Origin of the sequence: Streptomyces sp. NPDC008137 (assembly GCF_042957035.1) — a bacterium.
Taxonomy (GTDB): Bacteria; Actinomycetota; Actinomycetes; order Streptomycetales; family Streptomycetaceae; genus Streptomyces.
Map to the genome: position 1 here is coordinate 401,894 of NZ_JBIBHN010000003.1, position 56,199 is coordinate 458,092.

Consider the following 56,199-nt stretch of genomic DNA (forward strand, 5'->3'; position numbering starts at 1 on the left):
ACTGGAAGTGTTGTCACGGTCCGGACCGAAAACCATCGGGACCGTGCTGTGATCGTGAACACCGTGTTGTGCGGCACCGTAGTGCTGGATACTGCGGGCAGCCGCCCCCGGTGACCGGTGCCGGACGCGGTGAGCTGGAGGGGACGGTTCGCGTGAGCGAGATACCAGCGAAGGCCACGGAGTCCGAGGACCCGTCGGACGGCGCGAGGGCCAGGGCCGCGGACGGCCTGGCCTCCGCGGTGGGAGGTGCGCTCGCGGCCGACGGGGTCCAGTCCGGGGACGCCATGTGGCAGAGCAGTCCCCCGGGATCCATCTACGACTACATCAAGGTCGCGTCCTTCTCGATCGGCCCCGACGGGCTGGTCGACCAGTGGAGCCTGCGCGCCGAGCACCTTTTCGGCATCCCCGCCGGGCGCGCCGTCGGCATGGACCCCATCGAGGCCTTCATCGACCCGCGCCACCGCGAGCGGGGCATGCGCAAGATGGCCGAGATCCTCGACGGCCGCGAGTGGACCGGCGTGGTGCCCTTCCGGATGCCCAAGGAGGCTGACGGCGAATGCGGTCATGAGGGACTCGCCGAGGTGTACGTCATGCCGACGCGCACCGAGGAGGGCGAGAAGGCCGCCGTCTGCATCGTCGTCGACGTCCGCACACTGCGCACCATCGAGACCGACCTCGCCGCCTCGCAGTCCATTTTCGGTCAATCCCCGTTCGGTTTCCTGCTGATCGATTCCGATCTGCGGGTCCGCCGCGCCAACCAGAGGTTCGCGTCCGTCTTCGGCGGCGAGCCCGACGACCACCGCGGCAAGGGCGTCCACGACTACCTCCAGCGCGGCGAGGCCGACCGGGTCGCCGCCACGCTGCGCCGGGTGCTGGAGACCGGCAACTCCATCACGGACATGCACGTCACCGGCTTCGTGCCGGGCTCCGACGAGCGCCGCCACTGGTCCGTCAACCTCTACCGCGTGCACAGTGGTTCGGGCCGGCCCATCGGGATCGCCTGGCTCGGCACCGACATCACCTCGCGCCGCGCCGCCGCCCGCGAGGCCGCCGCCGCCCGGCGCAACCTGGCCCTGCTGAACGAGGCCGGCGCCCGCATCGGCAACTCCCTCGACCTGGAGACCACGGCCAGGCAGCTGCTCGACGTCGTCGTGCCCGGCTTCTGCGACCTGGCCACTGTCGACCTCTACCAGGGCCTGCTGGCCGGCGACGAGACCCCGCCCGGACTCGCCGACGGCAGCGCCGAGCTGCGCCGGGTGGCGTTCGCCAGTGCCGTCTCCGACGAGCCCTTCGCCGGCACCGGCGTGCCCGTCTCGGTCGGCGCCGTCCACCACTACCCGTTCAACTCGCCCTGCGCGGACGCCCTGCGCACGGCACGCCCCCAGTTCGTGCCCGGCGAGGACGGGGGGCTCGTGCAGTCCACCCTCGCCGTGCCGATGGTCGCCCACGACACCGTCGTCGGGCTCGTGCAGTTCGCCCGTACGAAGGGCAGCGAGCCGTTCGGCGACCGGGACCGCGATCTCGCCGTGGAGCTGGCGGCGCGCGCGGCCGTCTGCATCGACAACGCCCGCCTCTACCGGCGCGAGCACGAGCGCGCGTTGATATTGCAACGGTCCCTGCTCCCGCCCGGCGACCCGGAGGCCTCCGGCCTCGACATCGCCTGCCGCTATCTGCCCGGCAACGTCAACACCGGCCGGCCCAGCGAGGTCGGCGGCGACTGGTTCGACGTCATCGAACTCCCCGGGCACCGCACGGCGCTCGTCGTCGGCGACGTGATGGGCCGCGGCCTGCGCGCCGCCGTCGCCATGGGCGAACTCCGCACGGCGGTCCGGACCCTGGCGCAGCTCGACCTCGAACCAGCCGAGGTGCTTTCCCAGTTGGACGAGATCGCCCGCGGCCTCGGCGCCCCCGGGGGTGTCACGCAGGCGACCCGGGCGGCCCGCCGGCCCCGCGAGGCCGACCTCTCGGAGGTGTACCTCGCCACCTGCGTCTACGCCGTCTACGACTCCGTCACCCGGCGCTGCACCTTCGCCAACGCGGGCCATCTGCCGCCCGTCCTGGTCGAGCCGGGCGAGTCCGCCCTGATGCTCGACGTGCCGCCGGGCATGCCGCTCGGGGTCGGCGGCGAGCCCTTCGAGGAGGTCGAGGTCGAACTCCCCGAGGGCGCCCTGCTCGCGCTCTACACGGATGGACTGGTCGAAAGCCGCGACCATCCCCTGGACGAGGGCCTCCAGGCCTTCGTCAGCGCCCTGTCCGACCCGGGCCAGCCGCTGGAGGACGTCTGCGACCACGTCCTCAACACCCTCGACACCCACCACGGCGAGGACGACATCGCGTTGCTGATGGCACGTGTACAGGGCCTGCCGAACGAGTCCGTGGGCGACTGGACCCTGCCGCGCGAGCCGCGCAGTGTGGGCCGGGCCCGCGAGTACGCCCGCGCCCAACTCCTCAGCTGGGACATGGAACCCCTGGTCGACACCACGGAGCTCCTGGTCAGTGAGCTCGTCACCAACGCCCTGCGCTACGGCGAGGGCGAGATCCGCCTCCGCCTCCTCCTCGACCGCACCCTGGTCTGCGAGGTCTGGGACTCCGGCCTGGTCCAGCCCCGCCGCCGCCGGGCCCGCGACACCGACGAGGGCGGCCGCGGCCTGCAACTCGTCGGCCTGCTCAGCGCCGCATGGGGCTCCCGGCGCACGCCGTTGGGCAAGACGGTCTGGTTCGAACTGCCGCTGCCCGGTGGCGAGACGAAGCTGACAGACCCGGCGGAGGCGCTGCTGAGCCTGTTCTGAGGCTTTCGTAGGCTCGTCGCATGCCCGAGACCACCGCACGGCTGCTCGCGGACGCCACACCGACAGCTCCCGCTCTCGTCCTGCGCCCCTGGACCCCCGGGGACGCCGCAGGACTGGCCGCACTGGGCCAGGACGAGGCCCTGCGGCGCTGGACGTCCTTCGCCGTCGACGACGAGACGAGCGCCGCACGGTGGCTGCACGAGCAGCAGCAGGGCTGGGAGCGGGGCCGCCGCTACGCGTTCGCCGTAGAGGAGGTCGAGCCCTCCGGCCCGCCCGGCCTGCCGGTCGGCCATGTCGTCCTCAAGGACATCGCCCCCGGCGCCGCGTCCGCCGAGGTCGGCTACTGGACAGCACCGCACGCACGCGGCCGGGGCATCGCCCCCCGCGCCCTGCACACCCTGACCGACTGGGCCTTCACCACCTTCGCCCCAGCCGGCCTGACCCGCCTCGAACTCCTGCACCAGGCCGACAACACGGCCTCCTGCCGAGTGGCGCACAAGAGCCACTACCCCCTGACGGGCACCCGCCCGGCACAGCCGCCGGAGCATCCGTCGGAGGGGCATGTGCATGCGCGGCACCTGGCAGAGCGCGCCGGTCGGCCCTCAGCCCGCTGAAGATCGTCTCCTGATCTTCGAGCCCAGCCATACCAGTGGGTCGTACTTGCGGTCGGCCGCTCGTTCCTTCAGGGGGATGAGGGCGTTGTCGGTGATCTTGATGCCCTCGGGGCAGACCTCCGTGCAGCACTTGGTGATGTTGCAGTAGCCCAGGCCGTGTTCGTCCTGGGCGGTGGTCTTGCGGTCCAGGCCGGATTCCGAGGCCGCGTCGAGGGGGTGCATGTCGAGTTCCGCCACCCGCATCAGGAAGCGGGGGCCCGCGAACGCCTGTTTGTTCTCCTCGTGGTCGCGGACGACATGGCATGTGTCCTGGCACAGGAAGCACTCGATGCACTTGCGGAACTCCTGCGAGCGGTCGACGTCCTCCTGCATCATGCGGTACTCGCCGGGCGCGACCCCGGCCGGCGGTACGAAGGCCGGGACCTCCCTGGCCTTCGTGTAGTTGAAGCCGACGTCGGTCACCAGGTCCCGGACGACCGGGAAGGCGCGCAGGGGTGTGACCGTGATCGTCTCCTCGCGGTCGAACACCGACATGCGCGTCATGCACATCAGCCGCGGCCGGCCGTTGATCTCCGCCGAGCAGGAACCGCACTTGCCCGCCTTGCAGTTCCAGCGCACGGCGAGATCGGGGGCCTGGGTGGCCTGGAGGCGGTGGATGATGTCGAGGACCACCTCGCCCTCGTTGACCTCGACCTTGAAGTCCTCCAGGCCGCCGCCCCCGGTATCGCCCCGCCACACCTTGAACCGGGCCTCGTAGCCGCTCACTCGTACAGCTCCTCTTCGGCCAGGTACTTCACCAGCTCCTCCTTGTCGAACAGGGCGAGCAGGTCCGCACGGACGGGTTCGGTGGTCTCGCTGGTGAGGGTGATCTGGCCGCGGACCGGGTCCGTCGCCGCCAGGCCGCCCGTCGGATCCGTGAGCGCGCACAGCAGGTTGATACGGCGCCACTTGCGGTCCATCCCCGGATGGTCCTCACGCGTGTGCCCGCCGCGCGACTCGGTGCGCTCCAGCGCGGCCCGCGCCACACACTCGCTGACCAGCAGCATGTTCCTCAGGTCCAGGGCGAGGTGCCAGCCCGGGTTGAACTGCCGGTGCCCCTCGACCCCGGCCCGGCGCGCCCGTACCCGCAGCTCGGCCAGCTTCTCCAGGGCCTGCTTCATCTCCGGCTCACGGCGGATGATGCCGACCAGGTCGTTCATCGTCTGCTGGAGCTCCTGGTGCAGGGTGTACGGGTTCTCCGGCGGGCCGTCCGAGGGCTCCTCGGTCTCCGCCTCGGCCGAGAAGGGGCGCAGCGCCTCCGCGGCGGCGGCGTCGATCTGGACGTCGTCCACGGGCGGGCGCGCCCCGGCCAGGCCGGTCGCGTACTCGGCCGCGTGCCAGCCCGCCCGGCGCCCGAACACCAGCAGGTCGGACAGCGAGTTGCCGCCGAGCCGGTTGGAGCCGTGCATGCCGCCGGCCACCTCACCGGCCGCGAACAGCCCCGGTACCCCGCGGGCCGCCGCCGTGTCGGACTCGACCGCGACCCCGCCCATCACGTAGTGGCAGGTGGGCCCGACCTCCATCGCCTCCGCCGTGATGTCGACGTCCGCCAGCTCCTTGAACTGGTGGTACATGGAGGGCAGCCGGCGCTTGATGACCTCGGCCGGCATCCGCGTCGACACGTCGAGGAACACGCCCCCGTGCGGCGAGCCGCGCCCCTCCTTCACCTCGGCGTTGATCGCCCGCGCGACCTCGTCGCGGGGGAGCAGCTCGGGGGGCCGCCGGTTGTTGTCCGGGTCGTCGTACCAGCGGTCGCCCTCGGCCTCCGTCTCGGCGTACTTCTCCTTGAAGACGTCGGGGATGTAGTCGAACATGAACCGCTTGCCGTCGGAGTTGCGCAGCACACCGCCGTCGCCGCGGACCGACTCGGTGACGAGGATGCCCTTCACCGACGGCGGCCAGACCATGCCGGTCGGGTGGAACTGCACGAACTCCATGTTCAGCAGGGGAGCGCCCGCGAGGAGCGCCAGCGCGTGGCCGTCGCCCGTGTACTCCCACGAGTTCGACGTCACCTTGAAGGACTTGCCGATACCGCCCGTCGCGATCACGACGGAGGGTGCTTCGAGGACGAAGAAACGGCCAGACTCGCGCTCGTAGGCGAAGACCCCGGAGACCTGGCCGCCCGCGGTCTTCAGCACGCGCGTGACCGTGCACTCCTGGAAGACCTTCAGCCGGGACTCGTAGTCGCCGGTCTCCTTGAAGTCCTCCTGCTGGAGCTGGACGATCTTCTGCTGGAGGGTGCGGATCAGCTCCAGGCCCGTGCGGTCGCCGACGTGGGCGAGGCGCGGGTACTCGTGGCCGCCGAAGTTGCGCTGGGAGATCCGCCCGTCCTTGGTGCGGTCGAACAGCGCGCCCCAGGTCTCCAGCTCCCACACCCGCTGCGGCGCCTCCTGCGCGTGCAGCTCCGCCATTCGCCACTGGTTGAGGAACTTGCCGCCGCGCATGGTGTCGCGGAAGTGGGTCTGCCAGGTGTCGTTCTCGTTGGCGTTGGCCATCGCCGCGGCGATGCCGCCCTCGGCCATCACGGTGTGGGCCTTGCCGAACAGCGACTTGCAGATCACGGCCGTACGGGCGCCCCGCTCACGGGCCTCGATGGCGGCGCGCAGCCCGGCACCGCCCGCGCCCACCACGACGACGTCCCACTCCTGCCGGTCGACCACGGACATCAGTACGCACCCCTCATCAGAAGAACCGCGGATCGTCGAAGGCGCCGGACGCGACCAGATAGACGTAGAAGTCGGCGAGCGCCACGCTCACCAGCGACGCCCAGGCGAGCTGCATGTGCCGGGCGTTGAGCTTCCCGGCCCACTGCCACATCCGGTAGCGCACGGGATGCTTCGAGAAGTGCTTGAGCTTGCCGCCGACGATGTGCCGGCAGGAGTGGCAGGAGATCGTGTACGCCCAGATCAGCACGATGTTGACGAGGAACACGAGGGTGCCGAGGCCCATGTGGCCCCACTGGTAGTTCTCGTCGCGGAAGGCGAGCACGGTGTCGTACGTGAGGATCCCGGCGACGGCGATCGCGGCGTAGAAGAAGTACCGGTGGATGTTCTGCAGGATCAGCGGGAAGCGGGTCTCGCCGGTGTACTTCTTGTGCGGCTCGGCCACCGCGCAGGCCGGCGGGGACGCCCAGAAGCCCCGGTAGTAGGCCTTGCGGTAGTAGTAGCAGGTCAGCCGGAAGCCGAGCGGGAAGATCAGGATGATGATGGCGGGCGAGATGCCCCACCAGCTGCCGAAGATCTCCCAGTTCGGGCCGGCCTTCATCGGCTCGCAGCGCTCCGCCAGGCAGGGGGAGTAGAAGGGCGAGACGTACGGCGCCGCGTAGTAGTGGGCGTCGGCGAAGGCCCGCCAGGTCGAGTAGACGATGAAGGCCAGCAGGCCGGCGGCCGTGCCGGCCGGGGCCAGCCACCACCGGTCGGTGCGCAGGTGCGGGGCGGAGATGGCGGCGCGCGTACCCGCCCGTACACCGCCGCTTCTGGGTTGGGGTTCGGTGGCGGGAGGTTCCGTACCAGTGGCCACGTGACGACTCCGGTCGGGTTCGGGGGAGGTGCCGGTCGCGCTCGACTCAGCCCCGGATCAGGGAGCGCGCCGGTCCCGGGCGCCGAGACCCTCGTCGTCCGAGTCGCGCCACAGGGCGGAGTCGTACGGCGCGTCCGAGATGGTGACGAGCTCGGGGCGCTTCGGTGCGGCCGGCGAGGCGGCGGCGTCGCGCAGCAGGGCGACGCTCTCGCGCAGATGGTTGGCGTCGGCACGGACGCGGCGCATCTCCAGGCCGCCGGTGCCGAGCTGCTTCTCCAGGCGCCCCACCGACCGGAGCAGGTCGTCGAGGCTGCGCTGGACTGACGTCAGTTCGTCGTGAACGGACATGACTTGCCCTCACTTCCGCGGGTCCTTCGAGGCCCAAGGCGGCAACGTTCATGCGCCTGCGAGTGTTGCGCGTCACACCTTGTGCTGTGAAGGGATGTGCATCGATTGGCCGAGGCGCATGGGTGTGCTTTTGCCGTGTATTGCTCCGCACGGGTGACTCTCCGACCGTGACCGCCGTGTCGCCCTGTGTTGCCGAACCCTTTCCTCTTCAGTGGGCCGCATACATCAGATGAAATCCAAATACCGCCAAAAGTGATCATAACGCCCTCGGCTTTCCGGAGGTAGCACAGATGTCCCAGCACGCCGTCGGCCCGCGTGCGGTCTCGCGCTCGGTCGCCTTCCTCCTCACCGCGGGAGTGCTCGCGGTGCCCGCGCTCGCCGGATGCGGCTCCGAGGACCCGGCGGGCAAGCCGCTCGCCGGGCAGGACATCCAGCCCGCCGCACGCGACCGGATCACCGACGGCGGCACCCTGCGCTGGGCCGTCGACTCCGTGCCCGACACCCTGAACACCTTCCAGTCGGACGCCGACGCCACCACCAACCGCGTGGCCCAGGCCGTCCTGCCCTCGATGTTCCGGATGAACGCCGACGGCCGCCCGGAGCGCAATCCCGCCTACCTGGAGTCCGCCAAGGTCGTCGAGACGGAGCCCAAGCAGGTCGTCCTGTACAAGCTCGACCAGCAGGCCGTCTGGAGCGACGGCCGGGAGATCGGCGCCGCCGACTTCGCCGCCCAGTGGCGCGCCCTGTCCGGCAAGGACACCGCCTACTGGACCGCCCGCAACGCCGGCTACGACCGCATCCAGAAGATCGAGCGCGGGGACAACGCCCTGGAGGTCCGGGTCACCTTCAGCCGGACCTACGCCGACTGGCGCTCCCTGTTCTCGCCGCTGTACCCGAAGGACGTCATGGGCACCCCGGACTCCTTCAACGACGGGGCACGCAAGAAGCTGAAGGTCACCGCCGGACCCTTCATGGTGAAGAAGCTCAGCCGCAAGAACGAGGAGATCACCCTCACCCGCAATCCGCGCTGGTGGGGACGTCCGGCCAAGCTCTCCGAGATCGTGCTGCGCACGGTGCCGCGCGACAAGCGGGCCAAGGAGCTGGCCGCCGGCACCCTCGACCTGGCCGAGATCGCCCCCTCCGAGGCCCGCCGCATCACCGTCGCCGCCCGCCCCCGGGGCTCCAGCAGCCCGGTCATGGGCCCCGAGGCGGACCAGAAGCCGCGCAAGAAGGCCGCCAGGCACGCCCGGCAGCAGCAGGCCCTGCGCGGCTTCGAGGTGCGCAAGTCCCTGGAGCCGGCCTTCACCCAGCTCGCCCTGAACGGCGCCGAGGGGCCGCTCGCCGACGAGCGTGTCCGCAGGGCGGTCGCCCGCGCCCTGGACCGCGAGGAACTGGCCGAGGCCGTGCTGAAGCCCCTCGGACTGCCCGCCGTACCGGTCGGCAGCCACCTCGCCCTGTCCGGCCAGGCCGCCTACGCCGACAACAGCGGCGCCCTCGGCGGCCAGGACACCAAGGAGGCCCAGGCGCTGCTCGCGGACGCCGGGTGGGTGCGGGGCGGCCCGATCAAGGAACAGAAGAAGAAGGGGGAGAAGGCGGCCGGAGCCGAGGGCGAGAAGGCCGGGAAGTCCTCCGAGGACGAGTCCGGGAACGACGACGGCGAGTACATCGTCGGCTCGGACGGCAAGGCGCTCCGCGACGAGGACCCGGACCACCTCGCCCAGGACGGCAAGCAGTACAAGCAGCCGCACCAGGGCGGCGTCCCCGGCGCGTACGCCCCCATGGGCACCGCCGCCCCGGCCGGCCGCGAGGCCGCCCCGCTCGCCAAGAACGGCAAGCCGCTCACCCTCCGCTTCGTGCTCCCCTCCGGGCCCGGTTCCCAGACGCTGCGCACGGTGGCCGACCGCATCGCCCGCATGCTGGAGCGCGTCGGCATCGGCACGGAGATCTCCAAGGTCTCCGACGAGTCCTACTTCAAGGACCACATCGCGTCCGGCCAGTACGACCTCGCCCTGTACTCCTGGCCCGCCTCCGCCTTCCCCGCCACCGACGCCCGGCCCGTCTACGCCAAGCCCGTCCCGGCCGCCGACGGTTCGCTGAACGTCGAGCAGAACTACACCCGCGTCGGCACCGACCAGGTCGACCAGCTCTTCGACCAGGCCGTGGCCACCCTCGACGAGGGCGAGTCCCGCTCCCTGATCCGCAAGGCGGACTCCCGCATCTGGGCCGCGGCCGGCTCGATCCCCCTCTTCCAGCGCCCCCAGCTCATCGCCGCCCGCAAGAACCTGGTCAACACCGGCGCCTTCGGCCTCGGCGCGCCGGTCTACGAGGACATGGGCTTCCTGAAGAAGGGCCTGAAGCCGGCCGCAGGCCCGTCGGCGAAGGGCTCCGCCACCCCGTAGCTCCCTTGCCGTCCGCCCCGGGCGCCCGCACCATGAACGCGACAGTGATCATGGTGCGGGCGCCCGGGGCGTCCGCACACGGGGGACGGGAGCCGGCGTATGCGCGGCACGGTGCGGCTGACCTGCGCGGCGGGGCTGGTCGTCGGGGCTCTGACGACGGGGCTGACGGCATGCGTGGGGGAGCCGGGCGGCGGCGGGGCGGACAAGGCCGAGGCCTGTGCGGACGGTGCGTACGCGTGGTCCGGTGTCCGGCGGGAGCAGCGGCTGACCGCGCTGTCCGGCCCGATCAGGTTCAAGGAGAGGACCGCCACCTACAGCGCCCTCCTCAAGCCCCTCGGCGACACCGTGTACCGGCCCTCGGTGACCGGTAGGCCCGAGGGGGCCGACATCGCCGGCGTGATCAAGGCCCTGGGCAGGCACCTGAAGGTCGACGAGCCGCTCGCGGGTCCGTCCGAGACGGAACGGCCGGCGCAGGACCACTTCTTCGAGTCGGCGACCGGCGAGCACCTGGGCGCGTACTACGCCTGGGCGTCGATCGACCTGGTCGAGGCCGACTTCACCCACACCTGCGGCGACGGGGAGCCGGCCAAGGGGCATGTGCGGACCTGGGAAGGCACCGGCGCCGGTTTCCTGCCCTGTTCGATGCCCTCGGACGAAGAAGCCGGCCGCCTCGCCGCCCAGCGGACCTGCCCTGCCGGATCCGAGGCCGCGAAGGAGGCCTGACCTGCATCGATGTATCCCGGCTAAGCCCTGCGGCCGCGCACCCGTACCATGGGGAGTGGCCGTGGCATGTTGAGCCCGGCAGGGCCCGCGCACCGCAGACGTCCGCGCAGGGCATTCCTCATACTCCGGGAGAACGCCGCAATATGGCCACGCGCCACGACATCCGCAACGTCGCTATCGTCGCCCACGTCGACCACGGCAAGACCACCATCGTCGACGGCATGCTGAAGCAGGCCGGCGCCTTCGCCGCGCACCAGCTCGAAGGCGTCGACGACCGCATGATGGACTCGAACGACCTGGAGCGTGAGAAGGGCATCACGATCCTGGCCAAGAACACGGCGGTGAAGTACCACCCGAAGGACGGGGGGGACGTCATCACCATCAACATCATCGACACCCCCGGTCACGCCGACTTCGGCGGCGAGGTCGAGCGCGGTCTGTCGATGGTCGACGGTGTCGTGCTGCTCGTGGACGCCTCCGAGGGCCCCCTCCCGCAGACCCGCTTCGTGCTGCGCAAGGCGCTCCAGCAGCGGCTGCCCGTCATCCTGTGCATCAACAAGACGGACCGCCCGGACTCCCGGATCGACGAGGTCGTCAACGAGACCTACGACCTCTTCCTCGACCTGGACGCCGACGAGGAGCAGATCGAGTTCCCGATCGTCTACGCCTGCGGCCGCGACGGCATCGCCTCGCTGACCAAGCCGGAGAACGGTACGGTCCCCGCCGACTCCACCAGCCTGGAGCCGTTCTTCTCCACGATCCTGGAGCACATCCCGGCGCCGACGTACGACGAGGCCGCCCCGCTCCAGGCCCACGTCACCAACCTGGACGCCGACAACTTCCTCGGCCGTATCGCGCTGCTCCGCGTCGAGCAGGGCGAGCTGCGCAAGGGCCAGACGGTCGCGTGGATGAAGCGCGACGGGTCCGTCAGCAACGTCCGCATCTCCGAGCTGATGATGACCGAGGCGCTCACCCGCAAGCCGGCGGAGAAGGCGGGCCCCGGTGACATCTGTGCCGTGGCCGGTATCCCGGACATCATGATCGGCGAGACCCTGGCCGACCCGGAGAACCCGGTCGCGCTGCCGCTGATCACGGTCGACGAGCCCGCGATCTCCATGGTCATCGGCACCAACACCTCCCCGCTGGTCGGCCGTGGCGCCACCGGCAAGGGCGCCGACAACAAGGGCGCGGTCAAGGACCGCAAGGTCACCGCCCGCCAGGTCAAGGACCGCCTCGACCGCGAGCTGATCGGTAACGTCAGCCTCCGCGTGCTGGACACCGAGCGCCCCGACGCCTGGGAGGTCCAGGGCCGCGGCGAGCTGGCCCTCGCGATCCTCGTCGAGACCATGCGCCGGGAAGGCTTCGAGCTGACCATCGGCAAGCCGCAGGTCGTCACCAAGGACGTCGACGGCAAGACGTACGAGCCCGTCGAGCGGATGACGATCGACGTGCCCGAGGAGCACATGGGCGCGGTCACGCAGCTCATGGGTGTCCGCAAGGGCCGCATGGACAACATGTCCAACCACGGCTCCGGCTGGGTCCGCATGGAGTTCGTCGTCCCCTCCCGCGGGCTCATCGGCTTCCGGACCGAGTTCCTGACGCAGACCCGCGGCACGGGCATCGGGCACTCCATCCACGAGGGCTTCGAGCCCTGGTTCGGCGCCCTCCAGACCCGTAACAACGGCTCCCTGGTCGCCGACCGCGCCGGTGCGGTCACCGCGTTCGCGATGACCAACCTCCAGGAGCGCGGCGTGCTCTTCACCGAGCCGGGCACCGAGGTGTACGAGGGCATGATCGTCGGCGAGAACTCCCGCGCCGACGACATGGACGTCAACATCACCAAGGAGAAGAAGCTCACCAACATGCGGTCGTCCACGGCCGACGTGACCGAGTCGATCGTTCCGCCGCGCAAGCTGTCGCTGGAGCAGTCCCTGGAGTTCTGCCGCGACGACGAGTGCGTCGAGGTCACCCCGGAGGCCGTGCGCATCCGCAAGGTGAACCTGGACGCCCGCGAGCGCGCCCGCGCCGCGAGCCGCGCCAAGCACGGCTGACGCCTCCCGCCGAACGACGACGCCGGGCACCCCGCGACGCGGGGTGCCCGGCGTCGTCGTGAAGAAGAGGTGACGCGAAGGGAAGGGTGAGGGAAAACCCTCGATTTGGCGGCGAAGGCCGTCCGGCACGCCCCGCTCCCACTAGCCTGTCGCGAAGGTGCTTCACCCTGCCCGGATTCGGTGCCGTACAACGGCCCGGCGGTGGAGGCCTTTTGAGAGGGCGACAGCTGCCCGGGGCACCCTGCACGGCAGTCACGGGAGCCGCAACCCGTTTATCTCATTCTCGCGTCCGGAATGCGGACACCTGCCACCGATAGATGTGTAACAAGTCCGTTTCGCAGGGATCTTTCACCAAACCCTTTGTCCGGATTTTGGAAGATGTATACGCGAGCTGTGATCGAACCGAGACCTCGAGGGTGTGGTTCGGTCCCAGTGTTTGGCAGATAGTTAGGCGCGTAGAGCTCGGATGTACGGGTCAGTAGCCGGCAGCGGCGCGACTCACGAGCGCGGGGGCACTCGACGAATTCCGGCACCGGCGACGGGCGGGGGCCGTGATGTGTCGTGTGCTCCCTTCGCGGTGAACCAATGACTTCATAGGAGGAACCCATGCGCGGTGCCAAGAGCGCCAAGTGGGTCGCGGGGGCGATAGTCGTCGCTCTGGCCGCCACTGCCTGCGGCGGCGACAGTGATGGTGAGGGAAAGAGCAAGGGTTCCGGACCTGCCGGCTATGTGTCGATCGACGTCGGCGAGCCGCAGAAGCCGCTCGTCCCGGCCGACACCAACGAGACCAACGGCTCGTACGTCATCCAGGCGCTCTTCACCCAGCTGCTGGACTTCGACGCCAAGGGCAACATCGTCTACACGAACGCCGAGTCGGTCACCACCAAGGACTCGAAGACGTGGACGGTCAAGCTCAAGAAGGGCTGGAAGTTCCACAACGGCGAGGAAGTCACCTCCAAGTCGTACATCGACGCTTGGAACTGGTACGCCAACATCAAGAACAACCAGCAGAACTCCTTCTGGTTCCAGGACATCAAGGGCTACGACGACGTCCACCCGGAGAAGGGTGACCCGAAGGCCGACGCGATGTCCGGTCTGAAGGCTGTGGACGACCACACCTTCACCATCGAGCTGAAGTACTCGATGCCGTACTTCAACTACAAGCTGGGCTACTACACGTTCGCCCCGCTTCCCAAGGCCTTCTACGACGACCCGAAGGCCTTCGGTCAGAAGCCGGTCGGCAACGGCCCCTACACCTTCGAGAGGTGGGACCACAAGAAGCTCATCCAGGTCAAGGCCTGGGACGGCTACAAGGGCCCGAACAAGGCGAAGAACAAGGGCGTCCAGTTCAAGAACTACACGACGGTCGAAGCGGCCTACAAGGACGTCGTCTCCGGCAACCTGGACATGATCCGCCAGGTCGGCCCGACGGACCTGCCGAAGTACAAGCAGGACCTCGGCGACGGCGCCATCGAGCAGCCGTACGCGGCCATCCAGACGCTGACCCCGGCGTTCTACTCCAAGACCTTCAAGGACATCGACCCGAAGGTCCTGCAGGGCCTGTCGATGGCGATCGACCGCGACACGATCACCAAGACGGTCCTGAACAACACCCGTACGCCGGCCAAGTCCTTCACGCCGCCCGGCGTCAAGGGCAACCAGAACCTGGACACCGACGTGTTCACGTACAACCCGGCGAAGGCCAAGAAGCTCGTCCAGGAGGGCGGCGGTGTCCCGGGCAACAAGTTCACCGTCCAGTACAACGCCGACGGTGGACACAAGGAGTGGGTGACCGCGGTCTGCGAGTCCATTCGCAAGGCCACCGGTGTCGAGTGCACCGGTGACCCCAAGCCGGACTTCGCCACGGACCTCGAGGCCCGTGACAACGACCAGGTGAAGGGCATGTACCGCGGTGGCTGGGTCGCCGACTACCCGGTCAACGCCAACTTCATGAAGGAGCTGTACCACACCACCGCCGAGGCCAACAACGGCCGCTTCTCCAACAAGGAGATCGACGGGCTGATGGGCAAGGCCGACAACGCCAAGTCCCTCGAAGAGTCGGTGAAGGCCTTCCAGGAGGTCGAGAAGAAGCTGGTCGAGCACATGCCGGCCATCCCGCTCTGGTACTACCGCATCAACGGCGGCCACGGTAAGAACGTCGACAACGTCAACGTCGACTTCCACGGTGACCTCGAGGTGTGGGGCGTCACCACCAAGTAAGAGGGCCTTCAGGACCTCTTCCCCCTCGGCCGTAAACCCGCCGCCGCTCCGGTGGCGGTGGGAGGTGCATGGGGGTCGTCTCCTCACCAGGAGGCGGCCCCCGCACCTGCGTTAACCCCTCACGGAGGCACCTATGGGGCGCTATGTCGCACGGCGACTGCTCCAGATGATCCCGGTGTTCATCGGGTCAACCTTGATCATCTTCTGCATGATGTACGCCCTGCCCGGCGATCCCGTCCGGGCGATGATGGGGGATCAGGCGTACGACCCGACGGTGGTCGCGAGCATCAAGAAGGACCTCGGCCTCGACCAGCCGCTCCTTCAGCAGTACGTGAACTACATGGCCGGGCTGGTCCAGGGTGACTTCGGCACCCAGGTCGCCAGCAAGCAGCCCATCGCGGACATCATCGCCGGCGCGTTCCCGGTGACCCTGCGGCTGACGCTCTTCGCCTTCACCTTCGTCACTCTCGTGGGCGTCGGCCTCGGTGTCGTCGCCGGCCTGCGCCCCGACACGCTGCGGGACCGCGGACTGCTGACGCTGACGCTGGTCCTCGTCTCGATGCCGTCCTTCGTGCTGGGCTTCCTGCTGCAGTACCTGTTCGCGTTCAAGTGGCAGGTCACCACGCCCACCGTGACCGACACGACGGACTTCGGCCAGCTCGCGCTCCCCGCCATGGTGCTGGCGTCGCTCTCCCTCGCCTACGTCGCCCGGTTGACCCGCACGTCGATCGCCGAGAACCTGCGGTCCGACTACATGCGCACCGCCGTGGCCAAGGGGCTGCCGCGCCGCCGTGTCATCGGTGTCCACCTGATGCGCAACTCGCTGATCCCGGTGGTCACCTTCCTCGGTATCGAGATCGGCAGCCTGATGACCGGAGCCATCGTGACCGAGGGCATCTTCAACGTGCGGGGTGTCGGCTTCGAGGTCTACGAGGCGCTCACCCGGCGGGAGGGCGCCACGGTGGTGGGTATCGCCTCGCTGCTTGTGCTCATCTACCTCGCCGCCAGCCTGATCGTCGACCTGCTCTACGCGGTCCTGGACCCGAGGATCCGGTATGCCTGACAAGACCGTTGAGAAGAAGGTCGATGCCCTTCCCGGCGACACCGTGAGCACCGCCGGTGTCGTCGTGGCCGACGCGGGCCCCGCTCCCGAGAAGGCCCGCAGCCTCTGGTCCGACGCCTGGCACGACCTGCGGCGCAACCCGCTGTTCCTGGTCTCGGGCGTGCTGATCGTGTTCCTCCTGGTGATGGCCGTCTGGCCGGGACTGTTCACCAGCGCCTCCCCGCGCGACGCCGACCTGGCCAAGCACTACCTGGGCAAGCCGAACTGGGGGCACGTCTTCGCCGCGGACTGGTTCGGCTACGACGTCCAGGGGCGCTCCATCTACGCCCGTGTCGTCTACGGCGCCCGCGCCTCGATCAGCGTCGGAGTGGGTGTCACCCTGGCCGTCACCGTCATCGGCACGGTCATCGGCATGATCGCCGGCTACTTCGGCGGCTGGACCGACAGCCTGCTCTCGCGGATGACAGACGTCTTCCTCGGCATCCCGTTCCTGCTCGGCGCCTTGGTGGTGCTCAACTCCTTCGAGGAGCGCACCGTCCTGGTCGTCATCCTGGCCCTCGCCTTCCTCGGCTGGACCCAGATCGCCCGCGTCGCCCGCGGTGCTGTGATCACCATCAAGCAGGCGGACTACGTGGTGGCCGCCAAGGCACTCGGCGCGTCGACGACCCGGATCCTGTTCCGGCACATCCTGCCCAACGCGCTCGCACCCATCATCGTCGTGGCGACCATCGCGCTCGGCGGCTACATCGCGGCCGAGGCGACCCTGTCCTTCCTGGGCGTGGGCCTCGGTGACACGGCGGTGTCCTGGGGCGGCGACGTGGCGCGTGGACGTGAGCAGCTCCGTATCGCCCCCCACACCCTGATCATCCCGTCGGTGATGGTCTCGATCACGGTGCTCTCGTTCCTGATGTTCGGCGATGCTGTACGCAACGCCCTCGACCCCAAGCTGCGCTGAGGGAGGCGTACGTGACCATCATCGATGAAGTGGCCGGGAGTCCCGCGCCCGACGGCGCGGAAGGCGCGGGCCGTCCGCTGCTCGAAGTCCGCGACCTGCACGTGGAGTTCCGCACCCGCGACGGCGTCGCCAAGGCCGTCAACGGCGTCAACTATTCCGTCGCCGCGGGCGAGACGCTGGCCGTGCTCGGCGAGTCCGGCTCCGGCAAGTCCGTGACCGCGCAGGCGATCATGGGCATCCTCGACATGCCGCCCGGCCGCATCCCCAAGGGGGAGATCCTCTTCCGCGGCCAGGACATGCTGAAGATGTCCGGCGAGGAGCGGCGCAAGATCCGCGGCAGCAAGATCGCGATGATCTTCCAGGACGCGCTGTCCTCACTGAACCCGGTGCTCTCCGTGGGCTACCAGCTCAGCGAGATGTTCCGCGTCCACCAGGGCATGTCCAAGAAGGACGCCAAGGCCAAGTCCATCGAGCTGATGGACCGGGTGAAGATCCCGGCCGCCGCGGCCCGGGTGAACGACTACCCGCACCAGTTCTCCGGCGGTATGCGCCAGCGCATCATGATCGCGATGGCGCTCGCCCTGGAGCCGGACCTGATCATCGCCGACGAGCCGACCACGGCCCTCGACGTCACGGTCCAGGCCCAGGTCATGGACCTGCTCGCGGAGCTGCAGCGCGAGTACAACATGGGCCTCATCCTGATCACCCACGACCTCGGCGTCGTCGCGGACGTCGCGGACAAGATCGCGGTGATGTACGCGGGCCGGATCGTGGAGACCGCCCCGGTGCACGAGCTGTACAAGCGGCCCGCGCACCCGTACACCAAGGGTCTGCTGGACTCGATCCCGCGCCTGGACCAGAAGGGCCAGGAGCTGTACGCGATCAAGGGGCTGCCGCCCAACCTGCTGCGCATCCCGACCGGTTGCGCCTTCAACCCGCGCTGCCCCCAGGCCCAGGACATCTGCCGTACGGACGTTCCGGTACTGCACCCGGTCGCCGAGCAGGACGGCACCGAGCTGGCCGGCCGCGGATCGGCCTGCCACTTCTGGAAGGAGACGATCCATGGCTGAGCTCAGCAAGACCGACGAGCCGCAGGACGCCACGCCGAACGTCTCCGAGGTCGAGGTGGTCGACGCCCACTCGGAGTCGGAGGCGGTCGCGGCCATCGAGGCGCCGGTCGAGCGGGGCGAGCCGATCCTCCAGGTGCGCAACCTGGTGAAGCACTTCCCGCTCACCCAGGGCATCCTCTTCAAGAAGCAGGTCGGGGCGGTCAAGGCGGTCGACGGCATCTCCTTCGACCTCTACCAGGGCGAGACCCTCGGCATCGTGGGCGAGTCCGGCTGTGGCAAGTCCACCGTCGCCAAGCTGCTGATGATGCTGGAGAAGGCGACCGCGGGCGAGATCTTCTACAAGGGCCAGGACATCACCAAGCTGTCCGGGCGTGCGCTGAAGGCGGTGCGCCGGAACATCCAGATGGTGTTCCAGGACCCGTACACCTCGCTCAACCCCCGTATGACGGTGGGCGACATCATCGGGGAGACCTTCGAGATCCACCCCGAGGTGGCGCCGAAGGGCGACCGCCGCCGCAAGGTCCAGGACCTCCTGGACGTCGTCGGCCTCAACCCCGAGTACATCAACCGCTATCCGCACCAGTTCTCGGGCGGTCAGCGCCAGCGCATCGGCATCGCCCGCGGCCTCGCGCTCAACCCCGAGATCATCATCTGCGACGAGCCGGTCTCCGCACTGGACGTGTCCGTCCAGGCGCAGGTCATCAACCTGATGGAGAAGCTCCAGGACGAGTTCAACCTCTCCTACCTCTTCATCGCGCACGACCTGTCGATCGTCCGGCACATCTCGGACCGGGTCGGGGTCATGTACCTCGGCAAGATGGCCGAGATCGGCACCGACGAGCAGATCTACGACCACCCGACGCACCCCTACACCCAGGCGCTGCTGTCGGCGGTCCCGGTGCCGGACCCGGAGGCCCGTGAGGGCCGCGAGCGGATCATCCTGACCGGCGACGTGCCGTCCCCGGCCAACCCGCCCTCCGGCTGCCGGTTCCGCACCCGCTGCTGGAAGGCGCAGGACAGGTGTGCCGAGGAGGTGCCGCTGCTGGCGGTCCCCCAGCGCTTCGAGGGCGCGGACACCCCGGCGGCGCACGAGTCGGCCTGCCACTTCGCGGAGGAGAAGGACGTGGTCCACGCGGCCTGACGGCCACGTATGACGTCCCTTCCGGTTCCCGGTGCCTTCAGACGAGGGCGCCGGGAACCGGTGCTTTCGGCCCGGCTGCGGGCATGCGCCCTGCGGCGAGCCGGGCATGACCGCATGGCCGGGCCGACGGCAGCCCAAGTACCCACAAACCCCCGCGAACTCCGTTAACACGCAAGCAACTTCACCGACCCGGTCCCGATATACGGACGCGTCAGGCTGAACGGTGTACGGCCGTGCGGGTGCCGTAAGCGGGCCGGGGCGCGCCATGTCGCCCCGGCCCGTTGCCGTGCTCAGGCGGAACGGTCGATGCCCAGGGAGCGCTTGAGGAAGTCCACCTGGAGGAGGAGCAGGTTCTCCGCGACCTGTTCCTGCGGGGTCATGTGCGTGACCCCGGACAGCGGCAGGACCTCGTGCGGGCGGCCGGCGGCCAGGAGGGCCGAGGAGAGACGCAGGGCGTGGGCCACGACCACGTTGTCGTCGGCGAGGCCGTGCACGACCATCAGGGGGCGGTGCGGCTCGGCGGGGGAGGACAGTCCGTCGGCGGTCACCAGGGAGCTGCCCGCGTACGACTCCGGGTGCTCCGCCGGGGTCCCCAGGTAGCGCTCGGTGTAGTGGGTGTCGTAGAGGCTCCAGTCCGTCACGGGCGCGCCGGCGATGCCCGCGTGGAAGACGTCCGGGCGCCGCAGGACCGCCAGGCCCGCCAGATAGCCGCCGAAGGACCAGCCGCGGATCGCCACCCGGGAGAGGTCCAGGGGGTGGCGGGTCGCGAGGTCCTGGAGGGCCTCCACCTGGTCGTCCAGGGACAGGGCGAAGTCGTGGTGGATCGCCTTCTCCCAGGCGGGGGAGCGGCCCGGAGTGCCTCGCCCGTCCGCGACCACCACCGCGAAGCCCTGGTCCGCGAACCACTGCGAGGTGAGGTGCGGGTTGTGCGCGGCGACCACCCGCTGCCCGTGGGGGCCGCCATAGGGGTCCATGAGCACCGGCAGGGGGGTGTCACCGGCGTAGTCCCGAGGCATAAGCACGGCGCACGGGATGCGGCGTGCGCCCCCCTCGGTGAGCGTCACGCGGGGGGACATACCAGGGTCTTCCGCGTAAGAGGGGACAGTCGCCGTCGGTTTTCCGTCGCGCAGCACCTGCACCCGCACACCTGGCCGATTCAGCGTCGCCGAGACCAGAACCGTGACGTCCCCGGCCCGCACCGCCGAGTGCACGCCCGGCTCCTGGGACACCCGCTCCAGGCCCAGTTCGTTCACCCGGTACACATGCACCTGGCCCGTCTCCGCCTCGCCGGCCTCCTCGCCCGCCGACGCCGAGACCAGCACGTCGTCGTTGGCGACGTCCAGCACGGCCCGGACGTGCAACTGGGCTCCCGTGAGCGGCCGTTCCCCGACCGCCAGCACCCGCGCACCGCCCTCGTCGGCGATCCGGACCAGCTGCCCGGACGGGCTCCAGCGCGGCACCCCGGGGAAAAGATCAAGCCATGTTCGATCTTCGTCGGCGTGCACCATCCGCGTCGCGCCCGACTCCGGATCCACGGCCAGGATGAGCTGGCTGCGCTGGTCGCGCGCCTGTACGAGCAACAGCGGCGCGCCCGCCGCTGACCAGTGGACATGCGCCAGATACGGATACCGTGCCCGGTCCCAGGCGACCTCCGTGCGCACGCCGTCCAGGCCGGTCACGAACAGCCGCACCTCCGCGTTGCCGGTGCCCGCCGCCGGATACGCCACCCGCTGCGGCTCGCGCCCCGGATGCGCGGGATCGGAGATCCACCACCGCTCCACCGGTGTGTCGTCCACCCGCGCCACCAGCAGCCGGTCAGACTCCGGAGCCCACCAGAATCCGCGCGAACGCCCCATCTCCTCGGCCGCGATGAACTCGGCGAGCCCGAATGAGACATTCTCCGAATCCGGCTCGGCGAGCGCCCGGTCGCCGTCCCCCTCGGCGCCCACCACCCGCAGGGCGCCCTGCGCGACATAGGCGATGTGCCGCCCGTCGGGCGACGGACGCGGGTCGATCACCGGCCCCGGCGTGGCCAGTCCACGCGCCGTCCCGGCCCGCAGCTCGGCCACGAAGAGCCGCCCTGACAAGGCGAAAGAGGCCAACTCGACGGCCGAGTCCGTGGCGTACCCGACGATGCCGGCCCCGCCCTCGCGGCTGCGCTCACGCCGCGCCCGTTCCTCGGGCGACAGGTCCTCCGAGGCGCCGCCAAGCAGGGCGCGCGGGTCGGCGGCCACGCGCTCCGCGCCGTCCTCCGTGTCGAGGACCCACAGCGAACTCGCCCGGTCCGTACCGGAACCGGAGCGCAGGAAAACAACACGTGAACCGTCGGGCGCCACACTGAACGAACGCGGCGCGCCGAGCGTGAAGCGCTGCGTGCGGGCGTGCCGACGGGGGAAGGAGTCAGGCTCGGTCGTCATGCCCTGACCATATTGGCCATGCGCCCCCTTGTGCGGCAGTGCGCCGATCGATGCGCACGGACCGATAGTTATGATCAATGTCGCATAGTGGGTATGAACCTGCTGGCTGCTGTACGGATTTAATGCCCCCATAGTCCGACCCCCCGCGCCCTTGTGGATCTTTGGAGGTGAGCCGCCGTGGCACTCTCGATTTCGGCGGTGGTGCTGCTGGCGATCATCGTCTTCTTGCTCATCAAGAAGTCGGGACTGAAAGCCGGGCATGCGGTGGTGTGCATGCTGCTCGGCTTCTACCTCGCCTCGTCGACCGTCGCTCCCACGATCAGTGAGCTGACGACGAACATCGCGGGCATGATCGGCAGCATCAAGTTCTGACCGCGCCGAGGGAGCCGGAGGGTCAGCCCTCGACCGCGTACGGCACGAAGGTGCCCCACGCGGCGGAGGCGAAGGCCAGCCGGGGCCCCTCGACGTTCTTCGAGTCACGGACGTGGACGGTGCCGGGCTCGGTGGCGACCTCGACGCACGAGTCGCCCTCGCTGCCACTGCTGTAGCTGCTCTTGAACCACGCCAGGCTGGAGGGGTTCACGGACGAGGCCTTGCGGATCATGTCTCCCCCAGCAGTTGTTCGATGAAGGCGGCCGACTCACGCGGTGTGAGTGCCTGAGCCCGGATGATGCCATACCGGAGTTCCAGGATACGGAGTTGCCGCAGGTCGGAAACCGGTCGTCCGTTGGCCACTGCCGGTGAACGTCCGACCGCTGAACCGTCTTCGAACTTGAGCACCTCGATACTGCCGTCCACGCCGGCGTGCTCCTCGCGTTCGATCGGCATCACCTGAAGCTCGACGTTACGCAACTGCCCCGCTTCAAGCAGGTGTTCCAGCTGCCCGCGCAGGATGGCCCTCCCGCCAAGGGGCCGCCGAAGTGTCCACTCCTCCAGGACGAAGCTGAGGTCGGGTGCCGGGTCTCGTTCGAAGACCGCCTTGCGCGCTACGCGTGCGGCGATGAACCGCTCCACCTCCTCCGTCGAGTAGGCGGGTCGCCGCATGGAGAGGAGGGCACGCGCGCACCCCGGAGTCTGCAACAGGCCGTGGATGTGCAGCGGATCGTAGAGCTGAAGCTCCACCGCCCGCGCCTCCAGCTGCGCCAGATCCCGCACCTTCTTCGGGTACCTGACCTTCTTCACGTCCTCCTTCATCGCCGCGACAAGACCCCCGGCATCCAATGCCTTGTCCGCAGTGTCCAGATAGTCGGGCCGGGGAATCCGCTTGCCGCTCTCGATCTTGTAGACGAGGTCCTCGCCGTACCCGACCGCCGCCGCGAAGTCGCCGACCCGCAGCCCGGACGCTTCCCGGCGGAGCCTCAACTGCCGTCCCACCGTGGCGACCACGGCGACCGCCCATTCGTCGTCCGGGTCCACCTCCCCGCCCGGCTCGTCCGTCTGCTCCGTCTCACCGTTCACCGACATGCGTACACCTCCGTAGTGCGTCACGCCCTGCCTGTGGGAACAGCGTCGACAGTCCGGACAGCACCGGACAGACCTTGGACGGTTGCTCTACGTAACAGGGCAATCACGCATCACGGTAAAGCTGGTCGGCCACGCTGAGTGACATGAATCAGGAAACTCAGGAAATCGCCGGACCTGGGACCCGACCCGAACCCAGGGGCGAGGTCCGCGACTTCACCGTGCTGCTGTCTTCCACACCGCGCGGTGCTCGCCTCGCCCGTCTGCTCGCGGTGGACGCGCTCCGGAGCTGGGGGCTTCCGCACGAGAGGGCGAGCCATGTCGTCGCCGAACTGGCGGCCAACGCGGCAACCCACGGCCGTCTCCCCGGCCGCAGCTTCCGCCTGACGCTCCACGTGGTCGGCGCCACACTCCGCATCGAGGTCACCGACACACGCGGCGACCGGCTGCCCGCGCTCCGAGTGCCCGATGGCGTGGCCGAGTCGGGCCGGGGCCTGCTGCTCGTCGAGGCGCTGGCCGACCGCTGGGGAGTCACCGAAGGACGGTTCCCGCTCAAGATCGTCTGGGCCGAACTGAGCTTCCCGGCACCGGAACCCGCACCTTCACGCTCCGGTGCCGTCAGCGACTGAGGGACAAAGAACCGAGGGGGAGAAAGAACCCCGCCAAGCCCCACCCCTCCCGCCCGTGGCCCGCGCTCACTCGGGCGGGTGAACATCCCCGAACCGGCTGGATTTCCCGACCCCCGAGGCCCGACGCTCAGCGCAACGCACCACCACCACAACCGCAGACATGAAACGGCCCCCGCCGGGACTGCAATCCCAGTGCGAGGGCCTGACCACCGAGGAAGACGGACACTTCCTGATGGATACGCAGAACCCTAGCGCGCACCCGCGCGCCCAGGCCCGCGTTGCGGGCAACATGCACCCGAACCAGCGGCCCGGCACAGCCCACCGCACCGGCGGGCTCCAGCACGACAACACCCGCCACACCACCCGCTTCACGGTGATCGGCAACCACCTCACCCAGCACGCCGAGCTGTCCCTCCTCGCGATCGGCCTGGCCTGCCACCTCCAGTCGCTGCCCAAGGGTGCCCGGGTCGACATCAAGGCCCTCGCCGCCCGGTTCCCCGAGGGAGCGACCCGGATCGCCGCCGCCCTGCGCGAACTGGAGGTCCACGGGTACCTGCGCCGCGAACGCGTCCGCACGCCCACCGGCCGCATCGTCACCCGCACGACCTCCTGCAACCAGCCCTCGGTGGCCCGCCGTGCCGCCGAGGCGACCCGGGCGGCCCGGGCGGGCACGGAACCGAAGCCTCCCGAGGCCTGCGAGGAGCGCGCACCAGCACCACACGGGACGACGCGTGAGCAACAGCAGCCACCCCGCAAGCCACTCCCCGCCGTCCCCCGGCCCGCGTATCCCGCCCCGGCCCTCCTCCAAGCCGCCACCGACCTCCTCGCGGACCTCCACCGGCACGACCCCCGGCTGCTGCTCTCCGCCCGCGACACGGCCCACCTGGCCCCCGGCGTCGCCGCCTGGCTGGAGCGGGACGTCGCCCCCACCGCCGTACGCCGGGCCCTGAGCACCGACCTGCCGCCCGAGGGCGTACGCCGCCCCGCGGCCTTCCTGGCCCACCGTCTCGCCGACCGGCTTCCGCCCCCGCCCCCGTTCCGGGCACCGGCCGTACCGCGGCCGTCCCCGTCGGCGATGCGGAACTGCGACGGCTGCGACCGGGGCTTCCGCTCGTCCGACCCAGCGGCCCGCTGCCGCGACTGCCGCTCCGACCAGCAGGAGGCCGCCTAGCATGAACGTGACGATCCTTGCCCCTGGGCACAGACGACGAGGAGCGAGCGCCATGACCATCGCATCCGGTAACGCGCGGCGGGACGGCTCCCATCTGTACCGGTCCATGAGGGATGTCGTGCGGTCGCTGGACGACACCCTCCCCGGGAAATTCGAAGTCACCAAGGAAGGGATCGTGCACGACATGATGTCGCCGGGAGGCCCGCACGAGGTCACGGCCGCGCATGTCAGCCGCCGTCTGGAGAAGGTCATGCCGGACGAGCTGCTGGCCCACAACGGCACGCCCGACGTGGAAGACGTGCCCGAGGGCATCATGCGGCATCCGGACGTGATGGTGATCGCCTGGGCCGACCTCGACGTCGAAGGCTCCGTCGACCCCCGTACGGTCGTCGCCGCCATCGAGGTCGTCTCCCGGTCCAACCCGGAGAACGACTGGGTCGGCAAGATGCGCGACTATCCGCTGCTCGGCATTCCCATCTACGTGATCTTCGATCCACGTACCGGCAGTGGTGCCGTCTTCACCGACATCCACGCCACCCCGGAGGGCCCTCGTTACGCCGTGCGCAAGAACTTCGTGTACGGCGAGGATGTCACCATCAGTGAGTGGACCATCTCCACGAGCGGCCTGCCGCGCTACCAGGACGGCAGCGCGGAAGAGGGCGAAGAGGGATGACACCCCGGGCCGCGACGAGCACCGCCCCCGTGCCTCATAGGCTGGCCCCATGACGGAACTGCCCTCCCGTCGTCTGCTGCTGGTGCACGCGCACCCGGACGACGAGTCGATCAACAACGGCGCGACCATGGCCCGGTACGTGGCCGAGGGTGTCCACGTCACCCTGGTGACCTGCACCCTGGGCGAACGCGGCGAGGTCATCCCGCCCGGGCTCGCGCATCTGACCGGCGCCGCCCTGGGGCAGCACCGCCGCCAGGAGCTCGCCGCCGCGATGGCCGAGCTCGGTGTCCGGGACGTCCGCCTGCTCGGCGGCGCCGGACGCTACAGCGACTCAGGGATGATGGGCCTGCCCGACAACGACGACCCCGGCTGCTTCTGGCAGGCCGACGTCGACGAGGCCGCCGCACACCTCGTCGAGGTGATCCGCGAGGTACGCCCCCAGGTCCTCGTCACCTACGACGACGACGGCGGCTACGGCCACCCCGACCACATCCAGGCCCACCGCGTGGCCATGCGCGCCGCCGAACTGTCCGCCGAGGCCGGTACGCCGATCCCGAAGGTCTACTGGAACCGGGTCCCCCGGCCCGTTGTGGAGGAGTCCTTCGCCCGGCTCCACGACGACCTGCCCGGCCTCCCCTTCACCAAGGCGGCCGAGGTCGACGACGTACCCGGTGTGGTCGGCGAGGAGCGGATCACGGCGGTGATCGACGGCACCTCCCACGCCGCCGCCAAGGCCGCCGCGATGCGCGCCCACGCCACGCAGATCACCGTGGCCGAGCCGTATTTCGTGCTGTCCAACGAGCTCGCCCAGCCGATCCTGGCGACCGAGTACTACGAGCTGGTGCGGGGCGAGCGGGGCCCCGGTGAGCGGGAGACGGACCTGTTCGCCGGTGTCGAGGAGGCCTCATGAATGACCGGGGTCCGATGCTCGCCCAGCCCATGCGGCCACCGTCCGCCGCCCGGGTCACCGCCTGCCTGGGGTTCTTCCTGCTCGGGGCCGTGGTCGGCGTGGCCGGGGCGCTGGTGCAGCCCGCGTGGTTCCCGGGCGGGCTGCTGCTCGCGCTCGCCGGGGAGGCCGGAGCCGTCCTGGGCGCGGCACGCGTCACCCGGGGCCGGATCGGGGGCGTCGCGGCAGCCGCCGGCTGGATGCTCGCCGTCATCCTGCTCACGGCCAGCCGCCCCGAGGGCGACTTCCTCTTCGCCGCGGGAAGCGGCTCCTATCTCTACCTGCTCGGGGGCATCGGTGTGGCTGTGATGTGTGCCACCCTTGCCCCGGGGCGGCAACCGGACGGCGATCCCGTCCGACTTGCCAAGTGACGTACCACTTCGCCAGGACGTGCCCGTGGGGGTCCGGTGTGGGATTCCCGGCGGTCGTGGGATACGGGCCAGAAGTGGCCAGTATGGTGGTGCGCGCCGCCGAGCTGCCCGCGTGAGGTTGTGTCGGGCGGCGGAGCCAACCGGGAGAACCTGCCTTGAGTCGTGAAACTGACACTCCGTCCTCCGGGCCCAACGGGCGCGGTGGAGCCGCCTACCCGTCGGGTACGCCGCCGTACGGGACCCCGAAGGTCTCCGACGCCGGTACGGACGCGGGCCGTTCGGCCGCGCGGCCGGAGGAACGCAAGACCGAGACCACGCTGACGACCCGGATCCGGATCAACATCCCCGGGTCACGGCCCATTCCGCCCGTGGTGGTGCGCAAGCCCGTCGGGGATTCGGAGGGTTCGGGCGACACCGGTACGACCGGCGCGGGCCCCGGCGGCGAGGCCTCCGCACCGGGTGCCGCCACCTCCAGGGGCACCGGCACGGTCGAGCCTCCCGCCGAGCCCGTGCAGCCCGCCGATGACAAGCCGACCAGCGACTGGTTCGCACCCCGCAAGTCCGGCACGGGCCAGGGCGGTCAGGACGGCGGCTCCACCAACGGAACCGGTATGCCGGGCGGTTCGAACCCGGCGGCGGGTACTCCCGGTACTCCCGGTGCGTCCGGCGGGGCCCGGCCGGGTGCCGGGCGGCCCGGAGGCGTGGTCGGCTCCATGGGTGCGCCGGGCGGCTCCCGGTCCGGAGGTACGAACGGTGCCGGGCTCCCCGGCGGCGCGACCGGCGGACCCGTCGCGCCCGGGCACGGCGGCGGCACCGGCTCCTTCGACGTCACCGAGGCACTGGCGGCGGGCCCGCTGGGCAACGGCTCGCGTCCCGCGCCGGGCAGTGGCAGTGGCAGTGGCAGTGGTGGTGGCGAACCGCGCCGCGACGATCTGCCGTTCTTCGCGGAGAACGACCGTGCGGGCCAGGGCGGCCCCGGCCCCCAGGGCCCGGCCGGTCCGACGGGCGGTCCGGTCACCGGCGACGGCCCGATGGCCCCGCCGGCCGGTGGGCCCGGTGCCCCGGGCGGCCGTCCCGACGTCTTCTCCGGCGGACCGGGCGGACCGGGCGGACCGGGCGGACCGGGCGGGCGGGGTGCCCCGGGCCGACCGGGTGGCCCCGGCGGCCCGGGTGGCCCCGGCGCCTTCAGCGAGCCGGGCAGGCCCGGTGGGCCGGGTGGCCCCGGCGCCCCCAGCGCCTTCAACGACCCCGGCCGACCCGGCGGCCCCGGCGTGCCTGCGGGCCCCGGAGCCATCGGCGCGCCCGGCGGACCCGGACGCCCGGGCGCACCCGGTGGTCCCGCAGGCAAGGGCGGCCCCGCCGGTGCCGGCGCCCCCGGCGGCGGCATGAGCGACGACACCGCCATCCTCACCCCGCAGAAGCCCGCCCCCGAACCGGACGACCAGGGCTACGGGCCCCGCCACGACAACGTCTCCGGGCACACCGTCACCAGCGGCATCCCGGTCGTCCCGTCCGGCGCGGCCTCCCCGTTCGGCCCGGGCGCGCCCGGCGACGGCCCGGTGCCGCACGGTGCCCCGAAGCTGCCCGAGCCGGTCTCCCCGCCCCCGGCGAGCTCCTCGAAGGCGCCGAAGAAGAAGGGCCGCAACAAGCTCGTGCTGCTCGCGGTCGGCGTGGTCGTCGCCGTCGGTGGCCTCTACGGCGCCGGTCTGCTGATGAACCGCACCGACGTCCCGAAGGGCACCAGCGTCCTCGGTGTCGACATCGGCGGCACCACCCGCGACGGCGCGGTCAAGAAGCTCGACGAAGCCTTCGACGACAACGCGGGCAAGCCGCTGAAGCTGTCGGTGGGCGGCAAGGCCGTGTCCCTCGACCCGGACAACGCGGGCCTCCAGTTCGACATGGACGCCACGGCGGACGCGGCGGCGGGCAGCGACTACAACCCGGTCTCCGTGATCGGCTCGCTGTTCGGCAACCACCGCGTCGTCACCCCCGTCATGCCGATCGACGAGGAGAAGCTGCACGCGTCCCTGGAGACCGCCGCGGGCGGCTCCGGCTCGTCGTCCGACGGCACCATCAAGTTCCAGGGCGGCAAGGCCGTCGCCGTGTACGGCAAGGTGGGCAAGGGCATCGACGTCGACAAGTCGACCGCCGCGATCGAGCAGGCCTACCGCACCCAGGTGGAGACCGGCACCGCCGGTACGGTGAACCTCCCGACCACCACCCGGCAGCCGACCGTCTCGAACGCCGAGGTCGACCGGATGCTGAAGGACTTCGCGCAGCCCGCGATGTCCGACATCACCACCGTCCGGACCGACGCGGCGCACGAGATCAAGTTCGGCCCCTTGTCCCTGCCGAAGATCCTCAGCTTCAAGGCCGTCGACGGCAAGCTCGTCGACACCTACAACCTCAAGGCGCTCCAGGAGGCGTACGGCACGACCTTCGAAGGCGTGCAGATCGAGGGCGCGAGCGGCAAGCGCGACGTCCTTCCGCAGGATGTCGTCGCCGCGCTGCGCGAGGCCCTGCGCGGCAAGACTCCGGCGGAGCGCGTCGGAGTCATCGACACCAAGCCGAACTGACCTCCGGCCACCCGCCGCACGAGAGCCCCTGCCCGATGAGGGCAGGGGCTCTCGTCGTCACCCCACCGGCATGACATCTGTCATCCGCCACTCCGGACGCCCGACACTGCCCCCGCCCACACCCCCGAAGCCACCATGGCCGTATGACAACGACAGCCCCGGTGGTCGCGTTCGACCAGGTGAGCAAGGCGTACGACACCGTCCGGGCCGTGGACGGACTGACCCTGACCCTGCGCCCGGGGGAGACCGTGGCGCTGCTCGGCCCCAACGGCGCGGGCAAGTCCACGACCCTCGATCTGCTCCTCGGCCTCAAGAAGCCCGACAGCGGCACGGTCCGTCTCTTCGGCGAAGGACCCCGGGAGGCGATCGTCGCCGGGCGCGTGGGCGCCATGCCGCAGAGCGGCGGGCTGATGGACGAGGTCACGGTCGCCGAACTGGTGCGGCTCGCCTGCGATCTGCACCCGAAGCCGTACCAGCCCTCGGAGGTGCTGTCCCGCGCGGGCATCGCGCAGATCGCCGGCCGCAAGGTGAACAAGCTCTCCGGCGGCCAGGCCCAGCGCGTCCGCTTCGCCCTCGCCACCGCGGGGGACAGCGACCTCATCGTCCTGGACGAGCCCACCACCGGCATGGACGTCACCACCCGCCAGGCCTTCTGGGCCACCATGCGCGAACAGGCCGACCAGGGCCGGACCGTCCTGTTCGCCACGCACTACCTCGAAGAGGCCGACGCCGTCGCCGACCGGGTCCTGGTGCTGCACCGCGGCCGGCTCATCGCCGACGGCACGGCCGCCGAGATCAAGGCCAAGGCGGGCGCCCGGCGGATCGCCTTCGATCTGGATGCCGCCATCGACGAAGGCGCCCTGCGCGCCCTGCCCTTCCTCACCTCGATCGATGTCTCCGGCCGGACCGTCCGCATCCAGTCCACCGACGCCGACGCGACCGTCCACGCCCTGTACGGCCTCGGCGTCCACCCCCGCAACCTCGAAGTCGCCGGGCTCGGCCTGGAGCAGGCCTTCGTCGCGATCACCGCCGCCGAGGAGGCGAAGTCCAAGTGAACAGCCTGATCAAACTGGAACTCACCCGCGCCCTGCGCAACCGCAAGTTCCTGTTCTTCTCCGTGATCTACCCGTCGGTCCTGTTCCTGATCATCGCGGGCAACTCCGACAGCACCACGAAACTCCCCGGCACCGGCCTGACCCTGCCGACCTACATGATGGTCTCCATGGCCTCCTTCGGCGCTCTCACGGCCGTCCTCATGGGCAACAGCGAGCGCATCGCCAAGGAGCGCGAGGGCGGCTGGGTGCGGCAACTGCGCCTGACCACGCTGCCGGGCCGCGGCTACGTCCTCGCCAAGACCGCGAGCGCCGCCGTCGTCAGCCTGCCGTCCATCGTCATCGTCTTCGCCGTCGCGGCGGCCGTGAAGCACGTACGCCTGGATGCCTGGCAGTGGCTCGCCCTCACCGGCGCGATCTGGGCCGGCAGCCTTGTCTTCGCCGCGCTGGGCGTCGCCCTCGGCTACCTCGCCAGCGGCGACGCGGTCCGCCCGATCACGATGATCACCTACTTCGGCCTGTCGATGCTCGGCGGCCTGTGGATGCCGACGACGACCTTCCCGGCCTGGCTCCAGGACATCGCGAAGTGGCTTCCCACGCACGCGTACGCTGCTTTGGGGCAGGCCATCGAGCAGAGCCGCGCCCCGCACGTCCAGGACCTGGCCGTCCTCGTCGTCTCCTTCGTCCTGTTCGCGGGCGGCGCGGCCTGGCTGTACCGGAAGGACACCCTGAAGGCGTGAGCGGCGTCGGGTTCGGCATCGGGCAGCGCCCGGTGAACCGCCGGCAGCGGGCGGTGAAGTCGCTGTGGACCGGCATCTGGCTGGTCTACCTGAGCGCGCCCGTCACCGACCTGCTGCACGGCGGCCACAGCACGGGCGTGACGATCCTCGGCTGGCTCGGCCTGGCCGCGTTCGTCACCTGGTACATGCTGCTGGTCTTCCGCACCGGCCGCGGCGAGCGCAACGCCCTGGTGCTCGGCTCGCTCGGCGTCCTCGCGGCCCAGTCCACGCTCCTCGCCCTCACCCTGGGCCGCGAGTGGCTGGTGCTGTTCGTGTACGTCTCGATCGCCTCCGGGGCCGCCCTGCCCCTGCGCCTGGCCCGCTGGACGATCCCGGCCGCGTGCGCCCTGCTGACCACCGTGGCACTCGCGACGCACGACGGCCTGTCCTACCTGGCCGGGCTCCTCATCCCGGCCCTGCTCGGCGGCTTCGCCATGACCGGCGTACGCGAACTCGTCCGCACCACCATCGCCCTGCGCGAGGCCCGCGCCACCGTCGCCCAGCTCGCCGCCAACGAGGAGCGCCTGCGCCTGGCCAGGGACCTGCACGACCTGCTCGGCCACTCCCTCTCCCTGATCACCCTCAAAAGCGAGCTGGCCGGCCGGATGCTCCCGGCCCAGCCCGACAAGGCGGCCCAGCAGGTCGCCGACATCGAGCAGGTCAGCCGCCAGGCCCTCGTCGACGTACGCGAGGCCGTCACCGGCTACCGGCGTCCGCGCCTGAGCGCCGAACTCGCCGGTGCCCGGGTCGCCCTGACCGCGGCCGGCGTCACCACCGACCTGCCCGCCGAGCCGCCGGGCCTCGCCGGCGTGCCCGAGGAGAGCGAGTCCGCCCTCGCCTGGGCCCTGCGCGAGGCGGTCACCAACGTCGTACGGCACAGCGGCGCCCGCCGCTGCACGGTCGAGCTGCTGCGCCGCCAGACCCTCGACGGCCCGGTCCTCGAACTCACCGTCGAGGACAACGGCTCCGGCGGCCCGGGCGACGGCCACGGCAACGGCCTCACGGGCCTCACCGAACGCCTGGCCAAGGCGGGCGGCACCCTGGAGGCGGGCCCCCTCAAGCACGGCTTCCGCCTGGTCGCCCGCGTGCCGACGGCCGACCCGGCGGACGTAGGATCCCCGGCATGAGCCGCACGATCAAGGTCCTCCTGGCCGAGGACCAGTCGATGGTCCGCGAGGCCCTGGCCGCCCTGCTCGGCCTGGAGGCGGACATCGAGGTCGTCGCCCAGGTGGCCCGCGGCGACGAGGTCCTGGAAGCGGCCCGCGCACACGCCGTCGACGTGGCCCTGCTGGACATCGAGATGCCCGGCGCGACGGGCATAGAGGCCGCGGCCCACCTCCACGAGGAGCTGCCGGCGGTGAAGCTGGTCATCCTCACCACCTTCGGCCGCCCCGGCTACCTCCGCAGCGCCATGGAGTCCGGCGCCGACGCCTTCCTGGTGAAGGACGCCCCCGCCGCCCAGCTCGCCGAGGCGATCCGCAAGGTCCTCACCGGCGAACGCGTCATCGACCCCACCCTCGCGGCAGCGGCCCTGGCGGACGGCGCCAACCCGTTGACGGACCGCGAGCGAGAAGTCCTCCGAGCGGCGGCGGACGGCGCCACCAACGCCGAACTGGCAACCACCCTGCACCTCTCCCAGGGCACAGTCCGCAACTACCTCAGCACAGCCATCCAGAAGCTCGCGGTAAGAAACCGAGCGGAAGCGGTCCGAGCAGCACGAGAAAAGGGCTGGTTGTAAAGCTCTTAGGGGCGCGGGGAACTGCGCGAAGAACCCCCGCGCACCCGCACACGCAACACAAGCCCCTACGGCGAGACGGCGTCAGTTGAGCATCGCCCGAGCCGCGAACGCCTCCCCCCGAACCCGCTCGGCAGCCCCCTCGTCCACCGCGGAAACAACCTCCGCATACGCCTCCAACTCCAGGGCCCCCGGCACGAAATCCCCCCGCTGCACCAGCAACTGCGCCCGCTCATAACGCAACTGAGCCGGATGCGAGGGCAGCAACAGAGACAACTCGACGGCCCACAGCGCCACATCCGAGCGCTCCGGCCGAGCCGCCGCCCACGCCCGCACGTTGTTCAGAATCCGCAGCACCACCTCCAGCGGATCCGCGGGCCGCAGCATCTCCGGATCGAGCCGCCCCGCCCCCGTCGCCCCGGCGACCAGCACCTCCGCGTCCGCCCCCGTCAGCACCCGCCCCCCGTCGAACGGATCGGCGAGCACCTGCCCCTCGTCGGGCCCGAACCCGACCACGAAATGCCCCGGCAGAGCCACCCCGTACACCGGCGCCCCGGCCCGCCGGGCCACCTCCATCCACACCACGGACAGCAGGATCGGCAGCCCCCTGCGCCGCACCAGCACCTCGTGCAGCAGCGAGGACTCCAGCCGCTGGTAGTCGGCCGGGCTGCCGCCGAAACCCAGCCGCTCACCGAGCAGCTCCCGCAGGGCATCCGCCCAGGCCCGCGGCCCGCCGGGCCGGTACGGCAGCAGCCCGGCCAGCCGGTCCAGCTCGACCTGCGCGGTGTCCAGGCCCGCCTCGTCCAGCTCCCGGTCCGCCTCCGCGCCCACCAGCAGGCACAGCGTCGACAGATCGGGCCGCTCGGACCGGGCCTCTTCGGCGAACCGCCGCCGCAGCTCGGCGGAGCGCTCCGGGGACGGGGGGTAAGGGGGACGCATACCTGGCTCGTGCCCTCTCGCGACGATCGGTTACCGGCCGGTGCCGCCGGATTCCGGCGCTCGGTAGTGGTGGTAGGCATGGTGCGCGGCGAAGCCCATCCCGGCGTACAGCTCCCGCGCTCCCGCGTTCTCGGCCTCGACCTGGAGCCACGCGGCCGACGCGCCCTCGTCGAGCGCCCGCCGGGCCAGCGCCGCCATCACGGCCGTGCCCAGCCCCTGCCGCCGCAGCTTCGGATCGACCTCGACGGCGGCGAACCCGGCCCACCGCCCGTCGACGACACACCGCCCGATGGCGGCCGGCTCCGCGCCGCCCGGCACGGTCGCGAACCACACCGAAGGCCCAGATCCCAGCACCCGCAGCGCCACCTCGCTCACGCCCTTGCGCTGGTACCGGGCCAGCCACGCCGCGTCGGCCTCCCGGGACAGCCCGACGGCCGCCGGATCGGCACGGTCGGCGACCGGCGCCAGCGGCCCGACCCACAGCTCGGCGGTCACCTCGCGCACCCAGCCCCGTGCCTCCAGCTCGGCACAGAGGAGTTCCTGCGTGCCCTCGGCGCCGGTCGCGGTCTGGACGTAGGCGGGCAGCCCGCGCTCGTCGTACCACCGCCGGACGGCGCCCAGCGCCTCGTCGAGCGGCATGCCCGGCTCGCCGAGCGGCAGCACCGAATTGGCCCGCCGCGTGAACCCGGACGCGGCCCGCAGCTCCCAGTCCCCGAGCCGCTCGCTCTCCACGGGCCGCCAGGCCCGCGCGGCGACCCGGGCCAGCTCCTCGTACGAGGCGGCCGGACCACGGCGGCGCGCCGGAGCGGCGGGCACCACCTTCCCCGCGACCAGCGCGGATTCCGCGATGCGGACGCTCTCGCCGTTCCTGCGTGTGATCAGCAGCACACTTTCGTCCCATGATGTGAGAACTCCGACCGTGTCGGTGAACTTCTCACCCGGAGCCGCGTGTTCGATCAAGCTCCGCACGGAGACCCGTTTCCCCACGTCAGCAGCGGTGATGGCCACCTCGAGACGCCCGCCGGCTGAGATTTCCACAGGTCCTTACACCCCTCCTGTTCGGATCATGCCCAAGAACGGAGATACTAGGGGCGGGCATCGACGACGCCGCGCTCCCGCGCGCCAGGCGGCGGAGCCTGAGGAGGCCCGCCAGCGCCCTATCGAGGAGGAACGACAGCGTGACCTACGTCATCGCGCAGCCTTGTGTCGACGTCAAGGACAAGGCGTGCATCGAGGAGTGCCCGGTCGACTGCATCTACGAGGGCTCCAGGTCCTTGTACATCCACCCGGACGAATGCGTCGACTGTGGTGCCTGTGAGCCGGTCTGCCCGGTCGAGGCGATCTTCTACGAGGACGACACCCCGGAGGAGTGGAAGGACTACTACAAGGCGAACGTCGAGTTCTTCGACGAGCTCGGCTCGCCCGGCGGCGCCAGCAAGCTGGGGCTGATCGAGCGCGACCACCCCTTCATCGCCGCGCTGCCGCCGCAGGCCTAGCCACCGCAAGCGGCCCGCACACCGCGCCGCCTCGGTCCCGTACGGCCTGATCACGTCGTGATCGCCGTACGGGACCGAGGCGTTTGCCCTACGACGGCTCGTACGTACCAGAAAGTGAGCCAGACCGTGTCCGCAGTCTCCGACCGTCTCCCCGCCTTTCCCTGGGACAAGCTGACGCCGTTCAAGGCCACGGCCGCCGCCCACCCGGACGGCATCGTGGACCTCTCCGTCGGCACCCCGGTCGACCCGGTCCCCGAGCTGATCCGGAAAGCGCTGGTCGACGCGGCGGACTCGCCGGGCTACCCGACGGTCTGGGGCACGACCGAGCTGCGCGACGCGATCACCGGCTGGGTCGAGCGCCGCCTCGGCGCCCGGGACGTCACCCACCGCCACGTCCTGCCGATCGTCGGCTCCAAGGAACTCGTCGCCTGGCTCCCGACCCAGCTGGGCCTCGGCCCCGGCGACCGGGTGGCCTACCCGCGCCTGGCCTACCCGACGTACGAGGTGGGCGCCCGCCTGGCCCGCGCCGAGTACGAGGTCTACGACGACCCGACGGAGCTGGACCCGGAGGGCCTGAAGCTCCTCTGGCTGAACTCCCCGTCGAACCCGACGGGCAAGGTCCTGTCGAAGGCGGACCTCACCCGGATCGTGGCCTGGGCCCGTGAGCACGGCGTCCTGCTCTTCTCCGACGAGTGCTACCTGGAGCTGGGCTGGGAGGCCGACCCGGTCTCGGTGCTGCACCCCGACGTCAACGGCGGCTCGTACGACGGCATCGTGTCCGTCCACTCCCTCTCCAAGCGCTCGAACCTCGCGGGCTACCGCGCGGCCTTCCTGGCCGGCGACCCGGCCGTCCTGAGCCCCCTCCTGGAGATCCGCAAGCACGGCGGCATGATGACATCCGCGCCGACGCAGGCGGCCGTCGTGGCGGCCCTGAGCGACGACGAGCACGTCCGCGTCCAACGCGAGCGCTACGCGTCCCGCCGCGACCTCCTGCGCGAGGCCCTGCTGTCCCACGGCTTCCGCATCGAGCACAGCGAGGCCAGCCTCTACCTGTGGGCCACCCGCGGCGAATCCTGCTGGGACACGGTCGCCCACCTCGCGCAACGAGGCATCCTCGTGGCCCCCGGCGACTTCTACGGCACAGCCGGCGCGGAGTTCGTCCGCGTGGCCCTGACGGCGACGGACGAGCGGATCGCGGCGGCCGTGCGGCGTCTGTAGCCCCGGAACGGAACACGGAGAAGGGGTCCAGGGAATTCCCTGGACCCCTTCTTCGTGTTCCGGGACCGGCGTCAGCCGATCGGCAGGCCCTTCGCCGGCAGCGTCTTCGCGGACGGCACGCCACCCTTCGTCAGGGAGTCGGTGGGCAGACCGCCCTGCGCCGAACCGGCGGCCTCACCGACGAGCTGCCCGGCGGAGCCCGCCGCTTCGCCGGCCGCCTTCTGCGCGACGGGCGTGGCCTTCTTGACCGTCTTGCCGCCGAGCTTGCCCGCGGCCGGCACCGCCTTCTTGACGGCCTTGCCGCCGGTGTCACCGGCGGACTTGCTGACGTCCGTCGCCGCGCCGTCGACGGTGTTGCCGACGTTCGCCCCGTCCAGGGCGGTCAGCCCGCCGAGGTTCGGGTTGGCCGGCAGCTCGGGGGCCGCACTGGCGGAGCCGGCCGCACCGACCCCGGCAGCCGCTCCCGCAGCGACAATGAGCGCGGCACGGGCGATCCGGCGGGTCAGGGGGAGGGACATGGTGCTCCTTCGACGGAGAGAACAGTGAGGTTCGTGAAGTGTCCGACCGGCTCCGGGAGTTGATCGACTGGCTGTTGACCGCCCCGGCTCGGACGCAGTGACTACCGCTCGAAGCCCGGGAAGGTTGCGGCGTCGCAACGTAAAGAGTTGGTAATGCGTCGCATAATCGGCTGCGGACAAACGGGCAAAAAGGCCCACGCCGGAAAGTCCGCCGAATCCTTCCAGCCCTGTACGCCCAAGGGTTTTCACGGATTCCAGGGTGCGGGCGCGAAAACCCGCCCACACCGTCGCGACCGAGCCGCTCGGGTAATCCCCAGGAGTGAGTTCCCGTACCCCTGCGCGATCTGGGCGCGATTTAGCGCATCGTGACAATACGGACGCCGTCCGCGTCCCGCTGCGCGCCCGCGGTGCCCTTCGCCGCCGGAGCGCGCCACTCGCTGGCGGTGTTCCCGGCGACCCACTCACGCCCGGCGTACGTCACCCGCGCGATGTGCAGCTCCGAGGCGTTGGCCACGGCCCAGTGCGCCAGCTGCCAGCCGCGCTGCTCCGGGCTCCGCCCGGTCGCGGAACCCGGGTCGGCGTTCACTGGCAGCGTCACCGTCCGCCCGCCGGAGTCGTCCGTGCCGCCGCTCGGGGACGGCGTCGGTGTGGCCGCCGACGAGCCGCCCACCTGGGCGCCCGCCGGCTCGAGCACATCGCGCCCGAAGTCCCGCACCAGCGCCGTACGCACCCCGTCCGGGCCCGTCGCCCGGGTCGCGCCCGGGCGGCCCTCGCAGGTCAGCGTGGCCGCGGACTGGCCGGTGAGGGCGGCGGCGAGCAGCGCGGCGTCCGGCTCGTGCTTGGCGTAGGCCTGCGGGAAGCCGCTGCGCTGCACGCGCTGCGCGGCGACGGTCAGGGGCAGCCGGGTGTAGCCGGGCACCTTGACCAGGTGGTCGTAGAACTCGCCGGCCGAGTACGTCGGGTCCAGGATCTCCTCCCGCGTGCCCCAGCCCTGCGAGGGCCGCTGCTGGAACAGGCCGAGGGAGTCCCGGTCGCCGTGGTTGATGTTGCGCAGGCTCGACTCCTGCAGCGCGGTGGCCAGCGCGATGGTCACGGCCCGCTCCGGCAGCCCGCGCCCGGTGCCCACGGCGGTGATCGTCGCCGCGTTCACGGCCTGCTCGGGCGAGAACGTGTACGACGCCCCGTCGCCCTTGCCCGAGACGACCTTGCAGCCCGGTTCGCCCGTGCCTCCGGTGATGTACTGCACGACGAGGTATCCGGCGACCGCGAGCAGGGCCATGAAGGCGGACCCGCATCGGAAGAGGCGGCTGCGACGCTTGGGGGAGGACGGCTCTGGCACGCCGTACAAGGTACTGGAGAGTACGGAGGCCCATGTGCCCGGTGGGAAGAGTGGGCACCGGGTCTGGCGCGTTAGGGTCGACGGCATGGCCGACACCTCGCTTGACCTCACGCTGGACGCCGCGGAGCTCACCGCCCGGCTCGTCGACTTCCGCTCCGAGAGCGGCACCGAGAAGCCGCTCGCGGACGCGATCGAGACCGCGCTGCGCGCCCTGCCCCACCTGACGGTCGACCGGTACGGCAACAACGTCGTGGCCCGCACGAACCTGGGCCGCCCGGAGCGGGTGATCCTGGCCGGCCACATCGACACCGTCCCGATCGCGGACAACGTCCCCTCCCGGCTCGACGAGGACGGCGTCCTGTGGGGCTGCGGCACCTGCGACATGAAGTCCGGCGTCGCCGTCCAGCTGCGCGTCGCGGCCACGGTCCCCGCCCCCAACCGCGACCTGACCTTCGTCTTCTACGACAACGAGGAGGTCGCCGCGGAGCTGAACGGCCTCAAGCACGTCTCCGAGACGCACCCCGAGTGGCTGGAGGGCGACTTCGCGGTCCTCCTGGAGCCGTCGGACGGCCAGGTCGAGGGCGGTTGCCAGGGCACCCTGCGGGTGCTGCTGAAGACGGCTGGCGAGCGGGCCCACTCGGCGCGCGGCTGGATGGGCTCCAACGCGATCCACGCCGCCGCCCCGATCCTCGCCCGCCTGGCTTCCTACGAGCCCCGCCGGCCGGTCATCGACGGCCTGGAGTACCGCGAGGGCCTGAACGCGGTCGGCATCGGCGGGGGAGTGGCCGGCAACGTCATCCCCGACGAGTGCGTCGTCACCGTCAATTTCCGCTACGCCCCCGACCGCACGCCCGAGGAGGCCGTCGCCCACGTCCGGGAGGTCTTCGCGGACTGCGGCGTGACCGAGTTCGAGGTCGTCGACCACAGCGGCGCGGCGATGCCGGGCCTGTCCCACCCGGCGGCCAAGGCGTTCATCGAGGCGGTGGGCGGCACCCCGATGCCGAAGTACGGCTGGACGGACGTCTCCCGCTTCTCGGCGCTCGGCGTCCCCGCGGTCAACTACGGCCCGGGCAACCCCCACCTGGCCCACAAGCGGGACGAGCGCGTGGACACCGCGAAGATCCTCGCGGGCGAGGAGCGCCTGCGGAGCTGGCTGACGGCCTGATCCCGTCCGGGGCGCCCTCGTGTTTACGGCGCTTTATCGCGGACATGCTCACGTCCCTCGTTCGTAACCCGCGTAGATCTACGCTGAGGTGGAAAGACAGGCACGACGGAGGGAGCGCACATGGCGACCGGCAACCCCGAGGGGAAGAAGCAGCCGCCGGAGGAGAAGCGCCTGGGCCCGGTCCTCCAGAGGCGGGACCAGGTGCAGGCCAGCACCACCGACCAGCGGCTGCTGGACGAGCGAGCCCCCTCCGACTGGGTCCACACCGACCCCTGGCGCGTGCTGCGCATCCAGTCGGAGTTCATCGAGGGCTTCGGCACCCTCGCCGAACTCCCGCCCGCGATCAGCGTCTTCGGCTCGGCCCGGACCCCGGCGGACTCACCCGAGTACGAGGCGGGCGTCCGGCTCGGCCGGGGCCTGGTCGACGCGGGCTTCGCCGTCATCACGGGCGGCGGCCCGGGCGCGATGGAGGCGGCCAACAAGGGCGCCCTGGAGGCCAAGGGCATGTCGGTCGGCCTGGGCATCGAGCTGCCCTTCGAGCAGGGGCTGAACCCCTACGTCGACATCGGCCTCAACTTCCGCTACTTCTTCGTCCGGAAGATGATGTTCGTCAAGTACGCCCAGGGCTTCGTGGTCCTGCCCGGCGGCCTCGGCACCCTCGACGAACTCTTCGAGGCCCTCACCCTCGTCCAGACCCAGAAGGTCACCCGCTTCCCGATCGTCCTCTTCGGCAGCGACTACTGGGGCGGCCTCGTCGACTGGCTCCAGGGAACGGTCATCGCCCAGGGCAAGGCCGCGGAGAAGGATCTGCTGCTGTTCCACGTCACGGACGACGTGGACGAGGCGGTGGCGCTGGTGTCGAAGGAGGCGGGCCGCTAGCACGGGGCTGCGGCCGGGCTTCTTGCCCGGCTGTTTCCGGTGCGGGTGTGCTGGGCTTCTTGTCCGGCTGTTTCGGGCGGGCGCGCCGGGTTTCCTGTCCGACCGATCCAGGCGGGCGCGCCGGGCTTCTCGTTGGACCGATTCGGGCGGGCGCGCCGGGCTTCTCGTTGGACCGATTCGGGCGGGCGCGCCGGGCTTCTCGTTGGACCGATTCGGGCGGGCGCGCCGGGCTTCTTGTCCGACCGATTCAGGCGGGCGGCCCGGGCTTCCTGTCCGACCGATTCGGGCGGGCGGCCCGGGCTTCCTGTCCGACCGATTCGGGCGGCGGGTGGGCATAGGTCCGGGGGTCCAGGGGGCGGAGCCCCCTGGTACCTCGGGCCGAACGGCTCAGGCCAGCCCACGCCGGGCAACGGCAGGCTCCCGATGCCCGGCGATGGACGCCACCATGTCCAGCACCTGCCGCGTCTCGGCGACCTCGTGCACCCGGTACACCTGCGCCCCCAGCCACGCGGACACCGCAGTCGTCGCCAACGTCCCCACGACCCGCTCCTTCACCGGCCGGTCCAACGTCTCTCCCACGAAGTCCTTGTTGGACAAAGACACCAGCACCGGCCACCCCGTAGCGACCATCTCGCCCAGCCGCCGAGTCGCCTCCAGACTGTGCCGCGTGTTCTTCCCGAAGTCATGCCCGGGATCGATCAGCACCGATTCCCTCGGCACCCCCAGCGCGACCGCCCGCTCCGCCAGCCCGACCGTCACCTCCAGAATGTCGGCGACGACATCGTCGTACTCGATCCGGTGCGGCCGGGTCCGCGGCTCCGCACCGCCCGCGTGCGTGCACACCAGCCCCACCCCGTACCGCGCGGCGACCTCGGCGAGCCCCGGATCGACCCCACCCCACGCGTCGTTCAGCAGGTCGGCCCCGGCCTCGCACACGGCCCGACCGACGTCGGCCCGCCAGGTGTCCACGCTGATGATCACGTCCGGGAACCGCCGCCGCACCTCGGCCACGAACCCCACCGTCCGCCGGGCCTCCTCCTCGGCCGTGACCTCCTCGCCCGGCCCGGCCTTGACCCCGCCGATGTCGATGATCGCGGCTCCCTCGGCCACCGCCCGCTCCACGCGCGCGAGGGCCGGCTCGTCGAGGAAGGTCGCGCCCCGGTCGTAGAAGGAGTCCGGGGTCCGGTTCACGATCGCCATGATCACCGGCTCACGCGGCTCGAATTCCCGCCTGCCCAGCCTGAGCATCCCCTGTGACCTTCCTGGTACGTCCCCGTCTTCCGCCGCCTGCGACCCTAACTGTCAGACTCGCATGGCACGATCGGAGCCTGACAACATCCGTCTCCGAAGACTCCGAGACACCTGACCGTGGGGGCCCCGCGATGGTTATGTTCCTGTTCCTGGTCGTCGCGCTGGTCCTCGTGGTCGGCGCGGTGACCCTGGCCGTGCTGGGCGGCGGCGAGAACGGCCCGCTGCCCGAGGCCGCCCCCGAGCAGCTCCGCGACCCGCTCCCCCCGGACCGTCCGGTCGACCGCGCGGACGTGGAGAGCCTCCGCTTCCCGCTCGCCGCCCGCGGCTACCGCATGGGCGACGTGGACGACGCCCTCAGCCGCCTCGGCGCCGAGCTCGCCGAGCGCGACGCCCGCATCGCGGACCTGGAATCGGCCCTGGCGGGCGCCCGGGCGGCCTCCGCCCACGGGCCGGTGCACCCCTCGGGGGAGAACCACGTGTCCATGGACAAGCCCGGTCCGCGACAGGAGGACCGGCCGTGAGCGACGGCGCCGCCCTCCCCGGCCCGGACGGCGCGCCGCGCTGCCCCTGGGCCCTGTCCGCCCCGGAGTACGTCACGTACCACGACGAGGAGTGGGGCCGCCCGGTCCACGGCGACGACGCCCTCTTCGAACGGCTCAGCCTGGAGGCCTTCCAGTCCGGCCTGTCCTGGATCACGATCCTGCGCCGCCGCCCCGGCTTCCGTGCCGCCTTCGCCGACTTCAAGATCGCCTCGGTGGCCGCCTTCACCGACGAGGACCGCGAGCGCCTGCTGGCCGACACCGGCATCATCCGCAACCGCGCCAAGATCGACGCGACGCTCGCCAACGCGCGCGAGCTGACCGAGTGGGCCCCCGGCGACCTGGACGAGCTGATCTGGTCGCACGCCCCCGAGCCGGGCACCCGCCCGGTCCCGAAGGCGCTCTCCGACGTCCCGGCCGTCACCCTCGAGTCGACGGCCCTGTCCAAGGCCCTGAAGAAGCGGGGCCTGCGCTTCGTCGGCCCGACGACGGCGTACGCGCTGATGCAGGCGTGCGGCTTGGTCGACGATCACCTGGAAGCATGCGTGGCCAGAGGCGCCCTTTAAGGGGCGCGGGGAACTGCGCGACCAGCCACAAGCGGACCCGCACCCCTGGACGGCGCTACAGCCCTGCGCTCACCGCCCCAGGTACTTCGGCTTCTCCTTGTTGACGAAGGCCTGCACCGCGATCGCGTGGTCCTCTGAAGACCCCGCCCGCGTCTGCAGCTCGTCCTCCTTCTCGAGGGTCTCCGCCAGGGAGTGTGTCAGCCCGTAGGCCACGGCCTCCTTGAGCGCCGCGAACGCCACCGTCGGACCATCGGCCAGTGCCCGTGCCACCTTCTCGGCCTCCGCGCGCAGCTCGCCGGCGGGCACCAGACGGTTGGCGATGCCGAGCTCGTACGCCTCCTGCGCGCTGATGCTCCTCGGGAAGAGCAGCAGGTCGGCCGCCCGGCCGGGGCCGATCACCCGCGGCAGCGTCCAGGAGATCCCCGAGTCGGCGGTCAGCGCCACCCCGGCGAACGAGGTGTTGAACGCGGCCGTGTCCGCGACGATCCGGTAGTCCGCCGCCAGCGCGAAGCCGAAGCCCGCCCCGGCCGCCACCCCGTTCACGGCGGCGACGACCGGCTTCGCCGCCTCGGCCAGCGTCCGCACGATCGGGTTGTAGTGCTCCCGCACCGTGTTCATGGTCTGCCGCGAACCGGTCTCGCGGTCCTGGACCAGCAGCCCGATGTGTTCCTTGAGGTCCTGCCCGACGCAGAACGCCCGGTCACCGGCGGCGGTCAGCAGCACCGCCCGCACGGCGGCGTCGTCCGCCGCGGACCGGACCGCCTCCCGCAGGGCGACCTTGGCCTCCACGTTCAGCGCGTTCATCGCCTCGGGGCGGTTCAGCGTGATCGTCGCGAGCCCGTCGCTCACCTCGTAGAGCACGGTGTCGGCCATGGCGTATCCCCTCCGTGTCGCTGCTCGGGGACCTACCGGCCGGTAGGTCCCGGGTCTGCAGGACAGCATGACGGAGATCGCCGACGGGTGACCGCACCGGAGGTGTGACCTGCGTCAAAGAATTCTCGCCCGTTTTCGTTCGGCGGAAGTGTGTGCGGTGGCGGAGTATCGCAGCCACTTCGCCGAATTGAGTGGTTTTGCTCGCGTGCGTTGCCCAAGCGATGCCTACTGATGTTGGTCATCGGGTCCTGGCATGCGGGATAATGGCTTGGAAGCAATGTGTTCGATGCCGGTGTCGCGAGTCCTGCTCAGGGCCGCACGTGTGCCCTTCTCGGGGCCGACGGCTTTGACGATGAGCTGGGTTTCAGGAAGGGGAACGAGCATGGCGGCCATGAAGCCGCGGACGGGCGATGGCCCGCTCGAGGTGACCAAGGAGGGGCGGGGCATCGTCATGCGCGTTCCGCTCGAAGGCGGCGGTCGGCTCGTCGTCGAGCTGACCCCGGACGAGGCCGACGCGCTGGGCGACGCCCTCAAGAAGGTCGTCGGCTGAGGCGCAAGCGACCATACCCTTTCAGCTGCCCCGGCATCATGTGTGGTGCCGGGGCGGTTGTTTTCTCATCAACTTCCGTCTGCCCCGGCTCCCGCTCCGCTAACGTGCGATCCCGCTAGCGTTTCACCGCGCACAGCAGTCCGTCGCCCACCGGCAGCAGGGACGGCACCAGCTCCTGGCTCTCGCGCACCGTGCGCAGCAGTTCCCGCAGGCGCAGCACCTCCGTGGGCTGCGGTCCGGAGTCCACCGTCCGGCCGTTCGCGAAGGCGCCCTCGAAGACGACGAGCCCACCGGGGCGCAGCAGCCGCAACGATTCAGCGAGGTAGTCCATGACCTCGAGGCGGTCGCCGTCGCAGAAGACGAGGTCGTAGCCCGAGTCGGCGAGGCGGGGCAGCACGTCCAGGGCGCGGCCCGGGATGAAGCGGGCCCGGTTGCTGGCGAAGCCGGAGGCGCGGAAGGCCTGGCGGGCGAACTGCTGGTGCTCCGGCTCGGGATCCACCGTCGTCAGCACACCGTCGGGCCGCATACCGTGCAGGAGATGGATTCCTGAGACACCGCAGCCGGTCCCGATCTCCGCGACGGCCTTCGCGTCGACGGAGGCGGCCAGCAACCCCAGCGCGGAGCCCGTGCCGGGCGTCACCGAGCGCAGCCCCGCGTCACGGGCCCGGTCCCGGGCCCAGCGCAGCGCGTCGTCCTCGGCGACATAGGCGTCGGCGAACGCCCAGCTCGTCTGCCGGTTGCCGGTAATGACCCTCTCCTGTCCCCGTGAATGCCTCGGCGTGACTGTATCCGTTGGGTGCGGGAACCCGCAGATGGGACCGGTCGTTTAAAGGGATGAGCGAGCGGCGCGGGCCGGGACGGGGGGCAGGCGATGGACGAGGACACCGAGCAAGTGCCGTCGCAGCAGTACGAGGCGTATCAGCCCAGATCAAATTCTCGTAAAACCGCTTATCCGGTCCTAACGGGCGAGGTGGCTATGGTAGGGGCTCCACTGGACACCACCAGAGCTGACAGGGGAGGTGCGGCTGCGCCTGTGGATCGCGGAGGAGTGTTCAGGCGCTTCCTCGGATCAGCGGGCAGGCCGACATCCGTGAACGACACTGCTGACCACAGCCACGCCGCTGACTTCGCCCAGACCGCGACCTTCTCCACCGACGCGGACGGGCAGGCGTGGACTCCGCCCACCTGGGAGGAGATCGTCAGCACGCACAGCGGCCGGGTCTACCGGCTCGCCTACCGCCTCACCGGTAACCAGCACGACGCCGAGGACCTCACGCAGGAGGTCTTCGTCCGTGTCTTCCGCTCCCTGTCGACCTACACGCCGGGCACCTTCGAGGGCTGGCTGCACCGCATCACGACGAACCTGTTCCTGGACATGGTCCGCCGCAAGCAGCGCATCCGCTTCGACGCGCTCGGCGAGGACGCGGCCGAGCGGCTGCCCAGCAAGGAGCCCACGCCGCAGCAAATCTTCAACGACGCCCACTTCGACGCGGACGTCCAGCAGGCCCTCGACACCCTGGCCCCCGAGTTCCGCGCCGCGGTCGTCCTGTGCGACATCGAGGGACTGTCGTACGAGGAGATCGCCGCGACCCTCGGCGTCAAGCTCGGCACGGTCCGCTCGCGGATCCACCGTGGCCGCTCCCAGCTGCGCAAGGCCCTCGCGCACCGCTCCCCGGAGGCCCGTGCCGAGCGCCGCTCCTTCGTGCCCCGTGTTCCCGCACTGGGAGGAGGGGGCGCGAGCGCGTGAGCGGATCACGTCCTGAGTCCTTCGAGGGACACCTCGCAGAGCAGCACCTGGGAGACCGACTCTCCGCCCTGGTGGACGGAGAGCTCGGTCATGACGCGCGCGAGCGCGTACTGGCGCACGTGGCCACCTGCCCGAAATGCAAGGCGGAGGTGGACGCCCAGCGCCGGCTGAAGAACGTCTTCGCGGAGGCGGCTCCGCCCCCTCCCTCGGAAAGCTTCCTGGCCCGCCTGCAGGGACTACCCGCGGGGGGCGACCCGGACGGTGACGGTATGCCCCCGGGTGGCGGAGGGCTGCCCGGCGGACTGTCCGGACGGTTCGGATCGTCCGGGGCGTTCGGCGCCAAGCGCGGCGATCGGTTCGAGTTCGGGTACGCCCCGTCCCGGCCGCACATCCCCGTGCTGCCTGCCGGTGACCGAGGCCTTCCTTCGGGAAGCCGGGGTTTCCGGATCCACGAGGTCGGCCGGCCGGAGACCGAGAGGTCCTCCTCGCGGCTGCGGTTCGCGTTCGCTGCCGCCGGGGCCGTGTCCCTGGCCGCGATCGCCCTGGGCGGCGTCACCACCGGCACCCCTGGCGACACGGAAGCCCGCGGCGGCTCCGGCACGGGAAGCAATGTGACGCCGTCGCGCACGCAGGGGGCGGGCGCGACGACCACGCCCGAATCCCAGCGGCGCCGGGGCGCGGCGCCGCTGCTCGGACAGGTGCACGGCCAGAGCCTGCTCGGCCGGACCCCGGTCGCCCCGACCGAGGTGTCCGCACCGCTGCTGCCCGGAATGCCCCCCGCCGGAGGGCACCACGCCATGCACGCGCTGACCGCCCCCGTGGTGGCCGGTGCCGTGGCCATGTCCCCGTTGATACATCCGCTCGCGGCGGCCGCGCCGGCCGCCCTGACCTCGTGGTCCGCGATCCCCGAGAGCGCGGCACCTCTGCTCGCCGTGCCCCTCCCGGACGCGACCTCGTCCCCCTCGCCCCCCGCCTCCTCGCGGACGGCCCGCTGACCGGCCACTGCGCACCGGGCGGCGAACCTGATTGAATCCGGGGGTTGTCGCCCGCTGCCGAGGTGTGGCCGGGCGCCGATTCGACGAACCGCGGCACCGCGTCGAGCCGTGCCGCGGCTGTGGGGAGAGCATGAACGAGGGGAAGCCCACGAAGGCCAAGTGGTGGAGCCGTCCACGGCCGCAGGACGCTCCGGGGGAGCAGGGGGAGCCGGAGGGGCAGGGGGCGGCCCCGGCGGATTCCGTCGCCGCCGTCACCGACACCGACACCGACACCGACGGTGACTTCGAGCTGGCGCGGCCCGCCGTGCGGCAGGACGAGGACGCGGGTGACTACGAGCTGAGGCGTCCCGAGGAGCCCGCCGACACCGTCGCGGAGCCCGCCGTACCGGTCGGCGGTGCGCCCGAGCCGCTGCACGATCCCGACCCGTACAGCACCCCGCCCTACGGCGAACCGGGCCCCTGGGCGCCCGCGCCGCCCGTCCAGCACCCGGTTGCGACGCCGACGCACGGCACGGCGATACCGAGCCGGACACCCCAGCTGTCCATACCTGGCCCGGCCGCCCCGCCGGCGGAGCAGGCGGCCACTCCCGGCGTCCCGGCACCGGCGCCCGCCCCCGCTCCCGACCCTTGGCAGCGTTACGACCCCTGGGCGGCTCCCGCGGCCGCCGGGCCTCTCCAGCAGACCGGGGCCGGTGTACCCAGTACGGAACAACGGCGCAAGCGGGGCAGGAAGGCGCTGGTGGGTGCCGCCGTGCTGCTGGCCCTCCTGTCCGGAGGGATCGGCGGCGTAGCGGGGACGTATCTGGAGCGGAACGGCGGCATCGGGTCCGTCGAGCTGCCGCAGGCCGGGAAGGAGTCCGCGGGGCGTGACTCCGACAGTGTGGCCGGGATCGCCCAGCGGGCCCTGCCCAGCGTGGTTACCCTGCATGTGAAGGGCTCCGGCGAACAGGGCACGGGCACCGGCTTCGTGCTCGACGACCGCGGGCACATCCTCACCAACAACCATGTCGTGCGGCCCGCCGGATCCACCGGCGAGATCACCGTGACCTTCAACAGCGGGGAGAGTGCCCAGGCCGAGCTCGTCGGCCGGGACAGCGGCTACGACCTCGCCGTGGTGCGGGTGAAGGGCGTACGCGGACTCACCCCGCTGCCCCTCGGCAACTCGGACAACATGCAGGTCGGTGATCCGGTCGTGGCGATCGGCGCGCCCTTCGACCTGGCCGGCACCGTCACCTCCGGCATCATCAGCGCCAAGCAGCGGCCGATCACGGCGGGCGGCGAGAAGGGCGACGGCAGCGACGTGTCGTACGTCGACGCGCTCCAGACCGACGCGCCCATCAACCCCGGCAACTCCGGCGGGCCCCTGCTCGACTCCCGGGGCCGGGTCATCGGCATCAACTCGGCCATCCGCTCGGCGGACAGTGGCTCCGCACCGGACAGCGGACAGTCCGGCTCCATAGGCCTCGGCTTCGCCATACCCATCAACCAGGGCAAACGCGTGGCCGAGGAACTGATCAACACCGGGAAGGCGACCCACCCGGTGATCGGCATCACCCTGGACATGGACTACACGGGCGACGGCGCCCGGGTCGCCGCCGAGGGCAGCGAAGGCGGCCCGCCGGTCACCGCGGGCGGACCGGGTGCCAAGGCAGGGATCAAGGCCGGCGACGTCATCACCACGGTCGACGGTCAGCGGGTCCACTCGGGCGAGGAACTGATCGTCAAGACCAGGGCCCACCGTCCCGGCGACCGGCTGGAGCTGACCCTGGAGCGCGACGGCAAGGAACGGACGGTCTCACTCGTCCTCGGCTCCTCCGGCGGCAGCTGAGACGTGATGTCCGGGACGTACAGGACCCAACAAGGCAAACAATTCGGAAAGCGCTCCCACTCCCCGCACTCGGAGGTCTCGGGACAGTACCGGTCGGACAGGATCGCCGGGTACCGTGGATCCGGCCCGGACCACGGCAAGACCCGCACCGACCACCGAGGGCCTACCACCGAGGGCCGAGGACCGAGGACATCGCAAGGAGCTTCAGGTGTTCAATGACATAGGACCACTCGAGCTGGTGACGCTCATCGTCCTCGCCGTGCTCGTCTTCGGTCCGGACAAGCTCCCCAAGGTCATCCAGGACGTGACCCGCACGATCCGGAAGATCCGCGAGTTCTCGGAGAGCGCCAAGCACGACATCCGGGAGGAACTCGGCCCGGAGTTCAAGGACTTCGAGTTCGAGGACCTCAACCCCAAGGCGTTCATCCGCAAGCAGCTGGACAACGAGGACCTGGGGCTCAAGGAGATCCGCAACGGCTTCGACCTGAAGAAGGAGATGGCCGAGGTCACCGACGCCGTCCACAGCCGTGACTCCGACACGTCGTCCTCCGGCGCCGCCGGTTCGTCCGGGGGCCGTATCGACATGACGAAGAAGCCCGAGACCCCCGACCGCGACGACCGTCCGCCCTTCGACGCGGACGCCACCTGAGCGACCCGCGTGACGCGTTTCATACTCCGGTCGGGCTGTGTAGGGCCTGAACAAGGCCCCCGTGCGGCCCATGCGCCGGGCGCTTTCCCTGCTGCTCGCAGCGGTGTGGCTATGCTGCCGAGTTGTTGTGCGGACCGGAAGAGTACGCCCGAAGGGGGGCGGGCCGTTCCGGACCGACTAGAGCGAGGAGGCGTCCGGGCACATGGAGACGACGAGTCCAGGAGTCGCGCAGGCGCCGGCCGCGGAGGACGGACAACAGGTCCCCTCCGCCCGGCGTAACGTCGACGGCTACCTGCGCGCGCCCTTCCCGTGGTACGGCCTCGACGAGGCCTTCACGGGACCGCGCTGGCTGATGCAGGTCGGTACGACGGCCGACGGGGCCGTGGAACACGGGTCGGTCGGGCACGGAGACGAGCCCAAGGTGCGCAACGAGTTCGTGACCGGGGGTGATCAGGAGGCCAAGGAGAAGTTCGCGGTCGTGGTCACCGTCGCGGCGCATCCCTCGCGGCGCACGGCGGACGGTACGGGGCTGCTGGAGGCCACGTCGGTGTCCTCCGCGGCGTGGCTCGCGGGGGTGGGACTGCTGTCCTCCACGTGGCCCGGGCAGATGGACCACTCCCTGCGGGACGACTGGCTGGAGCAGCAGACCGAGACGGCGTGGGTGCTGGCGGACGACCTCGACGGGGCCGACTGGTCGACGTTGTCGTTGCCGGTTGACGGTGTGCCGACGGCGTTCCACTACCGGGAGTCCGAGTTCGGGTGGGTGCTGGCCGGGTCCACCTCGGCCGGGGTTCATGTCGGGGCGTACGGCAGGGGCATGAGTGCGTATGGGCTTGGCTTCGCCGTGGTGAAGGACATCGCCGCTTACGCCTGATCGAAGGGGCGCCGTGGGATATCGGCGCCCCTTCGCCGTAGGGGTTCCCGTGCGCGGGCGGCTGCGGGCCGTCGATGGCTGGCCGCGCAGTTCCCCGCGCCCCTGAAAAGCGCCCCTGAAAAACAGGGCGTTCTAGAACTTGTTCCTCGGAGTGATTCCCAGGGACAGGCCCGACAGGCCGCGCTGGCGGCCGCCCAGCTTGCCCGCGATGGCGCGCAGCGCGGAACCCGCCGGGGAGTCCGGGTCCGTCAGGACGACCGGCTTGCCGTCGTCGCCGCCCTCGCGGAGGCGGACGTCGATGGGGATGTTGCCGAGGACGGGGACGTTGGCGCCGGTCGTGCGGGTCAGGCCGTCGGCGACGACCTGGCCGCCGCCCGTGCCGAAGACGTCGACCATCTCGTCGCAGTGCGGGCAGGGCAGGCCGGACATGTTCTCGACCACGCCGACGATCTTCTGGTGGGTCTGTACGGCGATGGAGCCCGCGCGCTCGGCGACCTCGGCCGCCGCCTGCTGCGGGGTCGTCACGACCAGGATCTCGGCGTTCGGCACCAGCTGGGCGACGGAGATCGCGATGTCGCCGGTGCCGGGCGGCAGGTCCAGGAGGAGGACGTCCAGGTCGCCCCAGTAGACGTCCGCGAGGAACTGCTGCAGGGCGCGGTGGAGCATCGGGCCGCGCCAGACGACCGGGGCGTTGCCCGGGGTGAACATGCCGATGGAGATGACCTTCACGCCGTTCGCCGACGGCGGCATGATCATGTTCTCGACCTGGGTGGGACGGCCGTCGGCGCCGAGCATGCGCGGCACGGAGTGGCCGTAGATGTCGGCGTCCACGACACCGACCTTGAGGCCGTCGGCCGCCATGGCCGCCGCCAGGTTCACCGTCACCGAGGACTTGCCCACACCGCCCTTGCCGGAGGCGACCGCGTAGACGCGGGTGAGGCTGCCCGGCTTGGCGAACGGGACCTCGCGCTCGGTCTGGCCGCCGCGCAGGGCGTTCGCTAGCTCCTTGCGCTGCTCGTCGCTCATCACGTCGAGCGTGACGTCGACGCGGGTGACGCCCTCGACGCCGGAGACCGCGTCGGTCACGCGCTGCGTGATCGTCTCCCGCATCGGACAGCCCGAGACCGTGAGGTACACGGTGACCGCGACCGCCCCGTCCGCGCCGATCTCAACCGACTTGACCATCCCGAGTTCGGTGATGGGCTTGTGGATCTCGGGGTCGTTCACCGTCGCCAGTGCCTCGCGCACCGCGTCTTCCGTAGCCATAGGACGATGGTACGGCGCTGTACCGGTGCGTAGGAAAGCCTGTCAGCGGTCGTCTGCGTCACGTCCCCGTGACCGTTCCGCCGGGAATACGACGGGGTCGTGACGGTGGCCGTTCTGCCGTTCCTCCATCTCCTTGATCGTGTCCTGGAGCTCCGATCTGATCCAGTCGCGGGTGGCGACCTCGCCCAGGCCGATCCGCAGGGCGGCGATCTCGCGGGTCAGGTACTCGGTGTCCGCGATCGACCGCTCGTTCTGCTTGCGGTCCTGCTCCAGATTGACCCGGTCGCGGTCGTCCTGCCGGTTCTGCGCGAGCAGGATCAGCGGGGCGGCGTAGGAGGCCTGGAGCGACAGCATCAGCGTCAGGAAGATGAACGGGTACTCGTCGAAGCGCAGGTCGCGCGGGGCGAGGCTGTTCCAGGCCACCCACAGGACGATGGCGGCCGTCATCCAGACGAGGAACCGGCCCGTGCCGAGGAAGCGCGCGATGCGTTCCGACATCCGCCCGAAGGCCTCGGGGTCGTACTCGGGCAGGAACCGGTGCTTGGGCACACCGGGCTGGTCGAGCCGGGTCGCGCGCGGCCGGCTCGCGGCCGTGGCGCCGGCCGGCGTGCGCTCGCGCAGGGTCTCGCGCTCAGGAACCATCGGTCGGCACCTCCTCGTCCAGATGGAACTCGGTCTCCCGCCAGTCCTCGGGCAGCATGTGGTCCAGGACGTCGTCCACGGTCACCGCGCCCAGCAGCGCCCCCGCCTCGTCGACCACGGGCGCCGCGACCATGTCGTACGTGGCGAAGAACCCGGCGATGGCCGGCAGATCCGCCTCGGGGTCCAGCGGTTGCAGGTCGCTGTCCAGGATCGAGCTGACCAGCGAGGGCGGTGGCTCGCGCAGCAGGCGCTGGAAATGGACCGTGCCCAGGTACTTGCCGGTCGGCGTCTCGTCCGGCGGGCGGCAGACGTAGACCTGGGCGGCGAGGGCGGGGGAGAGGTCGGGCTCGCGGATGCGGGCGAGGGCGTCGGCGACGGAGGCGTCCGGGCGCAGCACGATCGGCTCGGTGGTCATCAGACCGCCCGCGGTGCGTTCCTCGTACGACATCAGGCGTCGCATGTCGGCCGCGTCGCCGGGCTGCATCAGGTTCAGCAGCCGCTCCTGCTCGTCCGTCGGCAGCTCGCCCAGCAGGTCGGCCGCGTCGTCCGGGTCCATGGCCTCCAGGACGTCGGCGGCGCGCTCCTCCTTCAGCTTGCCGAGGATCTCGATCTGGTCGTCCTCCGGCAGCTCCTCCAGGACGTCGGCGAGCCTGTCGTCGTCTAGGGCGGCGGCGACCTCGGCGCGGCGCTTGGGGGAGAGATGGTGCAGGACGTTGGCCAGGTCGGCGGCGCGCAACTGCTCGAACGTGGCGAGCAGGCTCTCGGCGCCCTGCCCCTGCTCCTCCAGGGAGAAGCCGGTGACGGCGGTCCACTCGACGGTCAGCGCCTCCCCCTTGGCCCGCCGGAAGGCACTGCCCTTCCTGCCCTTGCGGACGAAGACCCGGTCGATCTCCCACTCCCGGCGGGCCGGCAGCTGATGCACCGACAGGTCGAGGACGGTGACGTCCTCGCCGGTCTCGGTGAGCGTCACGCGCCGGTCCAGCAGCTCCCCGAAGACCAGCCGCTCGGTGGGCCGCTGCTCGAAGCGCCGGACGTTGAGCACGCCGGTGGTGATGACCTGTCCCGACTGGATGGCGGTGACCCGGGTCATGGGCAGGAAGATGCGGCGGCGGGTGGCGAGTTCGACGACCAGGCCGAGCAGTCTCGGCGGCCGCTGACCCACCCGCAGCATGACGACCAGATCGCGCACCCGCCCCACCTGGTCACCCGCGGGGTCGAAGACGGCGACACCGGAGAGGTGCGATACGAAGATCCGGGGGGCGCCCGCTGCCATGGCCGCGGCTCCTTTTCGTGCGGGGTGTTTCCTGGTGCCTGTCGCTGTGCCTGTCGCTGTGCCGGTCCGTGTATCCGTCTGTTCCGAATTGCCCGCTCGGGTGGGCTTCAGGCTAGCCCGTCCCGATCGGCGGCGCGTCGGCGGGCGGTCCGGACGGACTGGCTCCGACCTGCCCGCACGTGCCCGGTACCCTGCGGTACGCCGTTCAGGTCTCCCCGCAGAGAGGCAGCTCCACCTGTGACTCCGATTCGCCACGGCCGAAGCCGTAGTGCCGTCCTCGCGAGCGCGATGTGCGCGCTGCTCGTGACGGGGACGGTGCTCACCGGCTGCGCGGAGGATCCGAACGAGGGCACCAACGGGGTCGGCAGACTGCCCGCCGGGAAGATCCAGACCAAGACCCGTGCCGCCGCCGAGTCCGCCGGGGCGGTCCGGGTGCACGGCAGCGTCGTCAGCGGAGAGAAGACGTACGCGCTCGACATGCGGCTGAAGGACGACGGCGGCCAGGGATCGGTCACCACCGAGGGGACGACCTTCCAGGTACTGCGCATCGGTGAGCAGCTCTTCGTCAAGGCCGACGCCGAGTTCTGGACTCACGGTGACGGCCAGGGCGAGGGCGGCAAGGGGGACGCGGCGGCGGCCTCCAAGCTCGGCGGAAAGTTCGTGAAGGTGCCGCAGGGCGACCCGGCGTACAAGAAGTTCAGTGGTTTCACGGACAAGGGTGTCCTCCTCGACGGTCTGCTGACCCTGCACGGCACCCTCGCGACGGACGGCCACGAGGAGCAGGCGGGCGTCCGCACCATCCGCATCACGGGTGACAAGGGCTCCGGCGGCGCCCTGGAGGTGTCCCTCGAAGGCAAGCCGTATCCGCTGCGCCTGGAGCGGGCGGGCGGCGCGGGCACGCTCACGTTCTCCGCCTGGGGAGAGGACTTCTCCCTCAGGGAGCCGGAGCGCAACGAGACGGTGGACTACGGCAAGCAGCTGCCGACGTCGTAGGCCCGGGACGTCAGGTCCGTTTGCGCTTCTTCAGCAGCAGGCGGGGCAGCCCCGCCGGAATCGGCCGGCGGGTGATCGCCGGGGACGGCAGGGGCGGCTCGGACAGGGAGCCGTCGGGCAGGGGTGCCGTCGTCCCGGTCGGTTCCAGGCGCAGCACCCGGCACTCGCGGGCCCAGCGGCCTGTCATGGCCTCGCCATCGGGCGCGTTCAGCCGTTTGCCCTTGAGCTCGCCGACCGTCGCGTCCCACGCCTCGGAGCCCGGCGCGAGCTCGGTGACCAGGGCCGTCCAGGAGACCAGCCGGCCTCCCTTGTCCTTGCTGCGGACCGTCACCCTGGCCTCGGCGCCGTCGTCGAGGCCAGGCAGCGGCTGCTCGCCCGGCCCGTCGCCGATCAGGCACGCGGCACCCTCGTGCCACACGTGCCAGAGCGCACGCGCCGGGCCGTCCGGGCCCTGGACCCAGACGAGGCCGGACTTCTTGGTGGCCTCCTCGATCAGGGCCTGGTCGAGCAGGTCGTTCGTCATGGGCCCCAGCCTATCCAGGCCGCTCACAGCCACCCGTTCCGCTTCAGCGTGCGGTGGATGCCCAGGCAGATGACCACGGTGATACCCATGATCACCGGGTAGCCGTACCGCCAGTGCAGCTCCGGCATGTGGTCGAAGTTCATGCCGTAGACGCCGCAGACCATCGTCGGTACGGCGATGATGGCCGCCCAGGAGGTGATCTTCCGCATGTCCTCGTTCTGCGCCACGGACGCCTGCGCGAGGTTGGCCTGGAGGATGGAGTTGAGCAGCTCGTCGAAGCCGAGGACCTGCTCCTGGACCCGGGCCAGGTGGTCGGCGACGTCCCGGAAGTACTTCTGGATGTCCGGGTCGATCAGCCGCATCGGCCGCTCGCTCAGCAGCTGCATGGGCCGCAGCAGCGGCGACACGGCCCGCTTGAACTCCAGTACCTCGCGCTTGAGCTGGTAGATCCGGCCGGCGTCCGAACCGCGCGGCGAGCCCTTGCGCCCCGGGGAGAACACCTCGGTCTCGACCTCGTCGATGTCGTCCTGCACCGCGTCGGCGACCGCGATGTAGCCGTCGACGACGTGGTCGGCGATGGCGTGCAGCACGGCCGAGGGGCCCTTGGCGAGCAGCTCGGGGTCGTCCTGGAGGCGGTGCCTGAGGGCCCGCAGGGAACCCTGCCCGCCGTGCCGGACGGTGATGAAGAAGTCCCGTCCGGTGAAGCACATGACCTCGCCGGTCTCGACGACCTCGCTGTTGGCGTCGAGCTGGTCGTGCTCCACGTAGTGGATGGTCTTGAAGACGGTGAAGAGCGAGTCGTCGTAGCGCTCCAGCTTGGGCCGCTGGTGGGCCTGGACGGCGTCCTCCACGGCCAGCGGGTGCAGCCCGAACTCACCGGCGATGCCGGAGAATTCGGCCTCCGTCGGCTCGTGCAGGCCGATCCAGACGAAGCCTCCGTCGCGGCGTACCAGGCGCACCGCCTCGTGCGGCGTGAGCGGGGTCTCGGTCTCGACGCGGCGGCCGTCCCGGTAGATGGCGCAGTCGACCACGGCGGTGGCCGTCGCCGGGCTGCGGGTGGCGTCGTACGTGCCACCGTCCTTGCGCAGCGAGACGCGGGACGGGCGGACCACGGCGCGCAGGTCGCGAATCATCGACATGGCGGGCTCCTTCGCGGGGAGGGCAACGAAAGGCGCCGGCGACGACGGGTGGAACTACCCGGAATGAGGACGTAGAGACTGCGGATGTTTGGCACGTCCACAAAGCGGGGAGCACCGCACCGTCGCGGTGGCGGGCTTCGTTACTGATTCAGCTACTGAGGCAGATCAGGAAAAACGAAACGAAGCGCTCTTCCGC

General features: G+C 70.9%; 53 protein-coding genes. 34 read left to right on the forward strand and 19 right to left on the reverse strand.

All coding sequences use genetic code 11. The features are described 5' to 3' along the window. Positions 1 to 152 precede the first annotated feature (152 nt). Both ACFZBT_RS07875 and ACFZBT_RS07880 read left to right on the forward strand, forming a co-directional pair. Positions 153 to 2,789 carry a SpoIIE family protein phosphatase gene (locus ACFZBT_RS07875; RefSeq protein WP_391099706.1) on the forward strand — a complete coding sequence of 879 codons (2,637 nt, stop codon included), beginning with the start codon at positions 153 to 155 and terminating at the stop codon, positions 2,787 to 2,789. Between the two features lie 20 nt (positions 2,790 to 2,809). After that, entirely contained in the window at positions 2,810 to 3,403 is a 594-nt protein-coding gene (locus tag ACFZBT_RS07880; protein WP_391099709.1) for a GNAT family N-acetyltransferase, read from the forward strand. Here the strand turns inward: ACFZBT_RS07880 and ACFZBT_RS07885 are convergent. Genes ACFZBT_RS07885 through ACFZBT_RS07900 form a run of 4 tightly spaced genes read right to left on the reverse strand, consistent with a single transcriptional unit; the run spans position 3,392 to position 7,309 of the window. Next, positions 3,392 to 4,168 (reverse strand): succinate dehydrogenase/fumarate reductase iron-sulfur subunit, encoded by a 777-nt coding sequence (locus ACFZBT_RS07885; RefSeq protein ID WP_391099712.1) that lies wholly within the window; start codon positions 4,166 to 4,168, stop codon positions 3,392 to 3,394. The genes ACFZBT_RS07880 and ACFZBT_RS07885 overlap by 12 nt on opposite strands. After that, a complete protein-coding gene (locus ACFZBT_RS07890; protein ID WP_391099714.1) occupies positions 4,165 to 6,108 on the reverse strand; it encodes a fumarate reductase/succinate dehydrogenase flavoprotein subunit in 1,944 nt (647 codons plus the stop codon). The genes ACFZBT_RS07885 and ACFZBT_RS07890 overlap by 4 nt, the downstream gene beginning before the upstream one ends. Before the next feature lie 16 nt (positions 6,109 to 6,124). Continuing rightward, a complete protein-coding gene (locus ACFZBT_RS07895; RefSeq protein ID WP_391099716.1) occupies positions 6,125 to 6,961 on the reverse strand; it encodes a hypothetical protein in 837 nt (278 codons plus the stop codon). A gap of 57 nt (positions 6,962 to 7,018) precedes the next feature. Continuing rightward, positions 7,019 to 7,309: a hypothetical protein gene (locus ACFZBT_RS07900; RefSeq protein WP_189723040.1), complete on the reverse strand. Its 291-nt coding sequence runs from the start codon at positions 7,307 to 7,309 to the stop codon at positions 7,019 to 7,021. Between the two features lie 290 nt (positions 7,310 to 7,599). Here ACFZBT_RS07900 and ACFZBT_RS07905 point away from each other — a divergent pair, with 290 nt between their 5' ends. From ACFZBT_RS07905 to ACFZBT_RS07940, 8 genes are all read left to right on the forward strand, one after another. Further along, complete coding sequence (locus tag ACFZBT_RS07905; protein WP_391099720.1) at positions 7,600 to 9,708, forward strand: ABC transporter substrate-binding protein; 2,109 nt, start codon at positions 7,600 to 7,602, stop codon at positions 9,706 to 9,708. Between the two features lie 99 nt (positions 9,709 to 9,807). Further along, complete coding sequence (locus ACFZBT_RS07910; protein ID WP_391099723.1) at positions 9,808 to 10,431, forward strand: hypothetical protein; 624 nt, start codon at positions 9,808 to 9,810, stop codon at positions 10,429 to 10,431. Positions 10,432 to 10,574: 143 nt separating this feature from the next. Beyond that, positions 10,575 to 12,482, forward strand: a complete 1,908-nt coding sequence (gene typA, locus ACFZBT_RS07915) for a translational GTPase TypA (protein WP_391099726.1) — start codon at positions 10,575 to 10,577, stop codon at positions 12,480 to 12,482. A 606-nt stretch (positions 12,483 to 13,088) separates the two neighbouring features. Continuing rightward, positions 13,089 to 14,702, forward strand: coding sequence for an ABC transporter substrate-binding protein (locus tag ACFZBT_RS07920; protein WP_391099728.1), 1,614 nt, complete (start codon positions 13,089 to 13,091; stop codon positions 14,700 to 14,702). 133 nt (positions 14,703 to 14,835) lie between these two features. Then, positions 14,836 to 15,765 (forward strand): ABC transporter permease subunit, encoded by a 930-nt coding sequence (locus tag ACFZBT_RS07925; RefSeq protein ID WP_391099730.1) that lies wholly within the window; start codon positions 14,836 to 14,838, stop codon positions 15,763 to 15,765. Next, on the forward strand, positions 15,758 to 16,720 hold the full coding sequence (locus ACFZBT_RS07930; protein ID WP_391099732.1) for an ABC transporter permease subunit: 963 nt from the start codon (positions 15,758 to 15,760) through the stop codon (positions 16,718 to 16,720). Before ACFZBT_RS07925 ends, ACFZBT_RS07930 begins: the two co-directional genes overlap by 8 nt. Before the next feature lie 11 nt (positions 16,721 to 16,731). Beyond that, on the forward strand, positions 16,732 to 17,790 hold the full coding sequence (locus ACFZBT_RS07935; protein ID WP_391099734.1) for an oligopeptide/dipeptide ABC transporter ATP-binding protein: 1,059 nt from the start codon (positions 16,732 to 16,734) through the stop codon (positions 17,788 to 17,790). After that, positions 17,783 to 18,931 carry a dipeptide ABC transporter ATP-binding protein gene (locus tag ACFZBT_RS07940; protein WP_391099736.1) on the forward strand — a complete coding sequence of 383 codons (1,149 nt, stop codon included), beginning with the start codon at positions 17,783 to 17,785 and terminating at the stop codon, positions 18,929 to 18,931. Before ACFZBT_RS07935 ends, ACFZBT_RS07940 begins: the two co-directional genes overlap by 8 nt. A 290-nt stretch (positions 18,932 to 19,221) precedes the next feature. Here ACFZBT_RS07940 and ACFZBT_RS07945 read toward each other — a convergent pair whose 3' ends face one another. Continuing rightward, complete coding sequence (locus ACFZBT_RS07945) at positions 19,222 to 21,348, reverse strand: prolyl oligopeptidase family serine peptidase (RefSeq protein ID WP_391099739.1); 2,127 nt, start codon at positions 21,346 to 21,348, stop codon at positions 19,222 to 19,224. A 177-nt stretch (positions 21,349 to 21,525) separates the two neighbouring features. Between ACFZBT_RS07945 and ACFZBT_RS07950 the strand changes: the two genes are divergently transcribed. Beyond that, positions 21,526 to 21,720: a hypothetical protein gene (locus ACFZBT_RS07950; protein ID WP_019755516.1), complete on the forward strand. Its 195-nt coding sequence runs from the start codon at positions 21,526 to 21,528 to the stop codon at positions 21,718 to 21,720. A gap of 22 nt (positions 21,721 to 21,742) precedes the next feature. Here the strand turns inward: ACFZBT_RS07950 and ACFZBT_RS07955 are convergent, their stop codons facing one another. Next, positions 21,743 to 21,952, reverse strand: a complete 210-nt coding sequence (locus ACFZBT_RS07955; RefSeq protein ID WP_391099741.1) for a DUF397 domain-containing protein — start codon at positions 21,950 to 21,952, stop codon at positions 21,743 to 21,745. Continuing rightward, entirely contained in the window at positions 21,949 to 22,812 is an 864-nt protein-coding gene (locus tag ACFZBT_RS07960; protein WP_391099743.1) for a Scr1 family TA system antitoxin-like transcriptional regulator, read from the reverse strand. Before ACFZBT_RS07960 ends, ACFZBT_RS07955 begins: the two co-directional genes overlap by 4 nt. Positions 22,813 to 22,955: 143 nt before the next feature. Here ACFZBT_RS07960 and ACFZBT_RS07965 point away from each other — a divergent pair, with 143 nt between their 5' ends. The 10 genes from ACFZBT_RS07965 (at position 22,956) to ACFZBT_RS08010 (ending at position 32,744) form a co-directional block, all read left to right on the forward strand. After that, entirely contained in the window at positions 22,956 to 23,438 is a 483-nt protein-coding gene (locus tag ACFZBT_RS07965) for an ATP-binding protein (RefSeq protein ID WP_391099745.1), read from the forward strand. A gap of 232 nt (positions 23,439 to 23,670) precedes the next feature. Beyond that, complete coding sequence (locus ACFZBT_RS07970) at positions 23,671 to 24,609, forward strand: helix-turn-helix domain-containing protein (protein WP_391099748.1); 939 nt, start codon at positions 23,671 to 23,673, stop codon at positions 24,607 to 24,609. Between the two features lie 52 nt (positions 24,610 to 24,661). Next, the gene (locus tag ACFZBT_RS07975; protein WP_391099751.1) at positions 24,662 to 25,282 is read left to right on the forward strand and encodes a Uma2 family endonuclease; all 621 of its coding nucleotides are present in this window, start codon (positions 24,662 to 24,664) and stop codon (positions 25,280 to 25,282) included. Between the two features lie 49 nt (positions 25,283 to 25,331). Beyond that, positions 25,332 to 26,192 carry an N-acetyl-1-D-myo-inositol-2-amino-2-deoxy-alpha-D-glucopyranoside deacetylase gene (gene mshB, locus ACFZBT_RS07980; RefSeq protein WP_391099754.1) on the forward strand — a complete coding sequence of 287 codons (861 nt, stop codon included), beginning with the start codon at positions 25,332 to 25,334 and terminating at the stop codon, positions 26,190 to 26,192. After that, positions 26,189 to 26,599, forward strand: coding sequence for a DUF6113 family protein (locus ACFZBT_RS07985; RefSeq protein ID WP_391099757.1), 411 nt, complete (start codon positions 26,189 to 26,191; stop codon positions 26,597 to 26,599). Before mshB ends, ACFZBT_RS07985 begins: the two co-directional genes overlap by 4 nt. Before the next feature lie 155 nt (positions 26,600 to 26,754). Next, positions 26,755 to 29,175 (forward strand): hypothetical protein, encoded by a 2,421-nt coding sequence (locus tag ACFZBT_RS07990; RefSeq protein ID WP_391099759.1) that lies wholly within the window; start codon positions 26,755 to 26,757, stop codon positions 29,173 to 29,175. Positions 29,176 to 29,318: 143 nt separating this feature from the next. Then, positions 29,319 to 30,230 (forward strand): ATP-binding cassette domain-containing protein, encoded by a 912-nt coding sequence (locus ACFZBT_RS07995; RefSeq protein WP_391099762.1) that lies wholly within the window; start codon positions 29,319 to 29,321, stop codon positions 30,228 to 30,230. Continuing rightward, positions 30,227 to 30,967 carry an ABC transporter permease gene (locus tag ACFZBT_RS08000; RefSeq protein ID WP_391099765.1) on the forward strand — a complete coding sequence of 247 codons (741 nt, stop codon included), beginning with the start codon at positions 30,227 to 30,229 and terminating at the stop codon, positions 30,965 to 30,967. Before ACFZBT_RS07995 ends, ACFZBT_RS08000 begins: the two co-directional genes overlap by 4 nt. Further along, a complete protein-coding gene (locus tag ACFZBT_RS08005) occupies positions 30,964 to 32,133 on the forward strand; it encodes a histidine kinase (RefSeq protein ID WP_391099767.1) in 1,170 nt (389 codons plus the stop codon). The genes ACFZBT_RS08000 and ACFZBT_RS08005 overlap by 4 nt, the downstream gene beginning before the upstream one ends. Next, entirely contained in the window at positions 32,130 to 32,744 is a 615-nt protein-coding gene (locus ACFZBT_RS08010) for a response regulator (RefSeq protein WP_391099770.1), read from the forward strand. The genes ACFZBT_RS08005 and ACFZBT_RS08010 overlap by 4 nt, the downstream gene beginning before the upstream one ends. Before the next feature lie 81 nt (positions 32,745 to 32,825). On the opposite strand, the gene ACFZBT_RS08015 is transcribed toward ACFZBT_RS08010, so the two are convergent. Both ACFZBT_RS08015 and ACFZBT_RS08020 read right to left on the reverse strand, forming a co-directional pair. Continuing rightward, positions 32,826 to 33,680 (reverse strand): tetratricopeptide repeat protein, encoded by an 855-nt coding sequence (locus ACFZBT_RS08015; protein WP_391099772.1) that lies wholly within the window; start codon positions 33,678 to 33,680, stop codon positions 32,826 to 32,828. Between the two features lie 30 nt (positions 33,681 to 33,710). Beyond that, complete coding sequence (locus tag ACFZBT_RS08020; protein WP_391099775.1) at positions 33,711 to 34,718, reverse strand: GNAT family N-acetyltransferase; 1,008 nt, start codon at positions 34,716 to 34,718, stop codon at positions 33,711 to 33,713. A gap of 140 nt (positions 34,719 to 34,858) precedes the next feature. On the opposite strand from ACFZBT_RS08020, the gene fdxA reads away from it, so the two are divergent. Next, positions 34,859 to 35,176, forward strand: a complete 318-nt coding sequence (gene fdxA, locus ACFZBT_RS08025) for a ferredoxin (RefSeq protein WP_010047804.1) — start codon at positions 34,859 to 34,861, stop codon at positions 35,174 to 35,176. 126 nt (positions 35,177 to 35,302) lie between these two features. Beyond that, complete coding sequence (locus tag ACFZBT_RS08030; protein ID WP_391099777.1) at positions 35,303 to 36,394, forward strand: bifunctional succinyldiaminopimelate transaminase/glutamate-prephenate aminotransferase; 1,092 nt, start codon at positions 35,303 to 35,305, stop codon at positions 36,392 to 36,394. 71 nt (positions 36,395 to 36,465) lie between these two features. Here the strand turns inward: ACFZBT_RS08030 and ACFZBT_RS08035 are convergent, their stop codons facing one another. Beyond that, on the reverse strand, positions 36,466 to 36,912 hold the full coding sequence (locus ACFZBT_RS08035) for an ATP-binding protein (protein ID WP_215118730.1): 447 nt from the start codon (positions 36,910 to 36,912) through the stop codon (positions 36,466 to 36,468). Between the two features lie 355 nt (positions 36,913 to 37,267). Next, positions 37,268 to 38,191 carry a heavy metal transporter gene (locus ACFZBT_RS08040; RefSeq protein ID WP_391099890.1) on the reverse strand — a complete coding sequence of 308 codons (924 nt, stop codon included), beginning with the start codon at positions 38,189 to 38,191 and terminating at the stop codon, positions 37,268 to 37,270. 145 nt (positions 38,192 to 38,336) lie between these two features. On the opposite strand from ACFZBT_RS08040, the gene dapE reads away from it, so the two are divergent. Together dapE and ACFZBT_RS08050 are read left to right on the forward strand one after the other, a co-directional pair. Continuing rightward, positions 38,337 to 39,416: a succinyl-diaminopimelate desuccinylase gene (gene dapE / locus ACFZBT_RS08045; RefSeq protein ID WP_391099780.1), complete on the forward strand. Its 1,080-nt coding sequence runs from the start codon at positions 38,337 to 38,339 to the stop codon at positions 39,414 to 39,416. A gap of 120 nt (positions 39,417 to 39,536) precedes the next feature. Next, positions 39,537 to 40,295: a TIGR00730 family Rossman fold protein gene (locus ACFZBT_RS08050; protein WP_391099783.1), complete on the forward strand. Its 759-nt coding sequence runs from the start codon at positions 39,537 to 39,539 to the stop codon at positions 40,293 to 40,295. Positions 40,296 to 40,682: 387 nt separating this feature from the next. Here the strand turns inward: ACFZBT_RS08050 and folP are convergent, their stop codons facing one another. Next, complete coding sequence (gene folP, locus ACFZBT_RS08055) at positions 40,683 to 41,543, reverse strand: dihydropteroate synthase (RefSeq protein WP_391099786.1); 861 nt, start codon at positions 41,541 to 41,543, stop codon at positions 40,683 to 40,685. Between the two features lie 134 nt (positions 41,544 to 41,677). On the opposite strand from folP, the gene ACFZBT_RS08060 reads away from it, so the two are divergent. Both ACFZBT_RS08060 and ACFZBT_RS08065 read left to right on the forward strand, forming a co-directional pair. Beyond that, the gene (locus ACFZBT_RS08060; protein WP_391099789.1) at positions 41,678 to 42,067 is read left to right on the forward strand and encodes a DivIVA domain-containing protein; all 390 of its coding nucleotides are present in this window, start codon (positions 41,678 to 41,680) and stop codon (positions 42,065 to 42,067) included. Next, the gene (locus ACFZBT_RS08065; protein WP_391099791.1) at positions 42,064 to 42,651 is read left to right on the forward strand and encodes a DNA-3-methyladenine glycosylase I; all 588 of its coding nucleotides are present in this window, start codon (positions 42,064 to 42,066) and stop codon (positions 42,649 to 42,651) included. Before ACFZBT_RS08060 ends, ACFZBT_RS08065 begins: the two co-directional genes overlap by 4 nt. A 69-nt stretch (positions 42,652 to 42,720) precedes the next feature. On the opposite strand, the gene ACFZBT_RS08070 is transcribed toward ACFZBT_RS08065, so the two are convergent. Beyond that, positions 42,721 to 43,524 carry an enoyl-CoA hydratase-related protein gene (locus ACFZBT_RS08070; protein ID WP_391099794.1) on the reverse strand — a complete coding sequence of 268 codons (804 nt, stop codon included), beginning with the start codon at positions 43,522 to 43,524 and terminating at the stop codon, positions 42,721 to 42,723. Between the two features lie 382 nt (positions 43,525 to 43,906). Here ACFZBT_RS08070 and ACFZBT_RS08075 point away from each other — a divergent pair, with 382 nt between their 5' ends. Beyond that, positions 43,907 to 44,074 (forward strand): DUF3117 domain-containing protein, encoded by a 168-nt coding sequence (locus ACFZBT_RS08075; RefSeq protein WP_003966491.1) that lies wholly within the window; start codon positions 43,907 to 43,909, stop codon positions 44,072 to 44,074. A 115-nt stretch (positions 44,075 to 44,189) separates the two neighbouring features. Here ACFZBT_RS08075 and ACFZBT_RS08080 read toward each other — a convergent pair whose 3' ends face one another. Continuing rightward, positions 44,190 to 44,888: a class I SAM-dependent methyltransferase gene (locus ACFZBT_RS08080; RefSeq protein ID WP_391099892.1), complete on the reverse strand. Its 699-nt coding sequence runs from the start codon at positions 44,886 to 44,888 to the stop codon at positions 44,190 to 44,192. A gap of 162 nt (positions 44,889 to 45,050) precedes the next feature. Between ACFZBT_RS08080 and sigE the strand changes: the two genes are divergently transcribed. The 5 genes from sigE to ACFZBT_RS08105 all read left to right on the forward strand — a co-directional run bounded on the left by sigE (position 45,051) and on the right by ACFZBT_RS08105 (position 50,167). Then, positions 45,051 to 45,821: an RNA polymerase sigma factor SigE gene (gene sigE, locus ACFZBT_RS08085; protein WP_391099797.1), complete on the forward strand. Its 771-nt coding sequence runs from the start codon at positions 45,051 to 45,053 to the stop codon at positions 45,819 to 45,821. A gap of 71 nt (positions 45,822 to 45,892) precedes the next feature. Then, entirely contained in the window at positions 45,893 to 46,816 is a 924-nt protein-coding gene (locus tag ACFZBT_RS08090) for a zf-HC2 domain-containing protein (protein ID WP_391099894.1), read from the forward strand. Between the two features lie 130 nt (positions 46,817 to 46,946). Next, on the forward strand, positions 46,947 to 48,644 hold the full coding sequence (locus tag ACFZBT_RS08095; RefSeq protein ID WP_391099800.1) for a trypsin-like peptidase domain-containing protein: 1,698 nt from the start codon (positions 46,947 to 46,949) through the stop codon (positions 48,642 to 48,644). 208 nt (positions 48,645 to 48,852) lie between these two features. After that, positions 48,853 to 49,293 carry a sec-independent translocase gene (locus ACFZBT_RS08100; RefSeq protein ID WP_391099802.1) on the forward strand — a complete coding sequence of 147 codons (441 nt, stop codon included), beginning with the start codon at positions 48,853 to 48,855 and terminating at the stop codon, positions 49,291 to 49,293. A 202-nt stretch (positions 49,294 to 49,495) separates the two neighbouring features. After that, positions 49,496 to 50,167, forward strand: coding sequence for a hypothetical protein (locus ACFZBT_RS08105; protein ID WP_391099804.1), 672 nt, complete (start codon positions 49,496 to 49,498; stop codon positions 50,165 to 50,167). Between the two features lie 132 nt (positions 50,168 to 50,299). Here ACFZBT_RS08105 and ACFZBT_RS08110 read toward each other — a convergent pair whose 3' ends face one another. From ACFZBT_RS08110 to ACFZBT_RS08120, 3 genes are read right to left on the reverse strand one after another with little or no spacing between them, the layout of a single operon-like run. Then, on the reverse strand, positions 50,300 to 51,433 hold the full coding sequence (locus tag ACFZBT_RS08110; RefSeq protein WP_391099807.1) for a P-loop NTPase: 1,134 nt from the start codon (positions 51,431 to 51,433) through the stop codon (positions 50,300 to 50,302). Between the two features lie 42 nt (positions 51,434 to 51,475). Continuing rightward, positions 51,476 to 52,075: a DUF1003 domain-containing protein gene (locus ACFZBT_RS08115; protein ID WP_261680004.1), complete on the reverse strand. Its 600-nt coding sequence runs from the start codon at positions 52,073 to 52,075 to the stop codon at positions 51,476 to 51,478. Continuing rightward, entirely contained in the window at positions 52,065 to 53,348 is a 1,284-nt protein-coding gene (locus tag ACFZBT_RS08120) for a magnesium transporter MgtE N-terminal domain-containing protein (RefSeq protein ID WP_391099811.1), read from the reverse strand. Before ACFZBT_RS08120 ends, ACFZBT_RS08115 begins: the two co-directional genes overlap by 11 nt. Positions 53,349 to 53,585: 237 nt before the next feature. Here ACFZBT_RS08120 and ACFZBT_RS08125 point away from each other — a divergent pair, with 237 nt between their 5' ends. Next, a complete protein-coding gene (locus ACFZBT_RS08125; protein ID WP_391099814.1) occupies positions 53,586 to 54,341 on the forward strand; it encodes a hypothetical protein in 756 nt (251 codons plus the stop codon). A 10-nt stretch (positions 54,342 to 54,351) separates the two neighbouring features. On the opposite strand, the gene ACFZBT_RS08130 is transcribed toward ACFZBT_RS08125, so the two are convergent. Together ACFZBT_RS08130 and ACFZBT_RS08135 are read right to left on the reverse strand one after the other, a co-directional pair. Then, on the reverse strand, positions 54,352 to 54,864 hold the full coding sequence (locus tag ACFZBT_RS08130; protein WP_391099817.1) for a hypothetical protein: 513 nt from the start codon (positions 54,862 to 54,864) through the stop codon (positions 54,352 to 54,354). 23 nt (positions 54,865 to 54,887) lie between these two features. Next, entirely contained in the window at positions 54,888 to 56,003 is a 1,116-nt protein-coding gene (locus tag ACFZBT_RS08135) for a CorA family divalent cation transporter (protein ID WP_391099820.1), read from the reverse strand. Between the last annotated feature and the right edge of the window lie 196 nt (positions 56,004 to 56,199).

Coding starts and splice junctions, on each gene's coding strand:
- sigE (WP_391099797.1), top strand. CDS start 45,051: ATGGTAGGGGCTCCACTGGACACCACCAGAGCTGACAGGGGAGGTGCG.
- ACFZBT_RS08130 (WP_391099817.1), bottom strand. CDS start 54,864: ATGACGAACGACCTGCTCGACCAGGCCCTGATCGAGGAGGCCACCAAG.
- ACFZBT_RS08110 (WP_391099807.1), bottom strand. CDS start 51,433: ATGGCTACGGAAGACGCGGTGCGCGAGGCACTGGCGACGGTGAACGAC.
- ACFZBT_RS08015 (WP_391099772.1), bottom strand. CDS start 33,680: ATGCGTCCCCCTTACCCCCCGTCCCCGGAGCGCTCCGCCGAGCTGCGG.
- ACFZBT_RS07945 (WP_391099739.1), bottom strand. CDS start 21,348: ATGACGACCGAGCCTGACTCCTTCCCCCGTCGGCACGCCCGCACGCAG.
- ACFZBT_RS08120 (WP_391099811.1), bottom strand. CDS start 53,348: ATGGCAGCGGGCGCCCCCCGGATCTTCGTATCGCACCTCTCCGGTGTC.
- typA (WP_391099726.1), top strand. CDS start 10,575: ATGGCCACGCGCCACGACATCCGCAACGTCGCTATCGTCGCCCACGTC.
- ACFZBT_RS07905 (WP_391099720.1), top strand. CDS start 7,600: ATGTCCCAGCACGCCGTCGGCCCGCGTGCGGTCTCGCGCTCGGTCGCC.
- mshB (WP_391099754.1), top strand. CDS start 25,332: ATGACGGAACTGCCCTCCCGTCGTCTGCTGCTGGTGCACGCGCACCCG.
- ACFZBT_RS07965 (WP_391099745.1), top strand. CDS start 22,956: ATGAATCAGGAAACTCAGGAAATCGCCGGACCTGGGACCCGACCCGAA.
- ACFZBT_RS07910 (WP_391099723.1), top strand. CDS start 9,808: ATGCGCGGCACGGTGCGGCTGACCTGCGCGGCGGGGCTGGTCGTCGGG.
- ACFZBT_RS07930 (WP_391099732.1), top strand. CDS start 15,758: ATGCCTGACAAGACCGTTGAGAAGAAGGTCGATGCCCTTCCCGGCGAC.
- ACFZBT_RS07960 (WP_391099743.1), bottom strand. CDS start 22,812: ATGTCGGTGAACGGTGAGACGGAGCAGACGGACGAGCCGGGCGGGGAG.
- ACFZBT_RS08040 (WP_391099890.1), bottom strand. CDS start 38,191: ATGGCCCTGCTCGCGGTCGCCGGATACCTCGTCGTGCAGTACATCACC.
- dapE (WP_391099780.1), top strand. CDS start 38,337: ATGGCCGACACCTCGCTTGACCTCACGCTGGACGCCGCGGAGCTCACC.
- ACFZBT_RS07890 (WP_391099714.1), bottom strand. CDS start 6,108: ATGTCCGTGGTCGACCGGCAGGAGTGGGACGTCGTCGTGGTGGGCGCG.
- ACFZBT_RS07995 (WP_391099762.1), top strand. CDS start 29,319: ATGACAACGACAGCCCCGGTGGTCGCGTTCGACCAGGTGAGCAAGGCG.
- ACFZBT_RS08115 (WP_261680004.1), bottom strand. CDS start 52,075: ATGGTTCCTGAGCGCGAGACCCTGCGCGAGCGCACGCCGGCCGGCGCC.
- ACFZBT_RS07955 (WP_391099741.1), bottom strand. CDS start 21,952: ATGATCCGCAAGGCCTCGTCCGTGAACCCCTCCAGCCTGGCGTGGTTC.
- ACFZBT_RS07975 (WP_391099751.1), top strand. CDS start 24,662: ATGACCATCGCATCCGGTAACGCGCGGCGGGACGGCTCCCATCTGTAC.
- ACFZBT_RS07970 (WP_391099748.1), top strand. CDS start 23,671: ATGGATACGCAGAACCCTAGCGCGCACCCGCGCGCCCAGGCCCGCGTT.
- ACFZBT_RS08010 (WP_391099770.1), top strand. CDS start 32,130: ATGAGCCGCACGATCAAGGTCCTCCTGGCCGAGGACCAGTCGATGGTC.
- ACFZBT_RS08060 (WP_391099789.1), top strand. CDS start 41,678: ATGGTTATGTTCCTGTTCCTGGTCGTCGCGCTGGTCCTCGTGGTCGGC.
- ACFZBT_RS08070 (WP_391099794.1), bottom strand. CDS start 43,524: ATGGCCGACACCGTGCTCTACGAGGTGAGCGACGGGCTCGCGACGATC.
- ACFZBT_RS07985 (WP_391099757.1), top strand. CDS start 26,189: ATGAATGACCGGGGTCCGATGCTCGCCCAGCCCATGCGGCCACCGTCC.
- ACFZBT_RS07880 (WP_391099709.1), top strand. CDS start 2,810: ATGCCCGAGACCACCGCACGGCTGCTCGCGGACGCCACACCGACAGCT.
- ACFZBT_RS08035 (WP_215118730.1), bottom strand. CDS start 36,912: ATGTCCCTCCCCCTGACCCGCCGGATCGCCCGTGCCGCGCTCATTGTC.
- ACFZBT_RS07920 (WP_391099728.1), top strand. CDS start 13,089: ATGCGCGGTGCCAAGAGCGCCAAGTGGGTCGCGGGGGCGATAGTCGTC.
- ACFZBT_RS08135 (WP_391099820.1), bottom strand. CDS start 56,003: ATGTCGATGATTCGCGACCTGCGCGCCGTGGTCCGCCCGTCCCGCGTC.
- ACFZBT_RS08075 (WP_003966491.1), top strand. CDS start 43,907: ATGGCGGCCATGAAGCCGCGGACGGGCGATGGCCCGCTCGAGGTGACC.
- ACFZBT_RS08105 (WP_391099804.1), top strand. CDS start 49,496: ATGGAGACGACGAGTCCAGGAGTCGCGCAGGCGCCGGCCGCGGAGGAC.
- folP (WP_391099786.1), bottom strand. CDS start 41,543: ATGCTCAGGCTGGGCAGGCGGGAATTCGAGCCGCGTGAGCCGGTGATC.
- ACFZBT_RS07925 (WP_391099730.1), top strand. CDS start 14,836: ATGGGGCGCTATGTCGCACGGCGACTGCTCCAGATGATCCCGGTGTTC.
- ACFZBT_RS08095 (WP_391099800.1), top strand. CDS start 46,947: ATGAACGAGGGGAAGCCCACGAAGGCCAAGTGGTGGAGCCGTCCACGG.
- ACFZBT_RS07940 (WP_391099736.1), top strand. CDS start 17,783: ATGGCTGAGCTCAGCAAGACCGACGAGCCGCAGGACGCCACGCCGAAC.
- ACFZBT_RS08050 (WP_391099783.1), top strand. CDS start 39,537: ATGGCGACCGGCAACCCCGAGGGGAAGAAGCAGCCGCCGGAGGAGAAG.
- ACFZBT_RS07900 (WP_189723040.1), bottom strand. CDS start 7,309: ATGTCCGTTCACGACGAACTGACGTCAGTCCAGCGCAGCCTCGACGAC.